Source organism: Solitalea koreensis (assembly GCF_900182575.1).
In the GTDB taxonomy this organism is placed as follows: Bacteria; Bacteroidota; Bacteroidia; order Sphingobacteriales; family Sphingobacteriaceae; genus Solitalea; species Solitalea koreensis.
Window position 1 is genome coordinate 1 of sequence record NZ_FXSZ01000013.1, and the last position, 46,390, is coordinate 46,390.

Here is a 46,390-nt window from a genome sequence, read left to right on the forward strand (position 1 = left end):
AACCGGCAGGTACTGGCTATTGAGACAGATACTTCACTTCCTGCGGCACGATTAATCAGGGTGTTGGATCAATTGAAGGAATCTCGTGGTTTGCCTAAAAGCATTAGAATGGACAACGGGCCTGAGTTTATTTCTAAGAAATTAGATGATTGGAGTAAAGAAAATAAGGTAACCTTAGTATTTATTCAGCCAGGAAAACCGACACAAAATGCCTTTATCGAGCGATGCAATGGAAGCATACAAGGGGAGTTATTAAATGCCTATGTGTTTAAAACCTTGAATGAAGTTCGGATAAAGGCCGAAGAATGGATGTATGATTACAATTTCCAGCGCCCTCATAAGGCGCTAAACTTTAAAACTCCGATGGATGTATTGGAGGAAATAAGGAATTGAAATTCTACTTTTGAGTGGCCCAACTTTGGGGAAGCTCACAATTTTATTCGAATAACGAGTGAAAGTGACACCACTACAAAGTCCAACTTTGGCAACAATTACAAATATTAGAACTAATAAAATTCTTCTCATTTCAAATGAAATTTTTAAGTGGGGCATCCCTCCAACACTATAATAGGTGCAAGTATATCTATTTATATGTTCTTCTTTACAAAAAATTAACCCCTGTTTTTTATGATGTACCCATTTTTGAGACTCTTTATTATTGAAATGAAAACTCTCATTTAGATAGCTAAACAACTCATTCTTATAGTTTAGATTAAATAAAATTGACTTCTACATATTTACTTCTCTTAGACCTCAAAAAAGCGAGGAGAACTCCACTAAAAGCGAGGTCAACCTCACTCCGAGCGAGCACAACCTCGCTAAAAACGAGGTAAACTCCGCTAAAAGCGAGGTCAACTCTGCTCAGAGCATAGTTGACTCAGCTATAAGCGAGGACAACCTCACTCGGAGCGAGGACAACTCCACTAAAAGCGAAAATCACCGACCTAAAAGGTCCGATCTTACCTAAAAGGTTTTGGACACTTCTAATTTTTTACATTTTAATAGCCTTTCGCTTATATTTTTACGCGTTTAAAAATATCTTTGCATACTATGAATAAAGACGACCTATTTAAAAATGTAATATCGCATGCGAAAGAATACGGTTTTGTATTTCAATCAAGCGAAATTTATGATGGTTTAAGTGCCGTGTATGACTACGGTCAATTAGGTGCAGAGTTAAAAAACAACATCAAAACCTATTGGTGGAAATCAATGGTGCAAATGAATGAGAACATTGTCGGTATCGACTCTGCTATTTTCATGCACCCTAAAATCTGGAAAGCTTCAGGGCACGTTGACGGTTTCAACGACCCGATGATTGATAATAAAGATTCTAAGAAACGTTACCGTGCTGATCAATTGCTGGAAGAACGTATTGCTAAATACGAAAAAGACGGCAAAACCGATAAAGCTGCTGCTTTAGAAGAGCAGATGAACGAAGCATTGAAAAGCGAAAATCTTCCTCAGTTAAAAGTTTTAATTGAAGAACATGAAATTGCTTGTCCGGTTTCAGGAACCCGCAACTGGACCGATGTTCGTCAATTCAACCTGATGTTCTCCACCCAAATGGGCGCGATGGCCGAAGGTTCTGACGAAGTATATTTACGTCCGGAAACAGCTCAAGGTATTTTCGTAAACTTTTTGAATGTGCAAAAATCAGGAAGAATGAAAATCCCTTTTGGTATTGCACAAATTGGTAAGGCCTTCCGCAATGAGGTAATTGCACGTCAGTTCATTATGCGTATGCGTGAGTTCGAGCAAATGGAAATGCAATTCTTTGTTCGCCCTGGCACTGAGATGGAATGGTATAACTACTGGAAACAAGCTCGCTTAAAATGGCATACTGCTTTAGGAACTGATCCGGCTAAATACCGTTACCACGATCACACTAAACTAGCGCATTATGCAAATGCAGCAGTTGACATTGAGTTTGAATTTCCGTTTGGCTTCAAAGAAGTGGAAGGTATTCACTCTCGTACCGATTTCGACTTGAGTCAGCATCAAAATTTCTCAGGCAAGAAAATGCAATATTTCGATCCTGAACTTAATGAAGAAGGTAAGCCATACGGAAACTATGTACCTTATGTAATTGAAACCTCAATTGGTTTGGATCGTATGTTCTTACTAACCATTTTGAATGCATACGAAGAGCAAGATTTAAGTGAAGGCGATAAGAAAGATTCACGTTCGGTATTACGTTTACATCCGGCCTTAGCTCCTGTTAAAGCTGCGATTATGCCATTGACTAAAAAAGATGGTCTGCCAGAAAAAGCTCGTGAAATCATGAATAAATTGAAACTTGATTTCAATTTGCAATATGATGAGAAGGATTCGATCGGTAAACGCTACCGCCGTCAAGATGCGATTGGTACGCCTTTCTGTATTACTGTTGATTATGATTCACTACAAGACAATACAGTAACCATTCGTCATCGTGATTCGATGCAACAAGAACGTGTTGCTGTTGATCAGTTAGAAAAAATCATAGGTGATTTAGTGAGCTGGAAGAATATCTTAAGCTAGCTAAACAGAGAAAGGGAGCCAATCGGCTCCCTTTCTCTGTTTATATCATTAAAATTACTTCGCAACGATAAGCTTATTATCGATCAATCGGTTGTTATACTGTTGAATAAAAGCTTTGATCTTACTATCCATTTGCTGCTCTATAGCAGGCAAAGTCCCTACTAAGTTCTTCTTCTGCAGTTCATCATTCTTATAATTATATAATGATGTAGGTTTAATTCCATTGTGAAGCATCAGATAATCACCCATCAACAGTTGATATTGTCCTGGATAATTAATCAGAAACTTTTCATTTGAGTTAGTATTGATCACATCCTGCCCAAAAGCAACATAAGGCTGATCATAATTTAAATATCCCAAAACGGTAGGCATTATATCTATCTGTTGCATTAATTCGTCTTTACAACCTTTCAAATCGCTTCCTGGTTTATAAAAGAAAATTGGAATTGCATATGCGCCTATAGAGGTCTCGTATTTTGGATGCGTGCGAAAACTTGAATGGTCGGCCGTAAAAACAAATAAGGTATTTTTAAACCATGGCTCTTTCTTAGCTGTTTCAAAGAACTGACGCAAGGCATTATCGGTATAACCAATGCACTCATGAACAGGAAGAGGTCCCTTAGGAAATTTACCCGTATACCTCTCAGGTACTTTAAAAGGATGATGGGATGAAACCGAAAAAACCGTAGCAAAAAAAGGCTGTTTTTGAGCGCTGAGTGTGTGGGCCATAAATTGAAAGAATGGTTCATCCCAAATTCCCCACATACCATCAAAGTCATCATCGTTATTGTATTCGGTTTTACCAAAATAATTCTGAAAACCAGCAACTTTAGCAAATGCCGAAAAACCCATTGATCCGTTTGGAGCACCGTGAAAAAAGGAGGTTGTATATCCTTTTTTCCCAAGTATACCGGCTAAACTATTAATGTCATTGTTGGAATACGGTGTTGTTACGTAAGGCTCACCCATGGATGGAATACTTGCTAATACAGAAGGCATCGCATCGATTGACTTCGTTCCATTGGCATACGAATATTTAAACGAAAGGCTGTGTTGTAGTAAAGAATCCGTAAATGGCGTATAACCTTTGTATGTACCACCATCTAAATCTTTATTAAAGAACCCTAAATACTCCTTATTATGGCTCTCAAGAATAATAATCACGACATTATCGGCACGAAAAGGAGCCGAAGTTTTAGGATAATGTAAAGGACTGAACACGGAGTCCAATTCAGCTTCCGTTTTAAAAAAATGTACCTTTTGAAAAACATGCCCATTGAATGTTTTAATCATCGCAAAGGGCGTATTTAATACAATATTGGCTTCAATTGGCTTTTCGACATAGTCGGAAGCATTGCTTAGGGTAATTGGACGGGTACTATGACGAAAACCTCCGCGAAAACCGGCAACACATAAGCCTGCAAAGAAAACCATAAGAACTGACCCTATAGGATAGTAAACCCAGTTATTATTAATGGTGGTTGACTTTAGTTTTACCAATCGATAACCGCGAACCAAAATAATTATGAGGATGATATAGATCACTATTATATACCAGTAATCCATAAAGAACGTTCCGGCCAATCGAGCATTACCAGTATCATGCGAAAACTCTTTAAAAACTGACCATGTGGTTCTACGCTGTGTAAAGCCGAAGTAAATAATATCAATACAGTTGGTTGCTAACGCAATACTATTGGTAATGTAAAACAACCATTTTAAAAAACCTTGATAACTGGCGTTGTACCTAAAACGAAAAGGAATCAACAACATTAATATGTACAGAATATTGATATACAACGTACTGGTGATGTCGAATTTCAATCCCCCTGCAAATAATTTTAATAAGCCTCCCGCGGTAATTCCTGAAAAAAATGAAGTATTGAACAAATAAAAGAGAATACGGCAAATAGTGAAAAGCAACATTACCAAAAGTAAACGAGCTATTAACACTGTATAAATATTTCCTTTAAGGTTTTTGAATTGCTTTTTAAGTTTCCAGGTGTTATTCATTATGCTCAAAAATTAAGAAGATCTGTAAACCGTCTTTAACAGTTTAAATATCACGATCTTTAAAAGTTGGCAAACTTAACGAATTGGTTATATTAAATTAATTTTAGATTATCATTGTAATGCAATAAAAAAGAGACCAAATAAACTCTCTCTTTTTTGTTTTTTCCTTAGAGATACTAATTAGCTTGTTTGCTAATCGAAATCTCGTAATCACTATCAGAATCAGCTGTTGACTGCTTCATCAACTTATTATATTTCTCAAACAATTCATTGGACTGTTTAATGCCATTAACACGCAATTCCTTTTTCTTCCCAGAAATCGAGAAGTTATAATTTTGACCAGATTTAATAAGTTTATCTGCAAGCAATTCGTTTTCAAGCACGTCATTTCTTACTGTACTTAATTTGAATTTAAAACCATGATCTGCCCCTTCAAAATTGTCGGTAAATTGTTTTGCCCAAACCTTCATTTGAGGTTCATTTACTAAAGCCCACTTTCCCATTTCTTTGCCAAAAGCTTCCCATTTCGGAGCATTTTCCTTTTCCCAGATATCCATCTGCTTTCCAAACTCTTCGAACTTTGGCTCGTTTTCTTTTTGCCATTGCTCCATTTGTTTCTCATAATCCTCTAGCCCCGACTCATATTTCTTTTTCCATTTTTCCATCTCCTTGTCAAATTTTTCCATTTCAGCATTGAACTTCTTCCATTCTTTGCTGTCCTTCATTTGCATATCCTTTATACTACAAGGTGGAATTGGAGGAATTGGTGGCTTTGGAGGAACAGGGCTAAATCCTGGTGGCGCTGATTGAGGAGGAGTTGGAGGCGCTGGCAATTCAGAAAAAGCTGGAGGAGTTGGAGGTGCCGGCATCCTCTTGTTCATCACAGTTTGTAATTCCTCCGTAGTCCATTTTTCTTTAGGAATCACCTTACCATTTACCCGTAGTTCGCTTACTCTACCTTTATGATCCTTAATAATCACAACCGCATCCTTGTCATCAATTTTAGCTTTATTATTTAGTTTAATGCTATCCCTAGCAGAAACTAAACTAACCAATGAACCATTGCTGAATGATGTATGATTAGTTCGACATGGATATTCTTTCTTATCAGAAGAGAAAACTTCAGCTATGTTTAGTGTTAATGTAATCATTGTCGCAATCAATAAAATAAATGCGATTGAAACTCCGTTAAAAACAGAATTCCTCTCCTCACGTTGACCAATTAATCGTTTATACGATTTAACAAACGTCCTTTTCCGTTTATGGCCATTGCTAATTCATGAGTTGAGAGTTGAGCTAATTCTTCAATATTAGCGAGTGCTCGGGCAAGCGTTAATGAATCGCATCCGCATTCAAGAGCCAGATCATCACAACATAACTCTCGTTCTTTCCGCACGATCTGACCCATCCACCAAATTCCCGGATGGAAGAAATAAACGATCTCTATAATTGATTGAAATATATTAATCAAATAATCATTACGCTTTATATGAGCAAGTTCATGGGCTAAAATAGCCTCCAATTGATCTGCCGGGAGTGCTGCGAATGTGCCTATTGGCACTAAGACAACAGGCTTAATGTATCCTATCACTGTCGGCACTTTTATCCAAACGGATTCAAACAACTCAACTTGTCTATTTAATTCCATCCTTTTAGCGAGCTTGTTTAATTTCGATTTCCAATAAGACGAAACATATAAATGGCCCTTATTTTTTAGTTTCGTTACATATACCAACCCTGCTAAAAACCTGATAGTAAGCAACAAAACACCAAGCATCCAAACTCCTACAATTAATGATAAGTTCTGCTCTACAAAGTTTAAAATATGGTTAAAGGACGTTATCCAAGCGGACTCAGCTATTGCCGGGCTAAAAATAATTTGTGTAATAGATAATTGATCCATTACCTGTTCCTGACCACCCGCAGAATTAGGTTGATAAACACTAATAAAAGTGATTATTGAAAAAAGTGCTGCACCGAATAATCCAGAAAGGGCTACGTAATACCTTAATCTTGCACTCTTGTTCTGTAAAACAGTCATCATTCCTACTACCACAATCGCAGCAGCGGCAATTTGCCAAATGGAATGAATGAGGGTCCAACCAAGCGCTTCTTCAAAACTTCCCGAGAATAGGTTAAAAGCAATCATTTTATTTACCTCCTTCCAATTGGTCCAAAAGTTCGCGAATTTGGTTTAATTCTGCTTTCGACGTTTTTGAGTTACCCAAAGCTTGCATAACAAGTTGAGTAGCCGATCCACGAAAAGTAGCATCAAGGAATTTATCAAGCAATTTCTGCTTAGTTTCCCCTTCACTGATCGCGGCATCGAAAACATGAGTACGGGTACTATCATCACGGGTAAGCAGCTCTTTTACATGCATAATTTGCATGAGCTTTAATGTAGTAGTGTACCCTGTCTCTTTCTTTTCACTGATTTGCTCATTTACAAAGCGTACGGTGCTGGCACCATGATCCCACAAAACCTGTAAAATTTCCAGTTCAGATTCAGTTGGTTTCGGAATTTGCGTATGTTTCATAACCCTGGCTTTTAACTACGAAATAATTCGTACATAAATATATACGAAATATTTCGTAATAAAAAAAACGAAGTTAAATCTTATTTAACCAGTTCTTTGCAATTAAACAATTGACTATCTACACGATCTAAACAGCAAACAATAGCGTGAATAGAATTGTCTTTTTCATAGGCACTATTTTTTTTAATTAATGCACCTAGAATTAAAAAGTAACCTCACGTTTTTTAACTTTACAAGACCAAATCAATTTTGCCCTCATGAACGATTTTAACAATAAACAGGTGGCCAATTTGCCCCAGCATTTAAGACAATACATTATTGATCAGCATTATGAAAAATATACCCCTGTTGATCATGCCATTTGGCGATATGTAATGCGTCAGAATTATAGCTTTTTAAAGGATGTTGCTTTCTACCCTTACATTCCAGGCTTAAAAAAAGCAGGTTTAAGCATTGAAAAAATTCCTAGTTTACAGGAAATGAATGATGCTCTTGGCAAAATCGGTTGGGGAGCCGTAACTGTTGACGGATTCATTCCTCCTGCTGCGTTTATGGAATTCCAAGCGTATAAGGTATTAGTTATTGCTGCTGATATCCGTCAGATTGATCATATAGAATATACTCCGGCGCCTGATATTATACACGAATCAGCTGGCCATGCCCCTATTATTGGAGAACCTCGTTACGCCGATTACTTAAGCTATTTTGGCTACATTGGTTCCAAAGCAATGTTTTCATCAAAAGATTTTGAATTGTACGAAGCCATCCGCCAGCTTTCCATTTTGAAAGAAATGCCGGACGCTGATCCTGCCGAAATTGCTTTAGCAGAAAAAGATCTGGAGTATAAACAAAATAACTTAGGAGATCCTTCTGAAATGGCATTACTAAGCCGTTTGCACTGGTGGACAGTTGAATATGGTCTTATCGGAACGCTTGAAAATCCCAAAATTTACGGAGCAGGTTTACTTTCATCAATTGGAGAGAGCGCTTCTTGTATGCAGCCTGATGTTGTCAAACTACCTTATACCATCGATACACTTAATTATTCATACGACATCACCAAACCACAACCGCAACTTTTTGTTACTCAAGACTTTGAGAACCTCATAAATGTTTTAGAAGAATTTGCAAATACGATGTCATTCAGAGTCGGTGGCACTCGTGGTTTAATGAAAGCAATTGAATGCCGCAACACCTGTACTGCTGTATATAATTCGGGGTTGCAGGTTACGGGAGTTTTTGACGACGTGATACTAAATAGCGACAATGAACCTGTTTATATTAAAACAAAAGGCCCCGCAGCACTTTGCTTTAATAACAAACAATTAGAAGGCCATGGAAAAGAATATCACAAAGAGGGTTTCAGTTCACCAGTAGGACGGTTGAAGAAAACTCCAATACCGCTAGAAGATTTTCTTATCAATGATCTTAAAAATATAGGAATTGAACTTGGAGAACCCGTAAAACTTGAGTTTGAAAGCGGAATCCTTGTAGAAGGGACATTAAAATCAGCAACTCAGGAAGATCAAAAATTGGTATTGCTCAGCTTCGTTAATTGCAAAGTAACAGATAGTAATACAGGCACTGTGTTATTTGATCCAACATGGGGTGTATATGACATGGCTATTGGTGAAAAGATTGTGTCAGTTTTCTGCGGAGCAGCCGACAAAGATTCGTATGACCAGATTGCTCTTGTTTCACATACTAAAACTCAACATGTTCATTATACGGATGAAACACTTCAACTTCATGAATTTTACCGTTTGGTTCGTAATGTACGAGAAGCGCGTGCCGATCAATCATTACTACCCGCTGTTTGGAATTCACTGAAAACAAATCATCAAAATGACTGGCTTTGTGCTATGGAAATACTTGAAATAATTGAACACACAGAAAGTAATCCTGAAATTGCAGAAGAGATTCGACTGTATCTAACTAACAAGGCCAATAGCGAACGTAAACTTACTAAACTTATACAAGACGGCTTTAAATTAATTGCTAATCCGGTCATTGATTTGGTCCATTAGTTAATTTATTAATGCTGAATTATGAATATTGAATTAATTTATAATCATTTTGATTAACGATTTTTGATATTCATAATTCATCATTTGATAATTACTTACCTATTATTTCACCTATATTTTCCCAAATGAACATAATAATTACCGGCGCGAGCAGTGGAATTGGATTTGAAGCTGTAATTGACCTCGTTTTAAAAGGACATCGCGTGTTGGCTTTGGCTCGCTCAACAGAAAAACTAGAGACACTTAGTAAAATCTGCATCTCTCTTAATCCAGATGCTCAGATTTATTGCTTACCCTTCGATATTGTAAACGGCAATTACGATGTCGATTTGATTCCAGTTATTCAAGAAATCTTTCCAAAAATTGATATTCTAGTCAACAACGCAGGCACACTCGTTAACAAACCTTTCGCAGATCTTTCTCCTGGTGATTTCAGTAAAATGTTTCAAACGAATTTTTTTGGGCATGTGATGATGATTCAAAAAATGTTGCCTCATTTCAATGAACAAGCACACATTGTAAATATTGGAAGCATGGGGGGATATCAAGGCAGTTCAAAATTCCCAGGATTAGCTGCTTATTCAGCCAGTAAAGCTGCTTTACATAACCTTACAGAATGCCTTGCAGAAGAATTTAAAGATCGCAATATAAAAGTAAACTGTCTAGCCTTGGGCTCAGCGCAAACAGAAATGCTAGAAGAAGCCTTTCCGGGTTATCAATCACCAGTAACTGCTTTTGATATGGGCGAATATATTGCGCATTTTGCTCTTACTGGACACAAAATATTTAATGGAAAAGTATTACCAATTGCAGTAACTACACCTTAAAGATTTCAGGTTAGGGGCTACGATTTTAGGCTGAATTAAGAATGCAAAATATTACAAACTATAAATCGATAAATATCGAGCCTTTAGCCTAACTTATGGTCTTGAACCTGAATCCTCTTGCCGGCCCAACATTTTAAGTTGAGTTTGTTTTAGGCTGTCTGAAGAGACAATGAGTTTTTTTTCACTATTTAGTTCAGGTTGGCCAGCTTCTACCCAAGCCGAATACCAAAAACTTCCTATTGCAAAAATTGCTCTTCGCATACGGCGCTCAACCATGCCGCCAAGTCGTTGGTGGTATACTTTTGAGAAGTCATCTGAGTAATTGGTCGTCATAATTCCGTTACGGACAATGGGGGCAAACTTCTGATCACTTGAAATGGATTTAGAAAGCTCTTTTTCAATGCTCAAAACTGAGTCTACTGCAGCATGACTTTCATGCAAGATAATCCAGGTTTCTTTTAAAGGATCTGAAACATATTGTGCTTTTCCAACTAAAAAATCATAATCACTGACAAAGAGTTCGGGCAATCTTGATTCCCAAAAGGCATGAATACCGGTTTGCCCGCTTTGCTGACCATTATAATTGGAGGTAGTATGCAACGGTACACAAGCATCAGCTACATAATGGCCTAAATCAGCTGAATAATGAAGAATCCGGTCATTGTCTTTGTCTCGAAACGCTTTTACTAATTTCCTGTAAGTAAACTCAATATTCCATGGGCTTATTCCTCTTGCCTCCAGCGTGTCAACGGTAAAACAGCTTACAGCTTGATACCATTGCTGCGGCAAACTTTCGCCAGTTTCATAAAGATCAAGGTCAATGTAATGCCTGGCGCCTTCTTTCGGATCAATGTATCTTCTTTTATCAGGATCAACAGCATGCACCGTAATATAATCAATGTTCTTTTTATAAAAACCAAAAAGCTCTTCAGGAAGCGTAAAAACGGCCATTCGGTTTATTTGAGTGTGCCCAAAAAAGCCCCAGGGTTGTAAATATGGAAATGATAAAACAACTAGTGGAAATATCACCAATGAACATAAAAATATTATCTTTGTGCGGCGGATAACTAAAAAATTAAGCATAGACTACAGATGTACTATAAAACTAGTGAATCTGTTTAATTATCAAAATCAATATTTTTATTTAGGGTATTGCAAATTAAATTATAAGCCCTATATTTGCAGTCCTTTTAGAAAAGAGTTAAAAACATGGCAAATCATAAATCATCAATAAAAAGAATTCGTACTAGCGCTACTAAACGTTTAAGAAATCGTTACCAAGCTAAAACTACTCGTAATGCCGTTAAAAAATTACGTGGTATGAACAACAAAGCAGAAGCTTCTGAATTATTAAGAAAAGTTTCATCAATGTTAGATCGTTTGGCGAAGAAAAACGTTATCCACAAAAATAAAGCTGCTAACAACAAATCTAAGTTGACTAAATTTGTTAACTCTTTAAGCTAGTAGATACTTATTTTCTAAAAAATATAAAAAAGCTTGATCATCCTTGATCAAGCTTTTTTTGTGCCTTTCTACCCTACCTCTTTTGAGTCCAAACTATTAATTATATTTTTTTCATTTATAATCAGCTTGACACCTATCAGGTTTCTATATTTAGCCTATAATCATTTAGCTAAATATTTATAATGAAAAAAAGACTTATCGGAGTATTAACGCTCCTACTTTTTCTCGCAGGTGCAACCTGCGCACAAAAGGTCGACTTTACGGAATATAACCTCGACAATGGGTTACATGTAATCTTTCACAAAGACAATTCAGCTCCTGTGGTTACTGTTTCGGCAATGTACCATGTGGGATCCAAAAATGAAGAATTGGGACGAACCGGCTTTGCACATTTCTTTGAGCATTTACTTTTTGAAGGCTCTGAAAATATAAAAAGAGGTGAGTTCATGAAAATTGTTTCAAATGCCGGTGGCGAAAACAATGCAAACACCACTCAAGACAGAACTTATTACTATGAAACATTGCCTTCTAATGAATTAGAAACCGGTTTATGGTTAGAGTCAGAGCGCATGCTACATCCGGTAATTAACGAGATTGGCGTTAAAACTCAAAACGAAGTTGTTAAAGAAGAAAAACGCCAACGTATCGACAATCAGCCTTATGGCCGTTTTGCACAAGAAGTTTTTTCTCGTTTATTCAAAAATCATCCTTACAGATGGCAACCAATTGGTTCCATGGAAGACTTGGATGCGGCAAAGCTTGATGAGTTTATTACTTTCTTCAAGAAATATTATGTCCCAAATAATGCGGTATTAGTAGTTGCAGGCGATTTTGATACAGATAAAACTAAGAAACTGATCAATTCATATTTCTCAGAAGTACCTAAAGGAGCAACGGTTGTACAACCTACTTTCCAGGAAACTCCAATTACTAAGGCCATTGTTGACACTGTTTATGATGCTAACATTCAAATTCCGGCTATAATTTCAGCGTATCGAATGCCAGGAATGAAAGACCGTGATAGTTTTGTATTGAATATGATTTCAACTGTACTCTCAGAAGGCCCAAGTTCTCGCTTGTCAAAAAAAATGGTTGACGAAAAGAAAAATGCACTGCAGGTAGGAGCCTTTCCTTTTTCATTAGAAGATTATGGTGCATATATCACTTATGCTATTCCTAATGGAGATGCTAAGCTAAATGATTTACTTAAAGACATAGATGAAGAAGTTGTTAAAATGCAAACCGAATTAATTTCGGAACATGATTTCCAGAAACTTCAAAACATTATGGAAAACAACTTTGTAAATGCAAATAAAGGCGTTGAAGGTATCGCTAATAATTTAGCTGATGCATATACATTTCACAATAACACCAATCTGATTAACACCGAATTAAGCATTTATCGCTCCATTACTCGTGAAGAAATCAGAGATGTAGCAAAAAAATACTTAGGAACTAACCAACGTGTTCTGTTGTATTATTTACCCAAAAACAGCCAATAATTTAATCTGAGTTCATATCATGAAAAAAATAGTATTAAGTGCAGCCGTTTTGTTGCTTTGCACTACCACATACGCACAAAAAATTGATCGCAGTAAGAAACCAGCTGCAGGTCCTGCTCCTATAATACAGCTTGAAGATCCACAAACTTTCACCTTGCCTAATGGAATGAAAGTGCTGGTTGTAGAAGATCACAAATTGCCTACAATTACTGCCAGCTTAGTACTTGATCGTGTTCCGGTGTTAGAAGGAAACAAAGCGGGAATGTTAGGCATCTTGGGTTCAATGCTAAACGAAGGAACGCTCTCTCGTCCTAAAGCAAAATTTGACGAAGAAACTGACTTTATCGGTGCTTCAGTAGGTTTCAACTCTAGTGGAGCCAGTGCTTCCGCCTTAACCAAATACTTCGACAAAGCATTTGAACTAATGGCTGACGGTGTTCTGAATCCGGCATTCCCGGCAGAATCATTCGCTAAAATCAAAAGTCAGGAACTTACCAGTTTAAAAAGCAGTCAAAAAAGTGCAAAAGCCATTTCCGGCCGCGTTGTTAGCGCCTTAGTTTATGGTCAAGACCATCCATTTGGCGAAATCACCACCGAAACCACATTAAATAACATTACGCTTAACGACGTAAAAGCTGCTTACAAACAGCAATTTGTCCCCAATAAATCCTACTTAATTATTGTGGGTGATACGAAATTAGAGGATGTAAAAAAGTTAGCAACCAAAGCTTTTGCCAATTGGAAACCTGGAACTTTAGCAGAAATTCCTGTTAAAAAATTAAGTAATGTTTCAACTACCGAGATTGACATAATCGATGTTCCAACTGCCGTTCAATCAGAAATTTCAGTAACAAACGCCATTGATAACACCCGTAAAAACCCGGATTATTTTCCATTGATTATTGCAAGCAATATTTTGGGTGGTGGTTCAAACGGTTATTTATTTATGAACCTGCGTGAAAAACACGGTTACACCTATGGTGCTTATGCAAACGTCGGCGCCAATCGTTTTGGCGCACGTTTTTCAGCTGCTGCAAGTGTTCGTAATGCTGTTACTGACAGCGCCGTTGTTCAAATTTTAAATGAGATAAAACGTATTGGATCTGAAGATGCCAGCCCTGAAGCTATTCAATTAGTTAAAAACACCTACAATGGCAGTTTTGCCATGGGCTTGGAAGATAAAAGAAACATTGCTGAATATGCGGTAAATATAGAAACAGAAGGATTGCCTAAAGATTTTTACAAAACCTTTCTTCAAAAACTAAATGCTGTTTCGGCGGAAGATGTGAAACGTGTTGCCAAGAAATATTTCATGAGCAATCAATGTCGCATTATTGTAGTTGGAAAGGCTGCTGAAATTGGTCCTAAATTGGAGAAGTTAGGGTATAAAATCAACTACTTTGATAGTTACGCAAACCCTATAAGCAAACCAACAGGAGATCAAAAAGTATCCTCCACTATTACGGCTAAGAATATACTTGATAAATATGTATCAGCTGTAGGGGGTGAAACTGCTCTAAAAAAAGTAAACTCCTTGTTGATTTCATTTAACAGCCAAATTCAAGGCATGAACATCAATGGATTCATGGCTAAAATGGCTCCGAACAAGGAATTGCTTAGCTTAAATATGAATGGAAACACATTAATGAAACAGGTATTTGATGGGCAGGCAGGTTACATGATGATACAAGGTCAACGTCGTGATTTACCTGCCGATCAACTCAAAGAACAACAAGAAGAACACTCTATTTTTCCTGAGCTATTTTATGAGCAAGAAGGTTTTAAACTTTCGGTAGAAACAACAACCAAAGTGGATGGAACCGATGCTTATAAAGTAAAAATCACTTCGCCATCCGGAAAAATCAGTTACAATTACTATAGTTCTGAAACCGGCTTACTAATTAGAACCGAAAAAACTCGCTCTGCCCAAGGTCAGGAAGTAAACAGTACAACTAACTATTCTGACTACAAAGATTTCAACGGAGTTAAACTTCCTACTACCATTGATACCCAAACAGGTCCAATGAAAATTGAAATGAAAGTAACCGAAATAAAAGTCAATGCCGGGGTGATTGAAACAGATTTTAAATAATCTTTTAAAAAAACGCTGGTATAAAAAAGCGAAGCCCGATATTCGAGCTTCGCTTTTTTATACCAAGGATATTAAGAAAATGACTTATCTGTCCGACCGTCTTCCCCCTGAACGGTGCTGTCCGGCACGTGCTTTTTCTGCACGCTGATTACCCGATTGAGTAGTTGCCGATCGTTGAGATCCGTTATGTGATTTACCAGAGCCTCTATGGTTCCCCCTAGGCCCTTGCCTTTTATCATTCCCGGCTTGTTTCTGCTGACTTAACTGATAACGAACAATTGTAGAATTATCCATCGGAAAAGGATGATCACCTATTACCGGAATTGTTTTAGCAATCAGTTTGTGAATATCCTTTAGATATTCCATTTCCTCTTCATCACAAAAAGAAAGGGCTATCCCGCTTGCACCTGCCCTACCAGTACGTCCAATCCGGTGAACATAGGTTTCAGGTATATTAGGCATCTCAAAATTAATTACGTGAGTTAATTCATCCACGTCAATTCCTCTGGCTGCAATATCAGTAGCTACAAGAACCCGGGTTTCTTTTGATTTAAAATTAGTTAATGCACGCTGACGAGCATTTTGCGATTTGTTTCCGTGAATGGCTTCTGCAGTCACCCCCGCCTTATTTAGCTCTTTAGCAACCCGATCCGCACCATGTTTAGTACGGGTAAACACCAAAGCCATTCTTATTTTCTCGTCTTTTAAGATATGGTTCAGAAGCGACCGCTTATTTCCCTTCTCCACATAATAAAGTTCTTGTTGAATAGTATCAGCTGTCGATGAAACCGGCGTAACCTCCACCTGACGAGGATTATCCAAAATCGTATCGGCTAAACGTTGTATTTCTAACGGCATAGTAGCCGAGAAAAACAAAGATTGACGCTTTGTCGGTAATTTGGTAATGATTTTTTTCACATCATGTACAAACCCCATATCAAGCATACGATCGGCTTCATCCAACACGAACAACTTTAAATGATGAAGGTTGATGTATTTTTGATTTATTAAATCGAGCAAGCGGCCCGGAGTTGCCACTAAAATATCTACGCCTGCTCTTAATTTATCTACCTGAGGCGTTTGTCCAACACCTCCGAAAATCACGAGATGTTTCAGTCCGAGATGTTTACCATAGGCTGTAAAGCTTTCTTCGATTTGGATAGCTAGTTCTCTGGTAGGCGTTAAAATTAAAGCTTTAATTGCTCGTGGACCTCTTTCGGCATCACGTTCTTTAGCAAGAATTTGTAAAATAGGTATAGCAAAAGCGGCTGTTTTACCAGTACCGGTTTGCGCACAACCCAAAAGGTCTTTACGCTCCAATACAATTGGAATAGCACGCTCCTGAATGGGCGTTGGCTGAATATAACCTTCTGTTTTGAGAGCCTTTAAAATTGGCTCAATAATATTTAAGTCTTCAAATGTCATTTTATTGTAGTTAAGAAAGACTGATCAAACACTTTCTTTACATATGATCAGCTAAGCGGATAGGGGAAAATTTCCGTTATATTAAATAAAAAATTATGCCTTGCAAAGGTAAGATTCTTTTATTGGATAGAAGATTTTATATCAGTGACCTGTCAGGAGAAATGAATTTATGAAACATCTCCCACCTTAACATTGCTATTTATTTTTTCAAGTACACCTTTTAATTGATCAGGGTCTAGCGGTTTTTTCAGCAGACACTTTACATTCTTATAATCTTCAAGGCGGTTAATATCGGTATGATCAACGGTAGATGAAACCATTATAATAGTTATGGCAGTACGAACAGACTCCGGAAATTGCTGTAGTCGATTTAAAAACTCAAAACCATTAATCTCCGGCATCTGAATATCTAATAAAACTATTGCCGGTAATTCAGATGGCATCATTGAATTTTCATTAATATATTGCAGAGCCGATTCCGCATTGTTATACGAAATAACTTTATCACATATTCCTGATAACTGAATAAACCTTTCGTGTAGAAAAAGATCAATTTTGCTATCATCAACAATCATTATTTTCATCTTTCAATCAATTTTGAATGTTGGGTATAATTACTTCGAAACTAGACCCAACATTATAGGTAGACTGTACCGAAATAGTACCATTCATTTTATTCAGTGCTTCTTTTACAATGTAAAGACCAATACCATTTCCTTGACCTTCATGTTCTATTTTAGTCCGGAAAAACATAGTAAATATTTTATTTAAATATTCTTCTTGTATACCCTGTCCATTATCTTGTATCAAAACAGTTGCGTTTTCGGAATCAACTTTAACTTTTATTTTAACTACAGGAAAAGGTTCGCTCAATCTTCTAAATTTCAACGCATTATCAATCAAATTCTTTAACACTAAACCTACCCTAAACTTATCGCTAAAAAAAGGAATTTCTTGATCAACACAAAACTCATGCTTCACTAAATCAGTATCAACATTTAAACTATCAATTGTTTCTTTTATTAATCCATTAAAGTTAATGTTTTCAAAAATTGATTCAACTCTGGTATTTTGATAGTACTCAATCAGTTTCAACACAAACCCATCGAGCTGATGTACACTATTGGCAATCATATTCAAATACCCATAAGGATCAACAACTGAATTCTCAAGCTTTGCCAGATTTACAATGCCCAGAACAGACAACAATGGAGAACGTAATTCATGTGACGCACTGTAGATAAATCGACTTAATTCTTCATTGACCTTGGTTAATTCTTGGTTTTTTTCTTTAAGCTCTTGATTTACCCTGTACGCTTCATAGGCATTTTGTATGGTATTGCGAAGCTCTAGTTCATTCCACGGTTTGGTTATGTATCTATAAATGTTACCATTATTAATAGCTCCAATTAACGACTCCATATCAGCATAACCGGTAAGTAAAATACGCCGAGGATCAGGATGTTCTTTAATGATAGAAGCAAAAAACTCGACGCCGGTACATTTAGGCATACGTTGATCAGCGATGATTAAGTGCACATCGGCATGCTCATTCAATATACCGACTGCTTCTTCGGCCGATAAAGCAGTATAAATTTCATAATCTCTCCTAAATACGGCTTTAAATGAATTAAGATTATTCTGCTCATCGTCTATATAAAGAATCTTAATTTTTTGATTTGGTTTTGGCATAAATGCTTTACAGTTAAACTAAACTGTTTTGATAAATTTTGGGTAAAGTAAGCGTAAAGGTAGTTCCGACACCCGGTTCAGAATCAACGGCAATATTACCATTATGCTTTTCAATAATATTAAAAACAATTGAAAGCCCTAAACCCGTACCTTCACCAACATCTTTTGTAGTAAAAAAGGGTTCAAAAATTTTTCTTTTTACACTTTCGGGCATTCCGCATCCGGTATCGCGAATAGTAATGATAACATGTTCGGGTTTATTTTGAGTAGAGACCTCTAAGATCTCTTCTTTATCCCCTCCTTTTAATTTCATTGCTTGGAGAGCATTGTTAAATATGTTCATTAATGCCTGATTCAACTTGCCAGGAAAACACTCCAAGGCATCCAAATGATCAAAATTCTTTATAATCTTTACATTCTCAGGAATAAAATGACGTAAAAGAACAAAGGTTGAATCGATACATTCATGAATATCTACTGCTTTTAATTCACTTTCATCCAATCGACTAAAGGTCCTTAATCCTTTAACAATCTCTGCGGTGCGACTGGCTCCTTCCTCTATTCCTTGTAATAGATTATTAATTTCAACTCCTAAATAGTCAATATCAATTTTGCGCTTGAAATCGTTAATTTCATTTAGCTGTAAAGCTATATCGGCTTCAGGACTTATTTCGTCATATTTCTTAATCACTTCAAACAAATCATCGATATCCATTTGTAATGGCTTTACATTTGAACTTACAAAATTGATTGGGTTATTGATTTCATGAGCAATCCCCGCAGTTAATTGACCCAGTGAAGCCATTTTTTCGGCTTCAACTAATTGGCTTTGTGTATTTTTAAGCTGATTTAATGTGTTTTTCAACTCTTTATTTGAAACCTGAAGTTCCTGAGTTCGTTCAGTTACTTTACTCTCAAGCATTGCATTTTGTTCAAGCACCAACCGTTCTTTTTCCTTCAGTACCCGTAAAGCGTCAGCATCAGCTTTCTGTTTTTGAGCTTTTAAAATATTAATCTTATCACCAAGGGCAAATGAAAGCAAAGTAACCTCAATGGCCGATCCTGCCTGAAGCGCATAATATGTAAAATTATTATAAGGCAACATATTGAAGTTCCGCAATACAAACACACATACAGCTACAAGAAAAATAAACCAGGCAACCAAAAAGAATTTAGCGGTCCGATCTCCTTGTCGTGCAATTTTTATAGAGGCAATGAGCACAATTATGGAAGCTAACATGGCCGTAAACTGAACCATATTTTGACCCAAAACATGCAGGCTAAATAAACTTAACAATAAGCATCCTAAGTAAGCTACATTAACCCAGCTTAATAAAGTGTTAAATAATGGCAATTTCAACTTAGTGTTCAAAAAAGATTGAATAAACACGATGGCTGTCAGCCCATTAAACACTGGAACGAGAACCGTACTGTGCTCCTCTATCCACACATTATTAGGCCATAGGTATTTAAATGCATACCCTTGTAATGTTGCCTGGGTAAGACCTACAAAAAGAATATAGAGTACATAGTATATATAGCTTTTATCTCGAACCGTAACAAATACAAAGAGGTTGTATAAGGCCATCACTAAAATTATTCCGATGTAAATTCCAAAAATCAAATCTTTGGTGTATAAAATCTCGGAAATCATTTTATAACTCCCCAAATACATTGGTAATTGCAATTGTTCAGCAGCGCGAAGTTTTAAGAAGTAGGTTTGACTTTGCCCGACTGGAATTTTTAAATCAAAAAGGTAGTTTTGATGATCATACTTGCGTTCTTTATAAGCTCTATCTCCACCGCTACTGATTTTTTCAACCCCCATGTTAGTCTTCGTATACAATTCAACCTGATCAATTGTTGGGTATTCAAGTTCAAGAATGATGTTATTCAGATCCGTTTTATTATTTACAGTAAACTTCACCCACCAAACAGAATTGCTGATCCCTAAATTAGGAATGGCATCATGCGTGGGTATAAAATCATTTCTAGACGCAACTTGATCAATATTTAGTTCTCCTTTTTTATCTTCCAAGATGGCCAAACTACCACCAATTGGCATTTTTTGATTCTTATCAATATAAGCAATCGTCTGAGCTAAACAGAGTTGAGATGGTATTAACAATAAGAAAAGCCAAAAAAGTCTCCTCATGGTTATAATTTTAACGTAAATTAATCTCAAGTTGATAATCGACTTCAAGACTGCCCTTGGGACCTGATTCATTTTTTTGCTGTATTGGATTTTGGCGTAGTGACATGATCCGCTCATGTTCAACCGGCTCTGCTTTATTCAGTGTAAGCGGATCTCGAATAATCATAGATGTTGCCACAAAATCATCTTTAGGATAATAAAATATCCCATTATCGCCTAATGCTGTTTCAACTTCCCCTCCTATTCTTTTCCCAATTCGTACGGTAACAGGAGCACATAAAAAAAACACTTTATCAACGGGTAATTGATCGCAAATCGCTATTCCAACTCGGGCCATAAATATACTTCCAATACCAAGCCCTGCTACTTCCCTTGAATTCCATAATCCACAAATTTCCGCACTACCTTTATTTGCCATCGTGTGAATACTACTATCGTATTTACCTATAGCTGTTTCAATTGGTAATGGTACTCGAGCGTCGGCAAGCTGTACCCTTGCTCCTCCATATACCTTTGTTCCTTCCAGGTTTTCGGCAACAATTACAATAGTATTCTCATGAGTAGTCCATTCGGCACCTCCGGATGTGACCTTAGCAATCCCGTAATGGATCTCCAATAACCGTTGATGCCCCTCAACAAAACGGACACACGTATCTGGATCATTAGGAGCTTTAAAAACCCTGATTCTAATGTTGCTTCCTACCGGTTCAGAAAAATTTGAAGTACTATGCATTATTAAATTAAACAATCAGTTTTTCAAAATCGACATAGTAACGACCGGACGTTTCCAATGATCCTAACAAAATTCTCCTACAAGTATCAGTAACCATTGCTCCTCCCAAAACTACAGAAGATGCCAACTGAGGCCATGTAGTAATGGTTTTTCCTAATTGAGAAAGCGAATATTTCATTCGTTCTGACATATTAAAGACGTCACACATCGGGCCAAGATACTCCAATTTTTGTTGATTACTTAAATGACGTAATTTACTTGGATCAGAAAGATCAAGGTGTTCCATTAAACCATGAAAAAGCGGACGTTCAGGCTCCAAATCAAATCGCTCAATATCAAGCATTCCACGATCATTCATATCCATAACTACTGGAATGCCTAACTCTCTAGCTTTTAACCGGCTAATAATCTTCATATCAACTCCATCGCATTCTTCCACCAGTACATCAAGCTTTCCATTGCTGGTCATAAAATCATCAATATTCGATTCACTGGCACCCTCATCGTAACAACGTACTTTAATAAAAGGATCAATTTCAGCTATTTCGCGAGCAGCACATACCACTTTTTTCACATTCAAATCATGAATACCCACACGAATTCTATTCATATTACTCAATTCCACTCGATCAAAATCAGCTAAACGTACTTCTCCACAAACGCGTTCCATTATTAGGGTAAGTGCAATAGATTGGCCTACTGATAATCCAATAACGCCAATCTTTTTCTGCATTAAAATATCGCGTTCTTCCGGAGTAATTTTATAAATATTCCTACTTGTACGCACTTCCACAAATTCCTTTTCATCTAAAATATGGACTAATTTATCTATCCATGGATAATACACCCACACTCCATAATCTTGCTCCGCACATCCGTCTAATATGACTGAAATTTTCTCCTCAGATTCCATTTCAGTAAGCTGCTTCGATGGATTTCTTAACTTCACAAGCTCTTTCAACTGCCCGCGGAGCTCATCATAGACCTTTATCCAAGGACGATTTTGAAGTAATTCCTGTAATTTTTCAGCATCTTCAACAATTGTCAATCTAAAAAAATAAGGTATATATCCCTCATTATCAGAAACATTCAGAGTTGTACTTTTTAAAATTTCTTCAGTATTAAATTTTAATATCATATTGGATTAATAATTGAAAGCAATTGTCTAAATCTCTAAATTTATTGTTTATTTTTAAAACGATGAATGAGCAAGTAATAAACATTTTATATATAGATGATGAGATTCATAATTTGAATGCTTTTCGGGCCTCATTTCGCAGAATATACAATGTATTCATTGCTGAATCAGCCGAGGAAGGTAAAAAGATTTTAACCCAAAACGACATTCATATTATCATCACTGATCAACGGATGCCTAAAATCACCGGTATTGAGTTTTTAGAATCCATCATTAAAAAGTATCCCGATCCAATTCGTATGCTATTAACCGGCTATAGTGATATTACTGCTGTTATAGATGCTATTAACAAAGGACAAGTATATCGTTATATCAGCAAACCTTGGAACGATGAAGAACTAAAAATGAATATTGATAAAGCGTTTGAGGTTTATACCCTTAAAAAGCAGAATAAAGAACTGACTGAAAAGCTCTTAGTTGCAAATGAACAACTAGAATTTTTGTTAAGACAACAATTGCTTTCCTAGTATTTTTCCTATAAATTATTTTATATCACATTTAATTTATAAGCTATATTAATAAACAAAGATACACATTCATAATTCAAGGTCATTATTATAAAAGCTGCAAAAAATAAGTTATACAACTATTTTTGCAGCTTTCCTGATAAAATAACGACTCCTCTCCTTTTTTAGCAACAAAACACTGTATATCAAATAGTTTTATTGCTAACAATTTGTTGAAAACAAAATTAACTTCCACCCCTCATCAATCCTTAGCTTTGAAACAGCTCGTTAGGAATTATTATGCTATCCTAACCTTTAATGTTTCAGTGAATTAAGTATTTACGAATCCAAAAACTTAAAAAAATGCTCGATGCGCAGTAAAATCAGGCGTTATTTTATCTGCAGTACACGGTTCAAAACATTTATTTGAAAACCGCGTAGTAATACTAAACACTGTTTAGCCCCCACAATTAAACTAACCAATTTCTGAGAGGCCCCCCTTGCCTAAAGTTTAACTGCTAAAAAGCAGAAGAATGAGTTATTTAATTAGTTAAACAGTATAGAACAAGTAATAAATAAAGAAGAAAAATATATGGAACTCACGCATGAACCGTTACTGCAGGAAAACAAAGATCGTTTTGTACTGCTACCAATAAAGTATCCGGCAATTTGGGAAATGTATAAAAAAGCCGAAGCTAGCTTTTGGACCGCCGAAGAGATCGATCTTTCACATGATCAGAAAGATTGGGAAAACTTTAACGATGGGGAACGTCATTTCATTTCGCACATTTTGGCTTTTTTTGCAGCCAGTGATGGGATTGTGAATGAAAACCTAGCGGTTAATTTCATGAAAGAAGTTCAAATTCCGGAAGCACGCTGTTATTATGGTTTCCAAATTATGATGGAAAACATTCACTCTGAAACGTATGCGCTTCTTATTGATACGTATATAAAAGACAGTGTGGAAAAAAACAGACTTTTCAATGCAATTGAAACAGTTCCTTGTGTTAAGAAAAAAGCGGAATGGGCATTACGCTGGATTGAAAGCGGAAATTTTGCTGAACGTCTTGTTGCATTTGCGGCTGTTGAAGGCATTTTCTTCTCTGGTTCATTTTGTTCTATTTTTTGGTTGAAAAAACGCGGATTAATGCCAGGCCTTACCTTCTCTAACGAATTGATCTCTCGTGATGAAGGCTCTCATTGTGAATTTGCTTGCTTATTGTATTCAATGGTTGTGAATAAACTTTCAAAAGAAAGAGTTTATGAAATTATTGGAGATGCAGTTCGCATTGAAAAAGAATTTATTACGGATGCATTGCCAGTAGGCCTTATTGGTATGAATGCAAAATTAATGCAGCAATACATTGAATTTGTAGCTGATCGTTGGTTAGTAGCCTTGGGATATGATAAAATTTATAACGCTACAAATCCTTTTGATTTCATGGAGATGATATCCCTGCAAGGGAAAACCAATTTCTTTGAAAAACGTGTTGGTGATTATCAAAAGAGCGGCGTCCTCTCCGATAAGGAAAGCAACATGTTCTCCCTGGATGAGGATTTTTAGAAACTAAATCGAACCTAAATAACGCTCCATTGATTTCAACATTATAAACTTAAACTCTCAAAAAACATGTTTGTAATAAAACGCGACGGAAGAACAGAATCGGTGAAATTTGATAAAATCACCGCCAGAATAGAAAAAATGAGCTATGGATTGGATCCTAATCACGTGGACCCGATCGACGTAGCTAAAAAGGTAATTGAAGGTTTATACGATGGTGTAACTACTTCAGAGCTGGACAATCTAGCAGCAGAAACAGCGGCATCATTAACTGTAAAACATATTGACTATGCTTTATTAGCATCGCGCATTGCTGTTTCCAACCTACACAAGAACACCGAAAAGTCATTCTCTAAAACAATGGAGAAGCTTTACAACTACGTAGACCCGAAAACAGGTTTAAATGCGCAGTTACTTGCAGATGATATTATTGAGATCATCCGCAAAAACGCCGACATTCTTGATTCAAGCATTATTTACGATCGTGATTTTGGATTCGATTACTTCGGGTTCAAAACTTTAGAACGTTCGTACCTGCTTAAATTGAATGGTAGTGTTGCAGAACGTCCGCAACATATGTATATGCGTGTAGCCGTTGGTATCCACAAAGAGGATATTGACTCAGTCATCAAAACCTATAATTTGATGTCAGAAAAATGGTTTACACATGCTACTCCTACTCTATTCAACTCAGGTACGCCCAAAGCCCAAATGTCATCGTGCTTCTTGTTAACCATGAAAGATGACAGCATTGAAGGTATTTATGATACCTTGAAACAAACTGCAAAAATCTCTCAATCTGCAGGTGGAATTGGTTTGAGCATTCACAATATCCGTGCTACAGGCTCATATATCAGTGGAACAAATGGTACATCCAATGGTATTGTTCCAATGTTGCGCGTATTCAATGACACGGCTCGTTATGTTGATCAAGGAGGAGGAAAGCGTAAAGGTGCTTTTGCTATTTATTTAGAGCCTTGGCATGCAGATATCTTTGATTTCCTTGACCTGCGTAAAAATCATGGTAAAGAAGAAAACCGTGCGCGTGACTTATTCTATGCATTATGGATTCCTGATTTATTCATGAAACGTGTGGAAGCAAATGGAGACTGGAGTTTATTCTGCCCTCATGAAGCACCTGGATTATACGACACTTATGGCGACGAATTTGAAGCTCTGTTTGAAAAATATGAAAAAGAAGGACGAGCTCGTAAAACAGTAAAAGCTCAGGAACTTTGGTTTGCTATTATGGATGCGCAAATCGAAACAGGTACTCCTTACATGCTTTACAAAGATGCGGCCAACAAGAAATCGAATCAGAAAAATTTAGGCACAATCAAATCGTCGAACTTGTGTACCGAAATCATGGAGTACACTTCAGAAGACGAAGTTGCGGTATGTAACCTGGCATCAATATCTCTACCTAAATTTGTAATTAATGGCGCTTTTGATCATCAAAAATTATACGAGGTAACCTATCAAGCCGCCTTGAATTTGAATAAGATCATCGACAATAACTATTACCCGGTAGAAGAAGCAAGAAACTCAAACCTGCGTCACCGCCCAATTGGCTTGGGTATTCAAGGTTTGGCAGACGTATTTATTATGTTACGCCATCCATTTGAATCGGCAGAAGCTCAACAACTAAATCGCGAAATTGCTGAAACCATTTATTTTGCTGCTTTGACAGCATCAAAAGATTTAGCTAAAGTTGAAGGGTCTTATCCTACGTATGCTGGCTCACCGGTATCACAAGGTATTCTTCAATACGATATGTGGAACGTGACTCCAACCAACCGTTGGGATTTTGACACGCTTAAAGCAGAAATTAAACAATTTGGCGTGCGTAACTCCTTATTGGTTGCTCCAATGCCAACTGCTTCTACTTCACAAATTTTTGGTAATAATGAATGCTTTGAACCATATACTTCAAACATTTATGTACGTCGTGTACTTTCAGGTGAGTTCATTGTTGTAAACAAACACCTCTTGAAAGACCTTGTTTCGCTTGGTTTGTGGAACAATAACATGAAGAATAAAATTGTTGAAGCCAATGGTTCTATTCAAAACATTCCTGAAATTCCAGCCGATATTAAAGAGATTTACAAAACAGTTTGGGAAATTAAACAACGCACACTTATTGATATGGCTGCTGATCGTGGCGCTTACACTTGTCAAAGTCAGTCATTAAATATGTTCATTCAAAGCCCTAACAATGCTAAACTAACTTCGATGCACTTCTACGCATGGAAGAAAGGCTTAAAAACTGGCATGTATTATTTACGTACTCAGGCAGCCAATCAAGCGGTTCAATTCACTGTTGAAAAGCAAGCTGAAAAGCAATTGGATCCAGTACTTCAACAAGGTGGACAAGCTGAAGAAGAAATCAGCGGACCAGTTTGTACCATGGAAGAAGGTTGCGTTACTTGTTCAGCATAGGTATTTATAAACCCAAACGAAAAACAGCTCTGATGATGAAAATTATCAGAGCTGTTTTTTGGGATACTGTCGGGTACTCCAAGCTCTCTTATCAGAGGGTGAAAAGGTAAAAATTCGTAAACTCCTTTTTTTCTAATTTAGAAATCTTATAATTCTTTCCGCAACCTGGCTACCGGGATATTCATTTGTTCGCGGTATTTAGCAACCGTTCTTCGAGCAATATTATAGCCTTTATCTTTAAGGATTTCGGCTAATTTTTCATCCGCTAAAGGCCTGTGTTTATCTTCCTTGCCAATGCAATCTTCCAAAATCTTTTTAACCTCTCGATTTGAAACTTCTTCACCACTTTCAGTTTGAATAGCTTCTGAAAAGAACGATTTTAAAAGGAAGGTTCCAAATTCAGTTTGAACGTATTTGCTATTTGCCACACGGGAAACTGTTGAAATATCCATTCCAATCTGATCTGCGATATCTTTTAGGATCATTGGACGCAACTTGCGTTCATCACCTTCCAAAAAATAATCGTATTGATAATGCATTATAGCATTCATGGTTTTAATAAGTGTTTGCTGACGCTGTTTAATGGCATCAATAAACCATTTGGCCGAATCGAGCTTTTGCTTCACAAACTGAACGGCTTCCTTAAGTTTCTTGTCTTTACTTGATTGTTTATCGTATGTATCAAACATCTCCCTATAATCACGGCTTATTTTAAGCTCAGGAGCATTTTTTGAATTCAATGTAAGCACAAGCACCCCATCATTATTTCTGATGGCAAAATCAGGAATAATCTGCATTTGTTTTGAATTCCCATCAGCACTTGAGTCACCCGGTTTAGGATTCAGTTTTAAAATTTCATTTACTGCATCCTTCAACCTTTCAGCTGAAATATTGAGTATTCTCTCTAACTTATCGTAATGCTTCTTGGTAAACTCATCTAAATGATGTTCTACAATTTCAATAGCTAGTTTGATGGTCGGATTCTCTACATCTTTTTTTCGAAGTTGAATAAGCAGGCATTCTTGAAGATCACGTGCACCAATACCTGCAGGATCTAAACTTTGAATCAATTTCAGCATGCGCTCTAACTCTTCTTCGGTTGCATCGATGTTTTGTGCAAAAGCTAAATCGTCAGACAATGAAATTAAAGAGCGACGTAAATATCCGTCATCATCAAGACTACCTATGATTTGTTGAGCAATTAGAAAATCTTTATCATCAAGTGCAATTAAATTTAGTTGAAACTGTAATGTTTCATAAAATGAGCTCGATTGTGCATAGGGTAATTCCTTTTTCTCCTCTTCATCGTCACTATCGTACGCCATGCTGGTTGCATAGTCCTTCTCACTGTCATCTTGTAAATAATCTTCTATACTAAACTCATCACTATTATCTGTTAATTCCTCTTTGTAATCTTCCTTTTCTTCATCTTCAAAAGAATATTCTTCCTTCTCTTCATGCTGAATAAGGCTGATGTCTTCCAATGCAGGATTCTCTTCCAACTCTTCTTTTATCCTAGCATCAAGCATTACCGTAGATACCTGCAGTAATTTGATGAACTGCAACTGTTGAGGTGAAAGTTTCTGTAGTAACCTTTGTTGTAAATTCTGCTTTAACATAGTTGAAGGTTAAAATGACAAATCTATATCGAAAAAACGGAAAATTAACGACATTTCCTTCTATTGTGTCGCTATTTTTTTATTGTTTAAATCAAATTGATGGCATTTGGATTAATTCATTTAACATTTATTATTCTATAACAAACGCCTAATTCCCATAATTAATATCATCATTTTTTTGTTTATTCAGTTACGAAACCATAATTTAAAGAAAAAAATATTAATTAACTATTTGTTAAACATTTACTTTCAAAAACATGAGCCTTATTAAGGAATTTAAAGAATTTGCCATGAAAGGCAATGTGATTGATCTAGCAATAGGAGTGGTAATCGGTGGTGCCTTTGGGAAAGTCGTTACATCTTTGGTTGATGATATTATAATGCCTCCAATAGGTTATTTAATAAACGGTATTGATTTTAAAGACATCAAAGTGCATTTAAAAGATGCAGTTGTTGATGCTTCCGGCAAAATAACCTCATCTGAGATTACTATTAATTTTGGGAATTTTCTACAAGTGATTTTACAGTTTCTTATTATTGCCTTTGCTATTTTCTTAACTATTAAAGGCATTAATAAAATAAGAAAAAATGAACAGCCTAAAGCCTCCTCAGAAGCGTTATTAACTGAAATTCGTGACTTACTGAAAAAGCAATAGCTGTTTCATTTGTAAAATACCTTTCCGAAAAGGTGTTTTTTTATTGGAAGATAAATGCATTCCTCAAGTTTTCGTTTATTTTTGCGGCCAATGAGGTCTTTTTTTACCATAGTAACTTTCTTTCTTTTTTACACTACTGCTTTTGCACAAAAAAAAGATAGTATAAAAGTTTGGACGATTGGAGGGTCAAACAGCTTCCTGTTCAGTCAAGCTAGTTTCAGTAATTGGAAGGCAGGAGGTCAGAGCTCATTAAATTTCCTTACCGGATTTTCGGGTCATGCAAATCGGCACAAGCCCAAAAATGATTGGGAAAACACAGTACAAGCAGCCATTGGCACACAGTGGCTTGAAGATGAAACCTTACGCAAAACTGACGATCGGTTTGAAATAGTATCCAAATACGGCATCCGGGCATCAGACAAATTATATACATCTTTTCAGCTTAATTTAAGAAGTCAATTTGTCCAAGGTTTTCAATATTCAGGTGACAAAAAAACCAAAGCTTCAAACTTCTTTGCTCCCGCTTATCTAACGTTGTCATCCGGTATGGATTATAGGCCCTTTACCGGCATGTCCTTACTAATCTCTCCGTTTTCTACCCGTGCCACCATGGTACTTGATCAAGACCTAGCCAATTTGGGAGCCTACGGTGTTAAGGCTGCAATAAAAGACGCTGATGGAAGTATAGTTGTACCTGGACAACGTTTCCGTCAACAAATTGGTATGGGTGGAACTATCCGTTTTGATGGCAAATTAATGCAGAATGTAAAGTTAACAACCAAGCTTGACCTTTTTGCGCAATACGACTATTTAGATGTATTTGATGTAAACTGGGATTGCTTATTTGATTTTAAGATTAATCGTTATCTAACAGCCAATATTGGAACTTCCCTTATTTATGATGAAGATATTCTGATCAAGAAAACTCAAACAATTAATGGAAAACTAGTAGAAACCAACAAACCTCACGTACAATTTAAAGAGATTTTAAGTTTAGGCTTAAAATTTAACTATTAGCGTCAATAACTACGAGCAATTTTGGGATCCGTAATAATGATATAATCTGCAAGATTGCTAAACTTTGAATAATCGGGGTGACCAAAGCTCTCATCAGAAAAACAACTTATGGTGAGCACTTTCAAACCTGACTTTTTTAAGCGCTCACAAATACCCAGATACTCATCGCTATGAAAACGACCATTTAACTGAAACACTTTCTTTCCGTTATTCTTGTTAAGAAAAGAAATAATAGAATGAGCCATTGAGGCATCCCATAAATTTTGGGATTGGTAGATTTGCATACCTGATACTATATGTCCTCCCATAGCCTTTAGAAAATTTTTATAATACTTACCAGAAAGAGTATCTATAGGTAAAGGAGCAATAAGAAATTTAGCTTCTAAGCTCAAATTATCCAATGCGTTCAATCCTTCTTTACTTACCAAATTTATATAGCGCGCGGGTGCATTGGCAGCAATTACCGATAGATTGTTTGTTTTAGCAAATTCAACCAGAGGCCTGTAGTCTCTGTAATTACTCCACACCCGAGCATCTTTTAAGAAATTCTTTTCACTTATTAAACCTTTTAGATATTCATCAAGCACCAACTGAACATCTCGCTCAAACATCTCCATAGATAAAGCCATTGAGTTACCAAAGCGTTTATTTAGACTTTCAAATAATTGTTTTTCCAAATGATGGCCTATAGAATCATTGTGTTCCTCTCCAAACTCGATAACATTCACCTTTTCAGCAGAATCAACAATAGCACTCAAGGTTACCTCTTTACCTGCTCGAGTTGAGTAAATTTTAAAATGAACTATGGAACTATCCTGAGCAATCGTTAATATTGGCAGAAAATTAAGCAAGCAAATAAGGTATAAAACACTTAGTTTTTTCATAATTCAAAATAGCTGAAATTGCTAATCCATGCAACATTTTAAAAAAATGAATCGCAATCATTTTGATTTAAAAGAAATCAACCCTATATTTGCAGCCCTAACAGAAAGATTGAATTAACCGCTATATAAGGCAAAGAGGATGAAAAGAACATACCAACCATCACAGCGCAAAAGAAGAAATAAGCACGGCTTCCGTGAAAGAATGGAAAGCGCAAATGGCCGTAGAGTGTTGGCTGCACGCCGCGCTAAAGGCAGAAAAAAATTAACAGTTTCTAGTGAAAGAAAACACAAGGCTTAATTGATTTCGGCCCGTGGGGCTAGCAATACGTTAGCGTAATTGTTTTCGTATTGTAATTTTAACACGGATCGAATCTCGATGAATACCTTTAAAAAAGAAGAACGTTTATGTAGTAAAAAACTCATTGAGGAGTTATTACATAATGGTTCTTCTTTTCTTTTATATCCTCTAAAGGTTGTTTGGTTAATCAAACCTGCAAATGAACCTAATCCTTATCCCACTCAACTTGTCATCAGTGTTGCCAAAAAACGTTTTCGAAGAGCCAACAAACGCAACAAAGTAAAACGCTTGATACGTGAATCTTATCGTATTAATAAAGAAGAGCATCTCTATAATTTTCTAAAAGAACAACAACTTACACTTCTGCTAATGTTTAGCTATGTTGGCAAGGACATATTTACCTACTCCGATTTAGAAAAAAAAATTAAATTGTGCCTCCATCGCGTAGTTAAAGAAATTGAAAAGCGATAGTTTTGTATGTGCTGAAAAAGATTCTTACCCCTATTTTCGTTGGGCTTATTCGGTTTTATCAATATGTGATATCGCCATTATTAGGTCAAAACTGCAGATACTCTCCTACATGTTCGCAGTATGGGGTTGAAGCAATCTTGAAATATGGACCTTTTAAAGGCGGGTGGTTAGCTTTAAAGCGCATTGCGCGTTGTAATCCCTGGGGTGGACATGGCCATGACCCGGTACCATAACAATCACTATAAATAGCTTGAACGCTATTCTTTTTTGTCGCTTTATTTGTTAAATTTAGAGTACACCCTTACTCATATGCTCAAATATTATAAAAAAACGCTCATCATTGCGGTTATCTCGGCAGCACTCATTGGTACCGCCTTTATAGACGACATGTTCGAGATCTCAAAAAACCTCGACATTTTTTCTTCATTATACAGAGAAGTTAACACCAGCTATGTTGATGAGGTTGAACCTGCAAAACTCATGCGCACCGGTATAGATGCCATGCTTAAATCACTTGATCCTTATACTAATTACTACTCTGAATCGGAAATTGAAGACGTACGGTTCATGAGCACTGGACAGTATGGAGGGATTGGTGCTACTATTTTTCAAAAAAAGGGAGATATTGTAATCAATGAGCCCTATGAAGGTTCGCCAGCCCAATTAGCTGGATTAAGAGCCGGTGATATAATTACAGGTATTGAAGGCAGGCCTGTAAAAGGAAAATCAAGCGGTGATATTACTACGTTTTTAAAAGGACAACCCAATACTTCAGTAACGCTTATGATTAAACGACCTGGCGAAAACAAGGAAATGCAAAAAGTATTGACTCGTCAGGAAATCAAAATTAAAAATGTTCCCTATTACAGCATGTTAAGCGAGTCTGTGGGATATATAAAACTGAGTGGTTTCACTCAAAATGCGGGCAACGAAGTAAAGGGAGCTCTTCTTGATCTTAAGAAAAACGCAGGATTGAAATCAGTAATCTTAGATCTTCGAAACAATCCAGGCGGTTTATTACTGGAGGCTGTAAATGTTACAAATGTATTTGTTGATCGAGGGCAATTAATCGTAACAACAAAAGGAAAAATAGCTGACAACAACCGTTCATATAAAACCCTGAACTCACCAGTAGATTTAAACATACCTGTTGCCGTTATTACCAATAGCCAATCAGCTTCTGCTTCTGAAATTGTTTCAGGTGCGATTCAAGATCTTGACCGTGGAGTTATCGTAGGACAGCGTACTTTTGGTAAAGGATTAGTGCAAAACACTCGTCCATTAGCATTCAATACTCAATTAAAGGTTACTGTGGCGAAATATTATGTCCCTAGCGGACGCTGCATTCAAGCCCTGGATTATTCTCATCGGAACCCGGATGGCAGTGTAGGCAAAGTTCCTGATTCATTAATTAAACCATATCAGACCCGAAACGGTCGCAAAGTATTTGATGGCGGTGGAGTTTCTCCGGATTTTGAAACAGAGTCAAATTCATTAAGTAATATCACCTTAAGTTTATTGCAAAAAGGATTAATTTTCGATTATGCAACAGCGTATAGAAACAAGACTACTTCAATTGAAGCCCCAAAAATATTTAAACTTACAGATGCTGATTTTGATGATTTTGTAAAATTCCTTTCAGATAAAGACTACGATTACGTAACTGCAAGTGAAAAAACGCTTGAAGATTATAAAGACGCGGCCATTAAAGAAAAATATTTCGAAGCAATAAGACCTGATTATGAGAAATTAAAAACAGCCTTGAAACACGACAAACAATCCGATTTACTTAAACACAAAGAAGAAATCGTCAAATATCTTGAACAAGAAATTGCCGGCAGGTATTACTACCAAAAAGGTAAAATTGAAGTATCTCTGAAAAAAGATATAGACGTTAAAAAAGCTATTGAAGTACTTAATAATACACCTACATATTATTCAACATTAGCCACAAAAAATTAACTCTACTTTTTTATATTTTAAATTGAAGCGGGTAACTCCCGCTTTTTTTATGACTGTTTTTTTTGAAATCATTCAAAAGTAATTTAACATGTTAACTTTGCGACAGAAATCAGCTTTTTGACTCTGCAAAGACTTAACAAATAATGTCACTTATTTTACATCTAGAAACTGCGACGACTTCCTGCTCTGTAGCCTTGGCCAAACAGGGGCAATTATTATCATTAAAAGAACAGAATAGCCCAAATATTCATGCAGGAATGATTACGTTATTCATACAGGATGTAATGAAAGAAAGCGGCTATACACCTCAACAATTAGATGCTATTTCCATAAGCATGGGGCCTGGCTCTTATACCGGCCTTCGAATTGGTGTTTCTACTGCTAAGGGTTTATGTTATGCTTTAGATAAACCTTTAATTTCAGTTAATTCTTTATTGGCAATGGCTAACGGAATGAAAACTAAAACCGATGAATCAGTTTTGTTATGCCCGATGATTGATGCCCGCAGAATGGAAGTTTATTCTGCTATTTATAACCATCAATTAGAAGAGATAAGAGAAACAGTAGCTGAAATTATTGACGAAACTTCTTTTTCAAGCATTCTGCAAGATCAAAAGATATTGTTTTTTGGCAATGGCGCTGGCAAGTGTGCTACAACTATAATACATCCCAACGCATCATTTATAAATAATTTCGAAAACTCTGCAGCTTACTTAATTGAACCAGCCTTAGAAAAATTCAACAAAAACATTTTTGAAAATGTCGCGTATTTTGAGCCTTTCTATTTAAAAGATTTTTTCGTTACACAGAAGAAAATATAAGCCTCGAATTAAATTATTTTCATTAGGCCGGCAATAATACTTTTTAAGCTGACCAACATAACAATTATACCTACTGAAACCATAATTGTTTTTGCTGATATTTTGTTTGAAATTCGTGCAGCTATTGGGGCAGCAATCGCACTACCAATAACTAAACCTGCAACAACATCCCAATGTATTGTACTAGCCATTGTCACAAAAGTTAACGAACTCAGCATTGCTACAAAAAAACGAGTTGCTTTAACGGTACCCAATGATGTACGCGGATTACGGCCACCCGCTATTAATGACGATAATACGATAGAGCCCCATCCACCTCCTCCAATTGCATCAATAAAACCTCCACTAAATCCAAGTAAGCGGATTTTCTTAAATTTATTTTTAGCAGTTCTGATTGATTTTATTTTAAAGGATTTAGACAAAATTATTGCCCCTAAACTAAGAGTATAAAAAGAAATTACAGGTTTAGTGTAACGGCTATAATGTTCCAGCGAGGATAAGAGGTAGGCTCCTATCACAGCTCCTAATATTCCAGGAATAACCAACAACCAAAACATCTTTTTGTTAATATTTCTCATTCTTCTGTGCACCCATCCTGCCAGACCGCAACTTAAAATTTCTGATAAATGCACTGCTGCACTTGATGATACAGGTGATATACCCATTGAAAGGGCAAAGGTTGTTGAGGTAACACCATACGACATGCCGATGGCTCCGTCAATCATGGCGAAAACAAAACCTGCAACAAAGAAATAATAAAAGTTCGGACTAACCCTGCTTACAAAATCTCTAAAGGGAGGGTTAACCTCGAATATCAACGCTACACACAAAACAAGAAGTACAAAAACTACAATACCAATTATAACTCTTCTTCCTTTTTCAAAGTTTTGAGAATTATTTGTAATCTCAGCACTCTTCACAACCACAACAGTTTGTTTTACAAGTGCATTTTCTGTTTTTATTACATCAGTTTCGCTCATAAAATCAGGACACGTTTTTCAAAAATACGTCCCTCAAATATAGTAAATCTATATAACTAATAGAATATATGGGAATCTTTTTTAGCTCTCAAAATTGTATTAAATTTCACCTCAGTTGTAACCCACTAAAAGGCTAAGGCTTGATAACAAGTCATAGCCTTTTAATTGGTAAACCTACTGATTCTCATAATCTTTTGTTTTTTGTACGCGCTTACGAACTTTTTGATCTGATTTTGAATCAGTAATTGGTATATAGCTGGCGTTTTCAGAGTAAAAACCTCTACCTAATTTAAATGCCACACCAAAATTAAATTGAGCTGAAGTTTGAGAAGTATAACGGTATGCTGTATTACGGGCATCTTTTATCAACTTATAAGTGCCAAATAAATTATCAGAACCCATCATGAAATCGATCCATGGAGCCTGTATCGTAAAATGAGTACCGATTGTAAATGAATTATTAGTATTGTACTGTCCTTGTAAAATAAAGTGAAATTGCTCGTAATTGAAATCATTTAACCATGCAATGTCAGATTGAAGGTTCTGCACCGGCACTGAAACAAAAACCGCTGACCTCCAGAAAGGCATCAACCTATTATTTAAACCCATTTCTAAGCGGGCAGGAAGGTATGTGGTGATTTTTTTCTTTGTAATAGTTGTATCATTAAATGTTATTAAATCGAGGATATTTTTTCGTGAAAAATCCGGAGCATATGTTCCGTTTATATATCTACGTCCATCAAATACTTTTTCCCGATTAAACTCCTTCCAGGTAATAAAACCTATATCACGAAGGTTAATACTGGCATCCATTGTTTCACTTAATTTAGCCGTCATTGCGATTGTTGCCGTAAAACCAGGGTTTTTAAAATTTGGCAAAAAATGATTGACGTTTATTGAATCGGTTTTACCAAGCAGCCTTTCTTTACCCCTCAAACTTAAATAAAGCATATTTTGGTCTGGTAAATTACTTGATTTCAGAACATCCATTTGAGACCTGGTAATATTGATATCTGAATAATTCACACCGCTAACGTATCCTACTTTTACGCCTAAAGCTATTGACTCATTAAATTTACGATGTAAACCAACCGCTATTTGATTGTATGCAGCACCATAACTATTGGTTATGTACTGATCGGTATAACTGCCGGGATGCAGATTATCAGAATTGATTGAAGATACAGCATCATTCTTTGCCTTACCATAAGCATATCCCCTTGATGAAACATCAAGCATGAGTTCGGTACCTGTTCTGATATTAAGTAGATATTTTGCTGAAATGAGATTAATAGCATAAGAACTAAAGCCTATATTATAATGCTGGGGTTTGGCTAGTGATGCATTAAAAATACCCTGCCCCTGATTCAATATATTGTTACGCATTAACGAGTCGGCGTCACCCCAAACTCTCAAATCACCACTTATAGAAGGAACCAAAAAATTAAAAGCAAAATTCTTGAAATCTTTATTTAAAACTGCAACAGAGGGATTATCTATAGCTTCAAATAAGGTATTTGTGCCATAAGTTGCAATGCGCTGAGCTTTAACTTGTGCAGCTACAAATAAAAAACAAAAAAGAAGAAAGGTCAGTTTATTTTTTTGATGCATAGGTTGTTTATACTTTTAATTAAGAAATAGGTTGCGAATTATTTTTTCATCAGGCACCATTTTAACAAAAATATACTTTTATGAGTGTTAAATGTTACTTATAATTATGAGTTGTTAACTTTGCAGCACTTAAACTCATCTAAAAATATGCAAAAAACCACATTGATCCTTGTTGCTCTCTCCGGAATGTTGGCAGTAGCACTTGGAGCCTTCGGAGCTCATGGCCTAAAAAATGTTCTCACACCCGATCAAATGGCGATTTGGGAGAAAGGAATACAGTACCAATTTTACCATACCTTCCCGATGTTGGTTTTGGCTTTCTACCCTAAAATAAATATTAAAGGTTCATTTATTCGTGCAATTTGGTTTTTTCTGGCAGGAATTTTACTTTTTTCGGGTTCCTTATATATTATTGCAGTTAAAGATCTAATTGGTTTAAGCAACATAAATTACATTGGCATCATCACTCCTATTGGCGGGGTTTCATTTATCTTAGGCTGGTTATCGATACTTTGGGGTGCCTTGCGTGAGCGAGTTTAATAATCAATTACCCCTTAAATACTTTTTATAAAGCAACACTTGAATTTACTATCCGATACATCAATAGAAAATAATTACGAAAACGAAGGCAGACTTACTCTATTTGTAGAAGTAATATTGCCTTTGGCCATTTCAAAGAATTATACTTATCGGATACCTTATGAGTTAAATATTGAAGTTAAAGTCGGCAAGCGTGTAGTTGTGCAGTTTGGAAAGAATAAAGTGTACACCGCTTTAATTTATAAAATTGGAACTCGTGCTCCTGAACTTTACGAAGCCAAGTATATTTTATCAATTCTTGATAACGAACCTATTACAACCGAAAATCAACTGCATTCTTGGGAATGGATGGCTTCGTATTACATGTGTTCTATTGGGGAGATAATGAATGCGGCTCTCCCATCTGCCTTAAAACTTGCCAGCGAAACGCGAATAACTTTAAATCGGGAAGCTGAATTTGATAAAAGTCTATTAACTGATAAGGAGTTTTTAGTGGTCGATGCGCTCGATATTAAAGCCGAACTTACTTTAAACGACATCATCAAGTTGTTGGGACAAAAAACAGTCATGCCTATCATTAAATCGCTGAGTGAAAAGCGAATCATTATGGTGATAGAAGAATTGCAACAAGGCTATAAACCCCGAATTGAAAGCTTTGTAAGTTTGAACCCAACTTATTTTGATCAGGATCGTTTGCGAGATCTATTTCAAGTATTGGAACGGGCCCCCAAACAAGTTGATTTGCTAATGACTTATCTGCGTTTATCAAAACTCAAGAAAGAAGTTAGTAAAAAAGGCTTATTGGAAGAAAGTGCTTCTTCGCCTGCAGTATTCAATGCATTGGTTGAAAAAGAAATTTTTTCTTTAGAAAAAAAAGAAGTTAGTCGTTTTAAAACTGACGAAATAGAAATTATTCGCAATTTCGAACTATCAGCGGCACAACAAGATGCTCTGGAAACAATTCAAGCAGGATTTACAGAAAACAGACCTGTTTTATTGCAAGGCGTAACTTCATCGGGCAAAACACAGCTTTACATAAGGCTTATTGAAGCCTGTATACAACAAGGAAAACAATCCCTTTATTTATTACCTGAAATTGCGTTGACTGCTCAAATGATTGAGCGTTTAAAAGCTTACTTTGGTGATAAAATTGGCATTTATCACTCGAAATTTAATGATAATGAACGCGCCGAAGTTTGGAAAAAAGTTCTGAAAGGCGAATATAGAATTGTTCTCGGAGCACGCTCATCTATCTTTTTACCATTTACCGATTTAGGATTGATCATAGTTGATGAAGAGCATGAAAACTCATACAAACAATACGATCCAGCTCCTCGCTATAATGCTCGTGATATCGCCCTTTATTTATCAAAATTACATACTGCGTCCATCGTTTTAGGATCTGCCACGCCATCCCTCGAAAGTTATTTTAATGTCAAGTCGGGTCGTTATCGTTTGGCTTCATTGCAAGAGCGATACGGAGGCGTTAAGTTACCCGAAATCGTAATTACAGACCTTGCTCAAGAACGAAAACAGAGGTCAATGAAATCGCATTTCTCAGGAATGTTATTCAGAGCGATGGAGCAAGCACTTGAACGAAAAGAACAGATCATTTTATTTCAAAATCGTAGAGGATATGCGCCAATGCTGGTGTGTTCGACCTGCGCCTACACACCTAAATGCGTACAATGCGACATCAGCCTTACCTATCATAAACACGATCATAAATTACATTGTCATTATTGTGGTTACAAACAAACTATTTTTCATTTGTGCCCTGCTTGTGGGGGCACTCAAATTGAGCAAAAAGGATTTGGAACCGAAAAAATTGAAGATGAATTAGCCATTCTATTGCCCAATGCACGCATTACCCGGATGGATTTAGATACCACTCGAACAAAATTTGGGTATCAGCAGATTATAAATGATTTTGAAGATCGAAAAATTGACATTTTGGTGGGAACACAAATGGTTACCAAAGGGTTGGATTTTGAAAACGTGAGTTTAATAGGCATTCTAAACGCTGACGCAATGCTCAATTTCCCTGATTTCAGAGCGTTTGAACGTAGTTTCCAGCTTATGACTCAGGTAAGTGGTCGAGCAGGCCGACGCAGTGATCGAGGAAAAGTGATTATTCAAACTTATCAGCCGCAACATAAAATAATTGATTGGGTTAAGCACAACGACATTCAATCTCTATATAAAAGCGAATTAGCCGAACGCAGTAGTTTTCACTATCCACCCTATTTCAGATTAATTCAACTTGACATAAAGCATAAAGAGATAGAAAAGTTAAATGCTGCCGCAGATATGCTTGGGAGGGAACTGAAACAACAACTCGGGAATCGTGTATTGGGGCCGGAGTTTCCTTTGGTAAATCGAATACGTAACTTGTACATTAAAACGTTGCTCATCAAAATTGAGAAGGAAAATATTTCATTGTCGAGGGTAAAACAAGTGATTTCGGAGTCTATTGCTCATTTCTACAGGGAAAGCGAATACAAAACCACAATTATAAAGATTGACGTGGATCCGTACTAATTGTAACTTCCAACGTTGTAGCTAGAATATTAAGGTAATTGCGCCAATTTTAAGCATTTCAACACATATCAGGAAAGTTTGAAAATTGGATATCAGGACACAACAACTTATAAACACATGTCAAAAACCGGCCTATTTGTGTTATTTTTGATGTTTATAATCTAATTATCATTTTATAATGATTGACACCTATAAACATAAAGGATTACGTAAAATACTTGTACGAACGATTAAAGAGAAAGGGATTAAAGACGAACGAGTTCTTAAAGCAATCGAAAAAATACCGCGTCATTTTTTTGTCGAAAAATATTCAGATGAAATAGCTTATGCCGACAAAGCATTGAAGATTGATGCCGGTCAAACTATATCTCAACCGTATACTGTAGCCTATCAAAGCGAATTATTACATATACAGCCAGGCGACAAGGTATTAGAAATCGGGACAGGATCCGGTTATCAAACCGCTATCTTACTTGAACTTGGAGCAACTGTTTACACGATTGAACGGCAGGAAATGCTGTATAAAAAAACAACCGCGTTCTTGCCAACCCTGGGATATAACCCACATTTTTTTCTTGGAGATGGCTCCAACGGAATCCCAGAACATGCTCCTTACAATAAAATCATTGTAACAGCTGGTGCTCCAATAGTTCCAGAAACCCTTTTAAAACAACTTACAATTGGAGGCTTACTGGTTATTCCAGTTGGTGATGAACATGTTCAAAAAATGACTACCGTACTAAGAATTAGCGAGACGGATTATGAAAAGATTGAACTTGATCAATTTAGATTTGTTCCGCTGATTGGCGATAAAGCCTGGTAATTAGTTACGAGTTGCAGATTGTTGGTTTCGAGTTATTAAAAAACCTAACTCACTCCTAAAAGCTGTAACTCGAAACACCTAAACCTTTCGGGCTCTTCCCATTTCAACCTTCGCATCACGCTCTTTAATACTATCGCGTTTATCGAATTCCTTTTTACCTTGTGCTAACGCTATTTCAATTTTAGCAAATCCACGTTCATTCACAAACATGTATAAAGGAACAATGGTTAATCCCTTTTCTTTAGTTTTGGCTTGAAGTTTTTTCAGTTCTTTTTTCTGAAGCAGCAATACGCGATCACGCTTGGCTTCATGGTTATAAAACGAACCATGTGAATACTCAGCAATGTGCATGTTTCTAACGTATAACACATCCCCAATAAATGCACAAAATGCATCATTGATATTTACCTTGCTTTGTCGTATCGCTTTTATCTCGGTACCCAACAATTGTATGCCTGCCGTGTATTTTTCGAGAATGCTGTATTCAAAGTAGGCCTTTTTATTCTTAATATTTACTTTGCTCTGGGTATTTTTATTGTCTGACATTTAAAAAACATGATTCAATAATTCAATCATTATTACTTCACAATCAGAACCGGCACTTTTACTTGGTGACGTACTGAATCTACTGTAGCCCCAAATATAACATCTTTTAAGCCTTTATGCCCATGTGCTCCCATTATTAAAATATCAGCTTCACTTTCATTGACAATTTCAGAAATAGCTTTTGCCGGATTACCATAACCAATGCGATGTTTTACGGTGTACCCCATTTTTGTAATCTCAGCTTCATATTTAAGCAGGTTGGCTTCGTCGCTACGTGTTTCCAAATCGGTTGTGGACGCTCCATAATAACGAGCTCCGGCTGATTCTACAATATGAATCAATAAATATTCAGCGTTTTTACCTCCTTGGTACAATGCGCTTTTAATTGTACGACCATCCATAGAAGAAAAATCAACTGTAATACATATCGTTTTATATTGAATATCAGAAGGGGCCTCAAGCATAACGGCATCTCCATGAGGAAGAAGTTGTACATCTTTTCTACGTTTCTGAATAAAAGGAGCAATTATTACATAGATTAATAATAAAGCTACAATTATCGTTATGGGTAAAACCAATGCGTATAAATAAATAGCGTTATCTCCAGCATTCTTAATCCATCCACTCATTTCTTCAATAACTAATTTCACATTAAGAGCAACAATGATGAATGCCGAAAGCCAAGCTAAAACCTTAACCCAATTTTTAATTGCAAAATCTCTCATTTCTTCCTTATCACTGCAAAAATGGATTAAAGGAATTACCGCAAAGCCTAATTGCAGACTTAGCACCACTTGACTAAAGACAAGCAACTCTCCTAATGAATCATCACCAAACTGTACAATGCAGAAAACGGCAGGACTTATCGCCAATAAACGCGTAATTAAACGACGCAACCAAGGACGAATGCGTAGATGAAGATATCCCTCCATTATAATTTGTCCTGCAAGGGTGCCGGTAATGGTAGAACTTTGTCCGGAAGCTATCAAGGCAACGGCAAATAAGGCTGGTGCCAAACTTCCAAATATGGAATTTAAGAGTTTATGAGCATCTTCAATTTCAGCCACATCACGCATTCCATTATTATGAAAAGCTGCTGCAGCCAAAATAAGAATAGCCGCATTCACAAAAAAAGCAATATTCAGAGCAATACCGGTATCAATAAAATTGAATTTTAATGCATCTTTTATACCGGTGAACGAACGGGAAATTTTTCGTGTTTGAACCAGAGATGAATGCAAATATAAATTATGAGGCATCACTGTGGCTCCAATAATACCAATTGCAATATATAAAGCCTCACCTGATAACATTGATGGAGCAAAACCTGCTGCAACCTCGCTAATTACAGGCTTGGCAATAACAAGTTCAATGAAAAACGAAACGCCAATCACAAAAATCATAGAAATAATAAAGCGTTCCATGGTACGAATACCTTTTTGCATCAAGAAGAGGATGATCAATGTATCAAATGCAGTAATCAATACCCCATATAAAACCGGAATATGAAATAACAAATGTAAACCGATGGCCATACCAATTACTTCAGCTAAGTCACAGGCGGCTATCGCGATTTCAGCAAGTATGTACAAAGGAATATTAATTATAGCAGGATAGGTTTTTCGTGACGCCTGAGCCAGATCCAGACCACGCACCACTCCTAACCGGGTACTTAAGCTTTGCAGCAGCAGCGCCATTAAATTTGACATGAGCAAAACCCAAATAAGGCTGTAGCCAAACTTACTACCTCCGGCCAGATCTGTTGCCCAATTACCTGGATCCATATAACCAACACTTACCAAATATGCAGGACCAGCAAAAGCCATAAGTTTTCTCCAAGGGCTTTTATGTTCAGGAATGGCTACCGAAGAGTGTACTTCACTTAATGAATCCGATGACTGTTCTTTATAGGCCATAATTTATTTTGCTACTAAAATATTATTCGCCACTTCTTTACTTAAAAACAAGGTTCTCTCCTCAGTTATAATGATCATTGAATTATCATAATCGTTTTTCTCCGACACTTTTAATTGTATACCCAAACCCAAATGTTGTTTCTCTAAATATTGAAGAAATGCAGCACTATGATCACTAACTCCAGAAACAGTTCCGCGTTCACCTGTTTCTAACTTCGATAGTTTAAAAAAATTAGGGATTTTAAGAGTGCCGTTTTTAGAAGGAATAGGATCACCATGCGGATCAAATTTTGGAAAACCAAGATATTCGTCCAAACGATCAACCAAGGGAGCGGAGTTAATATGCTCTAACTCCTCAGCTATATCATGTACTTCATCCCATTTAAAATTCAATTTGTTTACCAGGAAAAATTCCCATAATCTATGCTTTCGAATTATCTGAATAGCTATACCTTCACCTTTATGCGTAAGGGTAACACCTTGATATTTAGCATAATTTACCAATTGCTTTTCCGAAAGTTTTTTGATCATATCCGTTACTGAAGCAGCTTTGGTATTCATAGCTTCGGCAATAGCGTTGGTAGTTACATTACCAATACTTTCTTCAGTAAGTTTATAAATAGCCTTTAAGTAATTTTCTTCTGTAAATGAATTCATTTTCAATTTGCACTTATCTAATATGTTTTTTAGATCGCTCTAAATTAACCAAATTATTTTTTCTTTTTGTTGATTTGAGGAAAAATAATTTGTTTTTTTGCACAAAAACAAAATCAATGAACGCACACCATCTAGACAGGATAGACTTACACATCATAAAATTGTTACAAAGTGATGGCCGAATAACCAACCTTCAGCTTTCAAATGAAATAGGTCTTTCACCTGCACCAACATTAGAAAGGGTACGTAAACTCGAAAATCAGGGTTATATTAAAAGCTATCATGCCGTAGTAGACGAAGAAGCTTTAGGCTTTAACGTGAAATGCTTTATTCAAATTACTATTAACTTAAATGTACCGGATGCACGAAACAAATTCATTCAAAAAATCAATGCGATCGAAGAAGTAGTTGAATGTCATCATGTAACGGGTTCTTCTGATTTTGTAGTAAAGCTGATTGCAAAAGATATGAAAGGATACGAGCGTATCATTCTTGAAAAATTAAGCAAGATCGAAGAAATTGGACATCAGAGCTCAATGATGATTCTGTCAAGTAATGTAAAACCTGCGCTTCCTATAGTAATTGAGAAGTAATTTGCCAGTTTATTGCTGATAAGCTTTGTTCTGCAAGTAATTTATTTGCATTAGAAAAATGCTTACATCCCATAAAACCTTTATTGGCAGAAAATGGAGAGGGATGAGCAGCTGTTAAAATATAATGAGTAGAGGCATCAATTAATGATGCCTTTGCTTTTGCATAATTTCCCCATAACAAAAACACCAAGCCGGTTTTGTTTTTCGAAAGCAATTGAATAACAGTATCGGTAAATTGCTCCCATCCTTTATTTTGATGAGAACCGGCCTTATCGGCTCGAACCGTTAGTGTAGCATTTAACAAAAGTACCCCTTGATCAGCCCATTCAGTTAAACACCCATGATTGGGAATTTGCAAGCCTAAATCATTATTTAATTCCTTATAAATATTTTTTAATGACGGCGGTATAGCCACTCCTTTAAGAACTGAGAAACACAGCCCGTGTGCCTGTCCCACACCATGATAAGGATCCTGACCTAAAATAACTACTTTCACTTTATCAAAAGGCGTATAATTAAATGCGTTGAAAACATCTGCACACTTAGGATAGATTGTTTCGCCTTTCTGCTTCTCTTCTTGCAAAAAAGTTTCTAAACTAATCATATATTCTTTCCCAAATTCTGCCTGCAAAATTTTGAGCCATGAAGGATCTAACGCTTCTGTAGTCACATTATTAATTATTAAATGTAAAACAAGAAAAAATTATGCTTTAGACATTATCATCCAATTATTTTAATAGGCTTTTTATTTTCATCAATGGCTACAAAGGTAAAACTTCCTGTAACGGCCAATTCACGGTGCTCAGAATACATTTGCTCAATATATATTTCTACCTGAACCTTCAAACTTGTATTACCAACGTGTATTACCTTTCCAATTAATTCAACGATGGTTCCATGCGGGATGGGTTTTTTAAAATCAATTTTATCAGATGAAACCGTTACCATACGCAAACGACTGAACCGTGTTGCGGTAATAAAAGCAACCTCGTCCATCATATGCATTGCCGTTCCGCCAAAAAGCGTATCATAATGGTTAGTTGTGTTCGGGAAAACGGCTTTAAAAATCCGAGTTTCCGATGAATTAATACGTTCCGTAAGTAACATTCTTAGAGATAAAAGTTTTAAATAAAAACCATAAAAGGCCATGAAGACCTAGAGAGAGATTCCAAAGGTAGTATACATCCTGTTAAACTCAAATTCTTTGAAACCAATTAAATGCCTTATCGTATAAACCACTGACACTGAACTCGTAGCATATGAAAAATCTATTTAAAAGTCTATTTATTCTCTTGAGTTTTACTACTCTCTTTTCATCTTGTGAAAAACAAGAAACAGCAAGCCCTGAAGTACCTTCTGGTATGGTTGGAGTATGGGAGGCACAATCTGCTGATGTCAAAATTCTCACTCACAGCAATGTTGTAGTTGAGCAAACATCTTTAAAAAAGGATCAATTTGCTGGAGAATATCCAATTCGCATCGAATTTACTGCAGATAAATTAATTTATTCTTATTTGAAAAATGGCGTAACTGTTAAAGAAGAAATTAGTTATTACATGAATACCGTTGACAATAAAATTCATATTAAAGGTTCTTCAGGCGAAGATATTCCGTTAATATATGTTGTAAAGGGATATACCTTAACGGTACTTTTTGTAAACGGTTCAACTCCTGACTTTAGCTCTCATGTGAACGTTACATTCATCAAGAAATTTTAAAAAGAAACTGAATCGTCCTGAAATAGGTTGACAGAATTTTATACTAATCCCGGTTATGCAAGTGACCGGGATTTTTGTTGGTAAACACTTTCTGGTGTTTTCA

General features: G+C 36.3%; 42 protein-coding genes. 22 read left to right on the plus strand and 20 right to left on the minus strand.

All coding sequences use genetic code 11. The annotated features are described in order from the left end of the window. Together FN756_RS13500 and FN756_RS13505 are read left to right on the plus strand one after the other, a co-directional pair. A partial coding sequence (locus FN756_RS13500) for an integrase core domain-containing protein (RefSeq protein WP_142604643.1) occupies positions 1 to 393 on the plus strand: 393 nt, incomplete at its 5' end. A 657-nt stretch (positions 394 to 1,050) separates the two neighbouring features. Continuing rightward, positions 1,051 to 2,523 carry a glycine--tRNA ligase gene (locus tag FN756_RS13505; protein WP_142604644.1) on the plus strand — a complete coding sequence of 491 codons (1,473 nt, stop codon included), beginning with the start codon at positions 1,051 to 1,053 and terminating at the stop codon, positions 2,521 to 2,523. Between the two features lie 54 nt (positions 2,524 to 2,577). Here FN756_RS13505 and FN756_RS13510 read toward each other — a convergent pair whose 3' ends face one another. The 4 genes from FN756_RS13510 to FN756_RS13525 form a co-directional block, all read right to left on the minus strand. Beyond that, the gene (locus FN756_RS13510; RefSeq protein ID WP_142604645.1) at positions 2,578 to 4,536 is read right to left on the minus strand and encodes an LTA synthase family protein; all 1,959 of its coding nucleotides are present in this window, start codon (positions 4,534 to 4,536) and stop codon (positions 2,578 to 2,580) included. Between the two features lie 176 nt (positions 4,537 to 4,712). Next, positions 4,713 to 5,687 carry a hypothetical protein gene (locus FN756_RS13515; protein ID WP_142604646.1) on the minus strand — a complete coding sequence of 325 codons (975 nt, stop codon included), beginning with the start codon at positions 5,685 to 5,687 and terminating at the stop codon, positions 4,713 to 4,715. A 71-nt stretch (positions 5,688 to 5,758) separates the two neighbouring features. Further along, complete coding sequence (locus FN756_RS13520; RefSeq protein ID WP_142604647.1) at positions 5,759 to 6,685, minus strand: M56 family metallopeptidase; 927 nt, start codon at positions 6,683 to 6,685, stop codon at positions 5,759 to 5,761. 1 nt (position 6,686) lies between these two features. After that, positions 6,687 to 7,073: a BlaI/MecI/CopY family transcriptional regulator gene (locus FN756_RS13525; protein WP_142604648.1), complete on the minus strand. Its 387-nt coding sequence runs from the start codon at positions 7,071 to 7,073 to the stop codon at positions 6,687 to 6,689. A gap of 257 nt (positions 7,074 to 7,330) precedes the next feature. On the opposite strand from FN756_RS13525, the gene FN756_RS13530 reads away from it, so the two are divergent. Both FN756_RS13530 and FN756_RS13535 read left to right on the plus strand, forming a co-directional pair. Then, positions 7,331 to 9,100: an aromatic amino acid hydroxylase gene (locus FN756_RS13530; RefSeq protein ID WP_142604649.1), complete on the plus strand. Its 1,770-nt coding sequence runs from the start codon at positions 7,331 to 7,333 to the stop codon at positions 9,098 to 9,100. Positions 9,101 to 9,225: 125 nt separating this feature from the next. After that, complete coding sequence (locus tag FN756_RS13535; RefSeq protein WP_142604650.1) at positions 9,226 to 9,927, plus strand: SDR family NAD(P)-dependent oxidoreductase; 702 nt, start codon at positions 9,226 to 9,228, stop codon at positions 9,925 to 9,927. 93 nt (positions 9,928 to 10,020) lie between these two features. Here FN756_RS13535 and FN756_RS13540 read toward each other — a convergent pair whose 3' ends face one another. Continuing rightward, a complete protein-coding gene (locus tag FN756_RS13540) occupies positions 10,021 to 11,010 on the minus strand; it encodes a zinc dependent phospholipase C family protein (protein WP_142604651.1) in 990 nt (329 codons plus the stop codon). A gap of 126 nt (positions 11,011 to 11,136) precedes the next feature. On the opposite strand from FN756_RS13540, the gene rpsT reads away from it, so the two are divergent. The 3 genes from rpsT to FN756_RS13555 all read left to right on the plus strand — a co-directional run bounded on the left by rpsT (position 11,137) and on the right by FN756_RS13555 (position 14,985). Next, a complete protein-coding gene (gene rpsT, locus FN756_RS13545) occupies positions 11,137 to 11,391 on the plus strand; it encodes a 30S ribosomal protein S20 (RefSeq protein ID WP_142604652.1) in 255 nt (84 codons plus the stop codon). A 182-nt stretch (positions 11,392 to 11,573) separates the two neighbouring features. Further along, positions 11,574 to 12,893 carry a M16 family metallopeptidase gene (locus tag FN756_RS13550; RefSeq protein WP_142604653.1) on the plus strand — a complete coding sequence of 440 codons (1,320 nt, stop codon included), beginning with the start codon at positions 11,574 to 11,576 and terminating at the stop codon, positions 12,891 to 12,893. Positions 12,894 to 12,912: 19 nt separating this feature from the next. After that, entirely contained in the window at positions 12,913 to 14,985 is a 2,073-nt protein-coding gene (locus FN756_RS13555) for a M16 family metallopeptidase (protein WP_142604654.1), read from the plus strand. 84 nt (positions 14,986 to 15,069) lie between these two features. Here the strand turns inward: FN756_RS13555 and FN756_RS13560 are convergent, their stop codons facing one another. The 6 genes from FN756_RS13560 to FN756_RS13585 form a co-directional block, all read right to left on the minus strand. Beyond that, positions 15,070 to 16,410, minus strand: coding sequence for a DEAD/DEAH box helicase (locus tag FN756_RS13560; protein WP_142604655.1), 1,341 nt, complete (start codon positions 16,408 to 16,410; stop codon positions 15,070 to 15,072). A gap of 167 nt (positions 16,411 to 16,577) precedes the next feature. Next, positions 16,578 to 16,994, minus strand: a complete 417-nt coding sequence (locus FN756_RS13565) for a response regulator (RefSeq protein ID WP_142604656.1) — start codon at positions 16,992 to 16,994, stop codon at positions 16,578 to 16,580. 7 nt (positions 16,995 to 17,001) lie between these two features. Beyond that, positions 17,002 to 18,102 carry a hybrid sensor histidine kinase/response regulator gene (locus FN756_RS13570; protein ID WP_142604657.1) on the minus strand — a complete coding sequence of 367 codons (1,101 nt, stop codon included), beginning with the start codon at positions 18,100 to 18,102 and terminating at the stop codon, positions 17,002 to 17,004. Positions 18,103 to 18,115: 13 nt separating this feature from the next. Then, the gene (locus FN756_RS13575) at positions 18,116 to 20,257 is read right to left on the minus strand and encodes a sensor histidine kinase (RefSeq protein WP_185955294.1); all 2,142 of its coding nucleotides are present in this window, start codon (positions 20,255 to 20,257) and stop codon (positions 18,116 to 18,118) included. Positions 20,258 to 20,267: 10 nt separating this feature from the next. Next, entirely contained in the window at positions 20,268 to 20,990 is a 723-nt protein-coding gene (locus tag FN756_RS13580; protein WP_142604659.1) for a hypothetical protein, read from the minus strand. 7 nt (positions 20,991 to 20,997) lie between these two features. Further along, positions 20,998 to 22,128, minus strand: a complete 1,131-nt coding sequence (locus FN756_RS13585) for a ThiF family adenylyltransferase (protein WP_142604660.1) — start codon at positions 22,126 to 22,128, stop codon at positions 20,998 to 21,000. A gap of 62 nt (positions 22,129 to 22,190) precedes the next feature. Between FN756_RS13585 and FN756_RS13590 the strand changes: the two genes are divergently transcribed. The 3 genes from FN756_RS13590 (at position 22,191) to FN756_RS13600 (ending at position 26,634) form a co-directional block, all read left to right on the plus strand. Beyond that, positions 22,191 to 22,655, plus strand: a complete 465-nt coding sequence (locus FN756_RS13590) for a response regulator (RefSeq protein ID WP_142604661.1) — start codon at positions 22,191 to 22,193, stop codon at positions 22,653 to 22,655. 571 nt (positions 22,656 to 23,226) lie between these two features. Further along, positions 23,227 to 24,198, plus strand: coding sequence for a ribonucleoside-diphosphate reductase small subunit (locus FN756_RS13595; protein ID WP_142604662.1), 972 nt, complete (start codon positions 23,227 to 23,229; stop codon positions 24,196 to 24,198). Between the two features lie 66 nt (positions 24,199 to 24,264). After that, positions 24,265 to 26,634, plus strand: a complete 2,370-nt coding sequence (locus FN756_RS13600; protein ID WP_142604663.1) for a ribonucleoside-diphosphate reductase subunit alpha — start codon at positions 24,265 to 24,267, stop codon at positions 26,632 to 26,634. Between the two features lie 146 nt (positions 26,635 to 26,780). Here the strand turns inward: FN756_RS13600 and rpoN are convergent, their stop codons facing one another. Further along, positions 26,781 to 28,253, minus strand: a complete 1,473-nt coding sequence (gene rpoN, locus FN756_RS13605; RefSeq protein WP_142604664.1) for an RNA polymerase factor sigma-54 — start codon at positions 28,251 to 28,253, stop codon at positions 26,781 to 26,783. A gap of 257 nt (positions 28,254 to 28,510) precedes the next feature. On the opposite strand from rpoN, the gene mscL reads away from it, so the two are divergent. Then, entirely contained in the window at positions 28,511 to 28,909 is a 399-nt protein-coding gene (mscL, locus tag FN756_RS13610) for a large-conductance mechanosensitive channel protein MscL (protein WP_142604665.1), read from the plus strand. Between the two features lie 90 nt (positions 28,910 to 28,999). Beyond that, positions 29,000 to 29,926, plus strand: coding sequence for a DUF3078 domain-containing protein (locus tag FN756_RS13615; RefSeq protein ID WP_185955295.1), 927 nt, complete (start codon positions 29,000 to 29,002; stop codon positions 29,924 to 29,926). Positions 29,927 to 29,928: 2 nt separating this feature from the next. On the opposite strand, the gene FN756_RS13620 is transcribed toward FN756_RS13615, so the two are convergent. Beyond that, positions 29,929 to 30,810: a ChaN family lipoprotein gene (locus tag FN756_RS13620; RefSeq protein ID WP_142604667.1), complete on the minus strand. Its 882-nt coding sequence runs from the start codon at positions 30,808 to 30,810 to the stop codon at positions 29,929 to 29,931. A gap of 139 nt (positions 30,811 to 30,949) precedes the next feature. Here FN756_RS13620 and rpmH point away from each other — a divergent pair, with 139 nt between their 5' ends. The 5 genes from rpmH (at position 30,950) to tsaB (ending at position 34,362) form a co-directional block, all read left to right on the plus strand. Further along, complete coding sequence (gene rpmH, locus FN756_RS13625) at positions 30,950 to 31,108, plus strand: 50S ribosomal protein L34 (RefSeq protein WP_142604668.1); 159 nt, start codon at positions 30,950 to 30,952, stop codon at positions 31,106 to 31,108. Positions 31,109 to 31,186: 78 nt separating this feature from the next. Further along, positions 31,187 to 31,579 carry a ribonuclease P protein component gene (locus FN756_RS13630; protein ID WP_142604669.1) on the plus strand — a complete coding sequence of 131 codons (393 nt, stop codon included), beginning with the start codon at positions 31,187 to 31,189 and terminating at the stop codon, positions 31,577 to 31,579. A gap of 2 nt (positions 31,580 to 31,581) precedes the next feature. Beyond that, complete coding sequence (gene yidD, locus FN756_RS13635; RefSeq protein WP_221929067.1) at positions 31,582 to 31,812, plus strand: membrane protein insertion efficiency factor YidD; 231 nt, start codon at positions 31,582 to 31,584, stop codon at positions 31,810 to 31,812. Between the two features lie 76 nt (positions 31,813 to 31,888). Further along, positions 31,889 to 33,541 carry a S41 family peptidase gene (locus FN756_RS13640; RefSeq protein WP_142604670.1) on the plus strand — a complete coding sequence of 551 codons (1,653 nt, stop codon included), beginning with the start codon at positions 31,889 to 31,891 and terminating at the stop codon, positions 33,539 to 33,541. A gap of 143 nt (positions 33,542 to 33,684) precedes the next feature. Beyond that, positions 33,685 to 34,362: a tRNA (adenosine(37)-N6)-threonylcarbamoyltransferase complex dimerization subunit type 1 TsaB gene (gene tsaB / locus FN756_RS13645; protein ID WP_142604671.1), complete on the plus strand. Its 678-nt coding sequence runs from the start codon at positions 33,685 to 33,687 to the stop codon at positions 34,360 to 34,362. Between the two features lie 8 nt (positions 34,363 to 34,370). Here tsaB and FN756_RS13650 read toward each other — a convergent pair whose 3' ends face one another. Both FN756_RS13650 and FN756_RS13655 read right to left on the minus strand, forming a co-directional pair. Beyond that, entirely contained in the window at positions 34,371 to 35,342 is a 972-nt protein-coding gene (locus FN756_RS13650) for a sulfite exporter TauE/SafE family protein (RefSeq protein WP_142604672.1), read from the minus strand. A gap of 174 nt (positions 35,343 to 35,516) precedes the next feature. Beyond that, positions 35,517 to 36,953, minus strand: coding sequence for a DUF5723 family protein (locus tag FN756_RS13655; protein ID WP_142604673.1), 1,437 nt, complete (start codon positions 36,951 to 36,953; stop codon positions 35,517 to 35,519). Between the two features lie 147 nt (positions 36,954 to 37,100). Between FN756_RS13655 and FN756_RS13660 the strand changes: the two genes are divergently transcribed. The 3 genes from FN756_RS13660 to FN756_RS13670 all read left to right on the plus strand — a co-directional run bounded on the left by FN756_RS13660 (position 37,101) and on the right by FN756_RS13670 (position 40,857). After that, entirely contained in the window at positions 37,101 to 37,493 is a 393-nt protein-coding gene (locus FN756_RS13660; protein WP_142604674.1) for a DUF423 domain-containing protein, read from the plus strand. A gap of 39 nt (positions 37,494 to 37,532) precedes the next feature. After that, entirely contained in the window at positions 37,533 to 40,034 is a 2,502-nt protein-coding gene (priA, locus tag FN756_RS13665) for a replication restart helicase PriA (RefSeq protein ID WP_246085477.1), read from the plus strand. Positions 40,035 to 40,212: 178 nt separating this feature from the next. Then, positions 40,213 to 40,857 (plus strand): protein-L-isoaspartate(D-aspartate) O-methyltransferase, encoded by a 645-nt coding sequence (locus FN756_RS13670; protein WP_142604675.1) that lies wholly within the window; start codon positions 40,213 to 40,215, stop codon positions 40,855 to 40,857. A gap of 78 nt (positions 40,858 to 40,935) precedes the next feature. On the opposite strand, the gene smpB is transcribed toward FN756_RS13670, so the two are convergent. The 3 genes from smpB to FN756_RS13685 are packed head-to-tail and all read right to left on the minus strand — an operon-like array spanning position 40,936 to position 43,976. Continuing rightward, complete coding sequence (gene smpB / locus FN756_RS13675) at positions 40,936 to 41,403, minus strand: SsrA-binding protein SmpB (RefSeq protein ID WP_142604676.1); 468 nt, start codon at positions 41,401 to 41,403, stop codon at positions 40,936 to 40,938. Positions 41,404 to 41,435: 32 nt separating this feature from the next. After that, on the minus strand, positions 41,436 to 43,319 hold the full coding sequence (locus FN756_RS13680) for an Nramp family divalent metal transporter (RefSeq protein WP_142604677.1): 1,884 nt from the start codon (positions 43,317 to 43,319) through the stop codon (positions 41,436 to 41,438). Between the two features lie 3 nt (positions 43,320 to 43,322). Then, entirely contained in the window at positions 43,323 to 43,976 is a 654-nt protein-coding gene (locus tag FN756_RS13685) for a metal-dependent transcriptional regulator (protein WP_142604678.1), read from the minus strand. Between the two features lie 116 nt (positions 43,977 to 44,092). Here FN756_RS13685 and FN756_RS13690 point away from each other — a divergent pair, with 116 nt between their 5' ends. Beyond that, positions 44,093 to 44,569 (plus strand): Lrp/AsnC family transcriptional regulator, encoded by a 477-nt coding sequence (locus FN756_RS13690; RefSeq protein ID WP_142604679.1) that lies wholly within the window; start codon positions 44,093 to 44,095, stop codon positions 44,567 to 44,569. Here FN756_RS13690 and ung read toward each other — a convergent pair. Both ung and FN756_RS13700 read right to left on the minus strand, forming a co-directional pair. Beyond that, positions 44,550 to 45,239 (minus strand): uracil-DNA glycosylase, encoded by a 690-nt coding sequence (gene ung / locus FN756_RS13695; RefSeq protein WP_142604680.1) that lies wholly within the window; start codon positions 45,237 to 45,239, stop codon positions 44,550 to 44,552. The genes FN756_RS13690 and ung overlap by 20 nt on opposite strands. A gap of 50 nt (positions 45,240 to 45,289) precedes the next feature. Then, the gene (locus FN756_RS13700) at positions 45,290 to 45,676 is read right to left on the minus strand and encodes an acyl-CoA thioesterase (protein WP_142604681.1); all 387 of its coding nucleotides are present in this window, start codon (positions 45,674 to 45,676) and stop codon (positions 45,290 to 45,292) included. Positions 45,677 to 45,828: 152 nt separating this feature from the next. On the opposite strand from FN756_RS13700, the gene FN756_RS13705 reads away from it, so the two are divergent. After that, positions 45,829 to 46,287, plus strand: a complete 459-nt coding sequence (locus tag FN756_RS13705) for a hypothetical protein (protein WP_142604682.1) — start codon at positions 45,829 to 45,831, stop codon at positions 46,285 to 46,287. Positions 46,288 to 46,390 lie beyond the last annotated feature (103 nt).

Bases quoted from the DNA above. Each gene is read 5' to 3' on its own strand.
- rpoN (WP_142604664.1), bottom strand. From the start codon at position 28,253: ATGTTAAAGCAGAATTTACAACAAAGGTTACTACAGAAACTTTCACCT.
- FN756_RS13540 (WP_142604651.1), bottom strand. From the start codon at position 11,010: ATGCTTAATTTTTTAGTTATCCGCCGCACAAAGATAATATTTTTATGT.
- FN756_RS13505 (WP_142604644.1), top strand. From the start codon at position 1,051: ATGAATAAAGACGACCTATTTAAAAATGTAATATCGCATGCGAAAGAA.
- FN756_RS13525 (WP_142604648.1), bottom strand. From the start codon at position 7,073: ATGAAACATACGCAAATTCCGAAACCAACTGAATCTGAACTGGAAATT.
- FN756_RS13550 (WP_142604653.1), top strand. From the start codon at position 11,574: ATGAAAAAAAGACTTATCGGAGTATTAACGCTCCTACTTTTTCTCGCA.
- FN756_RS13535 (WP_142604650.1), top strand. From the start codon at position 9,226: ATGAACATAATAATTACCGGCGCGAGCAGTGGAATTGGATTTGAAGCT.
- tsaB (WP_142604671.1), top strand. From the start codon at position 33,685: ATGTCACTTATTTTACATCTAGAAACTGCGACGACTTCCTGCTCTGTA.
- FN756_RS13590 (WP_142604661.1), top strand. From the start codon at position 22,191: ATGAATGAGCAAGTAATAAACATTTTATATATAGATGATGAGATTCAT.
- FN756_RS13690 (WP_142604679.1), top strand. From the start codon at position 44,093: ATGAACGCACACCATCTAGACAGGATAGACTTACACATCATAAAATTG.
- FN756_RS13630 (WP_142604669.1), top strand. From the start codon at position 31,187: ATGAATACCTTTAAAAAAGAAGAACGTTTATGTAGTAAAAAACTCATT.
- mscL (WP_142604665.1), top strand. From the start codon at position 28,511: ATGAGCCTTATTAAGGAATTTAAAGAATTTGCCATGAAAGGCAATGTG.
- FN756_RS13510 (WP_142604645.1), bottom strand. From the start codon at position 4,536: ATGAATAACACCTGGAAACTTAAAAAGCAATTCAAAAACCTTAAAGGA.
- FN756_RS13595 (WP_142604662.1), top strand. From the start codon at position 23,227: ATGGAACTCACGCATGAACCGTTACTGCAGGAAAACAAAGATCGTTTT.
- rpsT (WP_142604652.1), top strand. From the start codon at position 11,137: ATGGCAAATCATAAATCATCAATAAAAAGAATTCGTACTAGCGCTACT.
- smpB (WP_142604676.1), bottom strand. From the start codon at position 41,403: ATGTCAGACAATAAAAATACCCAGAGCAAAGTAAATATTAAGAATAAA.
- FN756_RS13560 (WP_142604655.1), bottom strand. From the start codon at position 16,410: ATGACATTTGAAGACTTAAATATTATTGAGCCAATTTTAAAGGCTCTC.
- FN756_RS13650 (WP_142604672.1), bottom strand. From the start codon at position 35,342: ATGAGCGAAACTGATGTAATAAAAACAGAAAATGCACTTGTAAAACAA.
- FN756_RS13555 (WP_142604654.1), top strand. From the start codon at position 12,913: ATGAAAAAAATAGTATTAAGTGCAGCCGTTTTGTTGCTTTGCACTACC.
- FN756_RS13615 (WP_185955295.1), top strand. From the start codon at position 29,000: ATGAGGTCTTTTTTTACCATAGTAACTTTCTTTCTTTTTTACACTACT.
- FN756_RS13530 (WP_142604649.1), top strand. From the start codon at position 7,331: ATGAACGATTTTAACAATAAACAGGTGGCCAATTTGCCCCAGCATTTA.
- FN756_RS13515 (WP_142604646.1), bottom strand. From the start codon at position 5,687: ATGATTACATTAACACTAAACATAGCTGAAGTTTTCTCTTCTGATAAG.
- FN756_RS13700 (WP_142604681.1), bottom strand. From the start codon at position 45,676: ATGTTACTTACGGAACGTATTAATTCATCGGAAACTCGGATTTTTAAA.
- rpmH (WP_142604668.1), top strand. From the start codon at position 30,950: ATGAAAAGAACATACCAACCATCACAGCGCAAAAGAAGAAATAAGCAC.
- FN756_RS13575 (WP_185955294.1), bottom strand. From the start codon at position 20,257: ATGAGGAGACTTTTTTGGCTTTTCTTATTGTTAATACCATCTCAACTC.
- FN756_RS13620 (WP_142604667.1), bottom strand. From the start codon at position 30,810: ATGAAAAAACTAAGTGTTTTATACCTTATTTGCTTGCTTAATTTTCTG.
- FN756_RS13600 (WP_142604663.1), top strand. From the start codon at position 24,265: ATGTTTGTAATAAAACGCGACGGAAGAACAGAATCGGTGAAATTTGAT.
- FN756_RS13640 (WP_142604670.1), top strand. From the start codon at position 31,889: ATGCTCAAATATTATAAAAAAACGCTCATCATTGCGGTTATCTCGGCA.
- FN756_RS13520 (WP_142604647.1), bottom strand. From the start codon at position 6,685: ATGATTGCTTTTAACCTATTCTCGGGAAGTTTTGAAGAAGCGCTTGGT.
- FN756_RS13655 (WP_142604673.1), bottom strand. From the start codon at position 36,953: ATGCATCAAAAAAATAAACTGACCTTTCTTCTTTTTTGTTTTTTATTT.
- FN756_RS13570 (WP_142604657.1), bottom strand. From the start codon at position 18,102: ATGCCAAAACCAAATCAAAAAATTAAGATTCTTTATATAGACGATGAG.
- FN756_RS13660 (WP_142604674.1), top strand. From the start codon at position 37,101: ATGCAAAAAACCACATTGATCCTTGTTGCTCTCTCCGGAATGTTGGCA.
- FN756_RS13705 (WP_142604682.1), top strand. From the start codon at position 45,829: ATGAAAAATCTATTTAAAAGTCTATTTATTCTCTTGAGTTTTACTACT.
- FN756_RS13585 (WP_142604660.1), bottom strand. From the start codon at position 22,128: ATGATATTAAAATTTAATACTGAAGAAATTTTAAAAAGTACAACTCTG.
- FN756_RS13680 (WP_142604677.1), bottom strand. From the start codon at position 43,319: ATGGCCTATAAAGAACAGTCATCGGATTCATTAAGTGAAGTACACTCT.
- FN756_RS13670 (WP_142604675.1), top strand. From the start codon at position 40,213: ATGATTGACACCTATAAACATAAAGGATTACGTAAAATACTTGTACGA.
- FN756_RS13685 (WP_142604678.1), bottom strand. From the start codon at position 43,976: ATGAATTCATTTACAGAAGAAAATTACTTAAAGGCTATTTATAAACTT.
- FN756_RS13565 (WP_142604656.1), bottom strand. From the start codon at position 16,994: ATGAAAATAATGATTGTTGATGATAGCAAAATTGATCTTTTTCTACAC.
- FN756_RS13580 (WP_142604659.1), bottom strand. From the start codon at position 20,990: ATGCATAGTACTTCAAATTTTTCTGAACCGGTAGGAAGCAACATTAGA.